The sequence below is a fragment of the Streptomyces sp. NPDC047515 genome (assembly GCF_040643055.1).
Lineage (GTDB): Bacteria > Actinomycetota > Actinomycetes > Streptomycetales > Streptomycetaceae > Streptomyces.
In genome coordinates this window covers 1-57671 of sequence record NZ_JBEYTM010000022.1, presented here as the reverse complement: position 1 = coordinate 57671, position 57671 = coordinate 1, and the positions used below count along the sequence as shown (strand labels likewise).

Here is a 57671-nt window from a genome sequence, read left to right as displayed (position 1 = left end):
TGGTCGGCGAGGGAACGCTGCGGAATCGTCGCAGCAGGATGACGGAGTCGCTGAGCCGCTGGCGCGACACCATCGGCGCACCGGTGTACTGCGCCGTCTACCGTGAGGGCGAGATCGAACTCGTCGCGGTCGCCGACGACCCCGCCACACCCGCGGTGGACGAGTGGGCATCCTTCCGGGAGACCGGCCACGCCCATGCGATCGGCCAGTGTCTGCTGAGCCGGCTCGACGAGAAGGCCCGCGAGGATCATCTGGACCGGCACCCGGTGCGTCCGCTGACCTGCTACTCGGTGCGGGACCGCGCGGCGCTTCTTGAGCGATTGCGGTCGTTGGAGCGAATGGAGCCTGTCATCGAACGACAGGAGTACGCCCTGGGGACGGTCTGCGCAGCCATCCCGATCACTGCCGGTTTCACTGCCGCGGCGATGGCGATTTCCGTACCCCTTGAGCAGGAAGAGCGGTTGCTCCCTGCAGTCGAACAACTACGTGGCGAAGTGGCCAACCTCTTGCGTTCGTTCGTGTTCTCTATCAGTATCTGAAAAATCACTCCTTGTGATCTGCTATCGCGTGCACCACGATGGCGTCAATAGGGCCACGGGGGATCATTCCTGGCCAGATTCATCTACTGCGGGGTTGGACGATGCGCGAGTCGGTTCAAGCTGAGGTCATGATGAGCTTCCTCGTCTCCGAGGAGCTCTCTTTCCGGATCCCGGTGGAGCTCCGGTACGAAGTGTGCGATCCGTATGCGATCCGGATGACCTTCCATCTCCCCGGCGACGCCCCCGTCACCTGGGCATTTGGCCGTGAGCTGCTGCTCGACGGCCTCAACAGCCCCAGTGGCGATGGCGATGTGCACATCGGGCCCACGGAGCCCGAGGGGTTGTCCGATGTACATATCCGTCTCCAGGTGGGCACGGATCGCGCCCTCTTCAGGGCCGGTACGGCGCCGCTTGTGGCCTTTCTCGACCGCACGGACAAACTCGTGCCGCTCGGGCAGGAGTGCACGCTGGGTGACTTCGAGGGCAATCTGGAAGAGGCCCTGGGCCGGATCCTCGCGGAGGAACAGAACGCCGGCTGAAGAGCGCGGCGCCGCAGGCCGGCCCGCCGGTCGAACGCGACACCCGCCGAATGGGTGAATCGCTCTCCGTGTGGGGGCGATCAAGACTTCGCCCTGCGACGGCGGCTCTTCCCGGTCCGTACGGGTGCGGGAGCTCCGGCTTCCGTGCCGAGCCCCGTGCGGTCCGCGGAGACGACCAGCGCGGCGAGCACGGTCGTCACCGGCACCGAGGCGACCAGTCCGATCGAGCCGACCAGCGTTCGTACGATCTCCTCCGCCACCAGTTCGCTGTTGGCCACCGTCCCCACGCTGCTTCGGGCGATCGAGAACAACAGCAGCAGCGGCAGCGCGGCGCCCGCGTAGGCCAGCACCAGCGTATTGACGACCGAGGCGATGTGGTCGCGCCCGATCCTGATCCCTGCCCGGTAGAGACCCCGCGCACCCATCGTCGGGTTCGCCTGGTGCAGTTCCCAGACCGCGGATGTCTGTGTGACCGTCACATCGTCGAGCACCCCGAGCGAGCCGATGATGACACCGGCCAGCAGCAGACCGCTCATGTCGATGTGCGGGTACAGGCCGTGGATGAGGCCGGTGCTGTCATCGGTGTTGCCGGTCAGGCTCGCCCAGCCGATGAAGAGCGATCCGAGCAGTCCGATCAGGAGCAGGGAGATCAGGGTGCCGATGACGGCGACCGAGGTGCGGGCGGTCAGGCCGTGGCACATGTAGAGCGCGATCAGCATGATCGCACTGGCCCCGACCACCGCGACGAGCAGTGGATTCGAGCCCTGGAGGATGGCCGGGAGGATGAACAGCGTCAGCACGGCGAACGACACGGCGAGCGCGACCAGTGCCATCACGCCGCGCATCCTGCCCACCGCGACCACCACCAGGGCGAAGATCCCGGCCAGCAGCGTCATCGGGAACTTCCGGTTCACATCCGTCACCGAGTACTGCAAATCATGGGGAGCGTCGGGGGCGTACGCCACGACCACGCCCTGTCCCCGGCGCAACTGACGCGGCGCGTCGGGCTGGACGATCTCGACGAAGGTCCGGCCCCGGTCGTGACCGGTCGTCACTTCCACGGTGGCTTTCTCGCACAGCCCCGTCTCGCTCCCCGGCGGCGTCGTGTCGCCACTGGTGGGCATCTGAGCGGCGTTCACGTCCTTGCAGTCCACCTTGTCGATCTTCACCACCTTGGCCTGCTGGGTCTGCTGGTCGAAACCGACACCGGTCCGCTCGTGCGGGGGCGCACTCCCCGGCCAGAGCACCACCAGGCCGACGACGACCGCGGCGGCGAACGGGATCAGTACGGCGGCGATGACCTTGCGCAGGTGCTTGGAGACGGGCGCGGCGGGGCCGTGGCCGTGTGAATGGCCGTGCTGATGGCCCTGCGGGGCGGGGTCGTGATGGGGGGACGTCACCGGCCGATCATCGCAAGAAGTGAAGGGCCTCTGTTCATTTCGCCGGACAGGGCGCTAGCGTGGGGGGACCTTTGCACACGCGGGAGCTCGGAGCACCGGGCTGAGAGGGCGCTGATATCCGTACATCCGTACGGGACGGGCTGCGCCGACCGCCGAACCTGTTACCGGGTAATGCCGGCGTAGGGAGTAGGTCTCATGACCACATCGGACGCACGCACGCCTGCCTCGAACCAGAGCGACGAGGCCGGGAAGTCCATCGGCTGGCACAAGGGGTACGTCCAGGGCTCACGCCCGGACCTCCGGGTGCCGGTCCGTCAGGTGCACCTCACCAACGGCAAGGACGTGACGCTGTACGACACGTCGGGGCCGTACACCGATCCCACCACCGCGACCGATGTCCGTCGCGGCCTCGCGCCCCTGCGGGAGAACTGGATCATCGCGCGCGGCGACACCGAGGAGTACCCGGGCCGCCCGGCCCGCCCCGAGGACGACGGGCTCAAGCACACCTCGCCGCGAATGGGGTCTCCCCTGCTCGAGCGAAGCCGAGAGCTTGGGGAAGGGCTGCGCAACCTCGACGCGGTCTTCCCCGGCCGGCCGCGGCTGCCCCGCCGCAGCCGGGACGGGCAGCCGGTCACCCAGCTCGCGTACGCCCGCCGGGGCGAGATCACTCCGGAGATGGAGTACGTGGCGATCCGGGAGAACGTCGGACCCGAGGTGGTGCGCGAGGAGATCGCCGCGGGCCGGGCCGTGCTGCCGGCCAACGTCAACCATCCCGAGATCGAACCGATGATCATCGGCAAGCGGTTCCTGGTGAAGGTCAATGCCAACATCGGCAACTCCGCGGTGACGTCCTCCATCGAGGAGGAGGTGGAGAAGATGACATGGGCGACGCGGTGGGGCGCCGATACGGTCATGGACCTTTCCACCGGACGCAACATTCACACCACCCGTGAGTGGGTTCTGCGCAACTCACCCGTGCCGATCGGCACCGTTCCCCTCTACCAGGCCCTCGAAAAGGTCGACGGCAAGGCCGAGGAGCTGACCTGGGAGATCTACAAGGACACCGTCATCGAGCAGGCCGAGCAGGGCGTCGACTACATGACGGTCCACGCCGGCGTGCGCCTGCCGTACGTACCGCTGACCGCCCGCCGAAAGACCGGCATCGTCTCCCGCGGCGGCTCGATCATGGCCGCGTGGTGCCTCGCGCACCACAAGGAGTCGTTCCTGTACGAGCACTTCGAGGAGCTCTGCGAGATCCTCGCCACGTACGACGTGACGTACTCGCTGGGCGACGGGTTGCGCCCCGGATCGATCGCCGATGCCAACGACGAGGCCCAGTTCGCCGAACTGCGCACGCTCGGCGAGCTGAACACGATCGCCAAGCGGTTCGGCGTACAGACCATGATCGAGGGTCCGGGGCATGTCCCGATGCACAAGATCAAGGAGAACATCGACCTTCAGCAGGAGATCTGCGAGGAGGCGCCGTTCTACACGCTCGGCCCGCTGACCACCGATGTCGCTCCGGCGTACGACCACATCACCTCGGGCATCGGCGCGGCGATGATCGCCTGGTGGGGCACGGCGATGCTCTGTTACGTCACGCCCAAGGAGCACCTGGGCCTGCCCAACCGGGACGATGTGAAAACCGGCGTCATCACGTACAAGATCGCGGCTCACGCGGCGGACCTCGCCAAGGGGCATCCGGGGGCGCAGGACTGGGACGACGCGCTCTCCGACGCCCGCTTCGAATTCCGCTGGGAGGACCAGTTCAATCTGGCCCTCGACCCCGTCACGGCACGGGAGTTCCACGACGAGACGCTGCCGGCCGAGCCTGCGAAGACGGCGCACTTCTGCTCGATGTGCGGCCCGAAGTTCTGTTCGATGAAGATCTCTCAGGACATCCGTCGTGAACACGGTGGTTCGCAGGCGGAGATCGACGCGGGCATGGCGGAGAAGTCCAAGGAGTTCGCGGCGGCAGGCAACCGCGTCTATCTGCCGATCGCGGACTGAGTCCGTCGCACGGTGCCAAGGGTGGCGAAGGCCCTTTCGCGGACTTTCGCCACCCGTCCGCTGTTCTCCGGGCGCGCAGCGGGACCGGGGGCGCGGTGGCGTCGGAGAGCCGGCTTACGGGGCTCGTGCGGAAGCCGACGGAATTCTCAGGAGCACGCGCGGGTAGGGGCGTTACTGGAAGCCCTGGGTGTCGATGCGACCGGATCTGGTCAGTCCGGTTCGTGCTCGGGCCCGCCGAAGTCGGGGCTGGCGAAGTCCGGGCTGGTGAACGTCGGGCGTGGCCCTGCCGCCGGGCCCTCGTCCGGGCTCGTGAAGTCCGGCCGGCTGTAGCCGACCTTCGGGATGCGGTTTGCCGAGCGGTGCGGTGTGCGCGACGCGCGGCCGGCGTCGGGGTCGGCGAGCGCGTCCCTGAGGAACGGCAGGATGCCGCGCTCCAGCAGCGCGTGGCGCCATGCCTCCCGGGCGCGCGCCACATCCTCCGGCAGCTCGTCCTCGGCCTCCTCGGAGGGCTGCGACGTCGACCCGTTGCGCAGCGCGGTGATGAGCAGTCCGACGGCGGCGGCGAGGATCGCGGCGGCCATCACCGCTGCGAAGAACCAGCCCGCGGTGACCATGGTCGAGGCGAAGGACAGCGGCGGGCTGAGCAGTTTCAGCAGATAGCCGGCCAGCAGGAATATGAAAGCGGCGGTGCCGGCGAGCACGGGCGCCAGGACCGTGACGACAGCTCCTACGCCGGCGCCCGACTGATTCTGACGGCCCGTGCCGGGGCCGGCGCCCGAGTCCTCGCCCGCCCCTTCAACCGGCCCACGCAGCTCTTGACGGGCCTTCACATAGTGCTCGTACTCGGTGGCGGCCGTGGCGGTGATCAGCGCCGTGGCGTCCAGCGCCATGGTGCGCAACTGGACGGCATTGAGCCGCTCGCCGACGGCGGCCAGATCCGGTCGTTCATGTGCGTGGCGCAGTGCGTCGTCGAGGATCCGCTCGTACTCGGGGCGGTCCTCGGTCAGCAGGTGCGGAGCGCTGTTCATGTGCATCCCCCGATGCTCCGTTGGGCCTGAGTACCCGCTCGGACCGGGCAGTTGGGCGGAAACGGAGGAGAGCCTGCTACTGATACGCCGATGGTAGAGCGCCCACGGCACGGGGTGACAGGGGGTTTCCGGAAATAGGCCCAGTGATCGGCGTGGTCAGGTCGTGGAAGCGTCTCCCCGGAAGAACGTCAGTCATGCAGGGGCAGTTGGACGACCAGTAGCTTTCCGGCCATGGTCACTCCGCCGTCCATGGCGATGGCGAGGCCGTCCGCGTAGACGTGCGCCCCTTCGACCACGGGGCCGGAACTATTCTCTCCGTCCTCTGAGCCGACCTCGCCGAGAAGGTACGGAATGGGGCTGTGACCATGGACGATGCGCTGTCCGCCGTAGGCCGACATCAGCTCCCGGACGGCCTGCGGCCCCCCCTCGTCGCGGAAGGCGAACCGCTTGGTGAGCTTCCGGAAGAGCTCCCAGCACTCGTCGGCGTCGTTACGCGTGAGAATGGCGTGCACGGTGTCGTTGACGTCCTCGATGGTGGTGCCGTAGTCGAGGTACGCCGTCGTGTCGGAGTGCATCAGCAGATGCCCGTCCTCCTCGACGATCGCGTCGAGCCGGGACATCCACTGGAGGTGCACGTCCTGAAGCCGCTCCATGTCGTTCTTCTGGCCGCCGTTGAGCAGCCAGGCGGCCTGGAAGGTGGCGGTGCCCGCGCCCGAGTTCACCGGGGTGTCGCCGAACCGCTTGGCGCCGATGAGCAGCAGTTCGTGATTTCCCATCAGGGCCTTGCAGTAGCCCCCGGCGGCCGCGGCCTCGGCGGAGAGACGCATCACCAGGTCGATGACGCCGATGCCGTCGGGCCCGCGGTCGGTGAAGTCACCGAGGAACCACAGCCGGGCATTGCCCGCGGACCAGTTGCCCTCGGTGTCGATGAGGCCCTGTTCGGCGAGGGCGGCGTGGAGTTCGTCCAGATAGCCGTGGACATCGCCGACGACGTACAGCGGTCCGAGCCCCAGCTCCGGGACGGGCCGGGGGTCGGGGACGGCCCGCACCTGGACGGTGTCACCGCGGTTGATCACGGGGAGGTCGCGCTCGGTGGGGGTGTACCCCTCCGGCAGTTCGTGTTCCGGGACGGCATGGCCCGGGTGCGGCGATGCAGGCGGCACCGGGGTCTGCGCATAGGGCGGTACGCGGAAGTCGCGCAACGTCGCAGTCCGCACCACGGGTTCCTGACCGGCCCCCTGTGTCATCGACCCCTCCACCACCGTCGCACCGCCGTACACCTGACGGGCCCTGCTGGTCGGGGCGGTCCGCGGTGTCGTGCGCCCATCATAGGAATGCGGATCGTGCTCTGTGACGCACCAGGGGTGGTGAATCCGGGCGCACGTCAGGTTCACCGGCCGTTTGGTCCGAAAACGCCTGATCAGTCCCCTGCGGGAGAGCGGGGCGCGCTGACCGTGGTGCGGGGCGGACGGCGTTGCGAGGACGTCCGGACGATGAGCTCCGTCGGTATCACCTGCTCCACCGTTCCGTCGTGATCGACGCCTTCGATGGCGTCGATCAGGAGCTGGACGACCGCTGTGCCGATTCTGCGCGGCTTGAGCGAGAGCGTGGTGATGGGGGGCTCGGTCGTCGCGTACACGGTGGACTCGCTGCAGCAGACCAGCAGCAGGTCCTCGGGGACGCGCAGGCCGTATCTGCGGGCGGCCGCCAGAAGATCGGTGCCGTTGGGGTCGAAGAGCCCGTAGACGGCATCGGGCCGGTCCGGGCGGGCGAGCAGCCGGTCGGCGGCGACCGCACCCGCGCGCGGGTCGTGGGCGGGATAGGACTCGTACACCGGGTCCTGCCCCACACGCTCGCACCAGTGGAGGTAGGCGGTGGTGGAGAGTCGGGTGTATGTGTCGGTGGTGGTGCCGGTGAGCAGGCCGATGCGGCGGGCCCCGGCAGCGGCGAGATGGTCGAGGAGGTCGAGCACGGCGGCCCCGTGGTCGTTGTCGACCCATGCGGTGACCGGGAGCGTTCCGGCGGGACGGCCGTCCGAGACGACGGGCAGACCCTGGCGTACGAGCTCCGTGACGACCGGGTCCTGGTCGGAGGGATCGATCACGACGGTGCCGTCGAGAGCGACGTTCGACCAGACGTCGTGGCGTGAGGTGGCGGGCAGGATGACGAGGGCGTAGCCGCGGGCGAGCGCGGCGGAGGTGGCCGCTCTGGCCATCTCGGCGAAGTAGGCGAACTCGGTGAAGGTGAAGGGTTCGTCCCCGTATGTCGTCACGGTCAGGCCGATGAGGCCGGACTTGCCGGTACGGAGGGTTCGGGCCGCGGCGGAAGGGCGGTAGCCCAGGCGCTCAGCGACCTCACGGACATGGCGGCGGGTGGCGTCCGGGAGCCTGCCCTTGCCGTTGAGTGCGTCGGAGACGGTCGTGATGGAGACGCCGGCGGCGGCGGCCACATCCCGGATTCCCGCTCGTCCCTGCCGACCGCCGCGCCGGGGTGTCTCCGTCCGGCTCACCTGGTGCTTCCCTGCTGCTGTCATGGCGAGCCGATAGTAGGGCTCGGACGGGTGGTTGGCCCGGCCGCATATTCACTCACTTACAGGCACGTTTTTGCATGATCATCGAACGTCAAATGCCTTGCAAAGCAGGAGTATTGGCAGGATTCGCCGTCATGTGTCATGCGTTGAACCCGTCAGGCCTGCTAAACGACCGCTGTCTCGAAGAGCTCTCATCTCACCTCTTCGAGGGACGCGCGCCACGGCGTGAGCCACCGGCGCACGTCAAGGAGAGAAGCGCTCCCCCCTGATTTCCGGTCGTACCGGACGATGGGACGCTCCGACCATTCGCAGCAGCGCCCAATCCTCATAAGGTGAGCAGTATTGATGTGTACAGACGGTCGAGGAGGACCTGCGGTGAGCGAGACGAGCCCCAAGCTGCGCGCCGAGCTGGACGGCGTCCCCGCCTATGTGCCGGGCAAGCCGGCTGCTGCCGACGGACCGGTTGCGTTCAAGCTGTCCTCCAATGAGAACCCGTATCCGCCGCTGCCCGGTGTGATGGAGTCCGCCCTCGCCGCGGCTGCGAACTTCAATCGCTACCCGGACATGGCCTGCACCGGTCTGATGAACGAGCTGGCCGACCGTTTCGGTGTGCCCGTCTCCCATCTCGCCACCGGAACCGGCTCGGTCGGTGTGGCGCAGCAACTGCTCCAGGCCACCTCGGGTCCGGGCGACGAGGTCATCTATGCCTGGCGCTCCTTCGAGGCGTACCCGATCATCACGCAGGTCAGTGGTGCGACCTCGGTGAAGGTTCCGCTGACCGACGGTGAGGTGCACGACCTCGACGCGATGGCGGACGCGATCACCGACCGCACCCGGATGATCTTCGTCTGCAATCCGAACAACCCGACCGGCACGGTGGTGCGCCGGGCCGACCTGGAGCGGTTCCTGGACCGGGTGCCGGGCGATGTCCTGGTGGTGCTCGACGAGGCGTACAAGGAGTTCATCCGCGACGTCGAGGTGCCGGACGGCATCGAGATCTACCGGGACCGGCCCAATGTGGCGGTGCTGCGGACGTTCTCCAAGGCCTACGGCCTGGCAGGTCTGCGGGTCGGCTTCGCCGTGGCCCACGAGCCGGTGGCGGCGGCACTGCGCAAGACGGCGGTGCCCTTCGGGGTCAGCCAGCTCGCGCAGGACGCGGCGGTCGCCTCGCTGCGTGCCGAGGATGAACTGCTGGGACGGGTCGGCTCCCTGGTGTGCGAGCGCGACCGGGTGCAGAGGACGCTTGCGGAGCAGGGCTGGACGGTGCCGGAGTCCCAGGCGAACTTCGTCTGGCTGCGGCTCGGGGACCGTACCGCCGACTTCGCCGCGGTGTGTGAGCGCGCCGGCGTGGTGGTCAGGCCGTTCGCGGGCGAGGGGGTGCGGGTCTCGATCGGGGAGGACGAGGCGAACGACCTGTTCCTGAAGGTGACGGAGTCGTACCGCAAGGATCTGTAGAGCGGCGCGCGGCCACCCGCGCAATGTGAGACCCCGGCCCCGCACCTCGTTCGTACGAGGTGCGGGGCCTTCGCGTTCAAGGCCCCGGGCGCGGTCCGGACCGCGGCGCTCCGGGGTGTCTGCTTCAGGCGGATTGATCGGAACATCCCATGAGGGGTACCCCGCCCGAACGTCCCGAAAGTCTGTGCGCCATAATTGCTTGTGAATGTGAACGCGTTCACAAGCGTGTCCCATTTCACCCCATGATTAGTCGGATTTAAAGGGCAAACTGCCGGTGCGACTACGGTGACGTAAGGAGAAGACGACGTGGAGCTAGCTCTGGCGCCGGAAACCCTGGCGCGATGGCAGTTCGGTATCACCACCGTCTACCACTTCCTGTTCGTCCCCCTGACGATCTCTCTCGCCGCGCTCACCGCCGGCCTGCAGACCGCCTGGGTGCGTACGAACAAGGAGAAGTACCTCAGGGCCACGAAGTTCTGGGGCAAGCTTTTCCTGATCAACATCGCCATGGGCGTCGTCACCGGCATCGTCCAGGAGTTCCAGTTCGGCATGAACTGGTCCGACTACTCGCGGTTCGTCGGTGACATCTTCGGTGCCCCGCTCGCGTTCGAGGCACTGATCGCCTTCTTCTTCGAGTCCACCTTCATCGGGCTGTGGATCTTCGGCTGGGACAAGCTGCCGAAGAAGATCCATCTCGCCTGCATCTGGATGGTCTCCATCGGGACCATCCTGTCCGCGTACTTCATCCTGGCGGCCAACTCCTGGATGCAGCACCCGGTGGGCTACCGGATCAACAAGGAGCGCGGCCGGGCCGAGCTGACCGACTTCTGGCACGTGCTCACCCAGAACACCGCGCTCGCCCAGTTCTTCCACACCATCACCGCCGCCTTCCTGGTCGGAGGCGCGTTCATGGTCGGTATCGCCGCCTTCCACCTGGCGCGCAAGAAGCACATCCCGGTGATGCGGACCTCGCTGCGGCTCGGCCTGGTCACCGTGGTGATCGCCGGGCTCCTCACCGCCATCAGTGGTGACCAGCTGGGCAAGGTCATGTTCAAGCAGCAGCCGATGAAGATGGCCGCCGCCGAGGCGCTCTGGGAGGGGCAGGACGCGGCCCCCTTCTCGATCTTCGCGGTCGGCGATGTGGCCAAGGGCCACAACACCGTGGAGATATCCATCCCGGGGATACTGTCCTTCCTCGCGGACGACAACTTCACCGCGCACGTCCCCGGCATCAACGACGTCAACAAGGCCCAGCAGGAGAAGTTCGGTCCCGGCGACTACCGGCCCAACATCCCGGTCGCGTTCTGGAGCTTCCGCTGGATGATCGGCTTCGGCATGGCGTCCTTCGCCCTCGGCCTCCTCGGACTGTGGCTGACGCGGAAGAAGTTCATGCTGCCGCCGGGGATGCGGACCGGCGAGGACGAGGTGCCCCATCTGGTCCTCTTCAAGAACAAGGCACTCAGCCCCAAGCTCACCAAGTGCTACTGGATCGTCGCGCTCTGGACGCTGCTCTTCCCGCTGATCGCCAACTCCTGGGGTTGGATCTTCACCGAGACGGGCCGTCAGCCCTGGGTCGTCTACGGCGTGTTCCAGACCCGTGACGCGGTCTCCCCCGGCGTCTCGCAGGGCGAGGTGCTCACCTCGCTGATCGGCTTCACCCTGCTCTACGCCGTGCTCGCGGTGATCGAGGTCAAGCTGCTCGTGAAGTACATCAAGGCCGGACCGCCGGAACTCACGGAGGCCGACCTCAACCCGCCCACCAAGATCGGCGGCGACGACCATGACGACGCCGACCGGCCGATGGCCTTCTCCTACTGAGAGCAGAGGAGCTGAGAGATGGAACTCCACGATGTCTGGTTCGTACTCATCGCCGTCCTCTGGACCGGCTACTTCTTCCTGGAGGGATTCGACTTCGGAATCGGTGTCCTCACCAAGCTGCTGGCCCGCGACCGCAAGGAGCGGCGGGTTCTGATCAATACGATCGGCCCCGTCTGGGACGGCAACGAGGTGTGGCTGCTCAGCGCGGGCGGCGCGACCTTCGCCGCCTTCCCCGACTGGTACGCCACCCTGTTCTCCGGTTTCTACCTGCCGCTGCTGATCATCCTGATCTGCCTTATCGTGCGGGGCGTCGCCTTCGAGTACCGGTCGAAGCGGCCCGAGGACAAGTGGCAGACCAACTGGGAACACGCGATCTTCTGGACCTCGCTGATCCCCGCGCTGCTCTGGGGCGTGGCCTTCGGGAACATCGTGCGCGGCGTGAAGATCAACGCCGACATGGAGTACGTGGGCAACTTCTGGGACCTGCTCAACCCGTACGCCATCCTCGGCGGACTGGTCACGCTGACCCTCTTCACCTTCCACGGCGCCGTGTTCGCGGGACTCAAGACCGTCGGGGACATCCGGGAGCGCTCGCGCAAGCTGGCGCTGAAGCTGGGACCCGTCACCGCGGTGCTCGCCCTCGGCTTCATGGTCTGGACCCAGCGCGACAACGGCGACGGCTGGAGCCTGCTGGCGATGGTCATCGCCGTGGTGGCGCTGGTCGCCGCGATCGGTGCGATCGCGGCGGGGCGCGAGGGCTGGGCGTTCGCGTTCTCCGGCGTGACCGTCGCGGCCGCGGTGGCCATGCTCTTCCTGACGCTCTTCCCGAACGTCATGCCGTCCTCGCTGAACGATGCCTGGAACCTCACGGTCACCAACGCCTCGTCCACCCCGTACACGCTGAAGATCATGACCTGGTGTGCGGGGATCGCCACCCCGGTCGTCCTGCTCTACCAGGGCTGGACGTACTGGGTGTTCCGCAAGCGCATCGGTACGCAGCACATCGCCGAAGCGCACTGAGCACACCTGGTCCGCCGACCGAGCCCACTGGGAGCTGTTTCACGTGAAACCGATCGACCCGCGCCTGCTCCATCACGCCCGAGCCACCCGCCTCTTTCTGGCAGCCCTGGTGGCACTCGGAGTTGTCGGGGCGGCGCTGGTCATCGCCCAGGCCATGCTCATCGCCGAAGTGGTGGTGGGCGGGTTCGAGCATGGACTGACCGTATCGGGGCTGCGGACCCCGCTGATCCTGCTCGCCGCGGTGGCGCTCGGCCGGGGACTGGTCTCCTGGCTGACCGAACTGGCCGCGTACCGGGCCGGCGCGGCGGTCAAGTCCGAACTCCGCGGCCGGCTGCTGGAGCGGGCGGCCGCGCTCGGTCCCGGCTGGCTGAGCGGGCAGCGCACGGGCTCCCTGGTGGCGCTCGCCACCAGGGGGGTCGACGCGCTCGACGACTACTTCGCGCGCTATCTGCCCCAGCTCGGTCTCGCGGTGGTCGTGCCGGTGGCGGTCCTGGCCAGGATCGTCACCGAGGACTGGGTCTCGGCGGCGATCATCGTGGTCACGCTGCCACTCATCCCGCTCTTCATGATCCTGATCGGCTGGGCCACCCAGTCGCGGATGGACCGCCAGTGGCGGCTGCTGTCCCGGCTCTCCGGACACTTCCTCGACGTGGTCGCAGGACTGCCCACGCTGAAGGTCTTCGGCCGTGCCAAGGCACAGGCCGAGTCCATCCGCACCATCACCTCGCAGTACCGTCGGGCCACCCTGCGGACCCTGCGGATCGCGTTCCTGTCGTCCTTCGCCCTGGAGCTGCTGGCGACCCTGTCGGTGGCCCTCGTCGCCGTCACCATCGGCATGCGGCTCGTGCACGGTGGACTCGACCTCTACACCGGCCTGGTGGTGCTGATCCTGGCGCCCGAGGCCTATCTGCCGATCCGCCAGGTCGGAGCGCAGTACCACGCGGCCGCCGAGGGGCTCTCGGCCGCGGAGGAGATCTTCTCGGTCCTGGAGACCGAACCCCGGCCCGGCGGTACCGCGGGCGTCCCGAAGTCGCTGCGGCTGGAGCTGGAGGGGGTGACCGTACGGCACGAGGGCCGTACCGAACCTTCGCTGGACGGAGCCTCATTGGTGGTGGACGAGGGGGAGACCGTCGCTCTGGTCGGCCCGAGCGGCGTCGGCAAGTCCACCCTGCTCGACGTCGTCCTGGGATTCACGGCGCCCGACGAGGGGCGGGTGCGGGTCGGTGGCGTCGATCTGGCGACGCTGGCCCCCGAGCGCTGGCGGGAGCGGATCGCCTGGGTGCCGCAGCGTCCCTATCTCTTCGCGGGCACGATCGCGGAGAACGTACGGCTGGCGCGGCCGGACGCGGACGACGACTCGGTGACCGCGGCGCTGCGGGACGCGGGGGCGTACGACTTCGTCGCGGAACTGCCGGACGGTGCCCGGACACTCCTTGGTGAGGACGGTGCGGGTCTCTCCGCCGGTCAGCGCCAGCGGCTCGCGCTCGCGCGGGCCTTCCTCGCCGACCGGCCGCTCCTGCTGCTCGACGAGCCGACCGCGAGCCTGGACGGCGAGACGGAAGCGGGAATCGTCGAGGCGGTAGGCAGACTGGCGGCGGGGCGGACCGTGCTGCTGGTCGTGCACCGCCCGGCGCTGCTCTCGGTGGCCGATCGGGTGGTGACACTGGAACCGGGCGTGACACTTCGCCAGGAGAAGCCCGAGCCATCCACCGTGATGCCACGGCCGACGGGCGCGGCCGCCGACGGAAGCGACGCGGCTTCGGGCCCGGAGGCGCTGCGGGACACCGCGGCCCGCTCCGGGCGGGTCCTCGCCCGGGTCAGGGAGGCCGCCGGGGCGCAGCGCGGACGGCTGGCACTCGCGCTGCTGCTGGGAAGCCTCGCCCTGGGTTCGGCCGTCGGTCTCATGGCCGTCTCCGGCTGGCTGATCTCCCGGGCTTCGGAACAGCCCCCGGTGCTCTATCTGATGGTCGCCGTGACCGCGACTCGGGCCTTCGGCCTCGGACGGGCGGTCTTCCGCTACGCCGAGCGTCTGGTGTCGCATGACGCGGTGCTCACGATGCTCGCCGAGCTGCGCGTCGCGGTCTACCGGGGCCTGGAGCGCGTCGCTCCGGCCGGTCTGCGCCGGACCCGGCGCGGTGACCTGCTCTCCCGGCTCGTCGCCGATGTCGACGCCCTCCAGGACTACTGGCTGCGCTGGCTGCTGCCCGCCGGGACCGCCGTCGTGGTGGGAGCGGCGACCGCCGGATTCATCGGCTGGCTGCTGCCCGCGGCAGGCGTGGTGCTGGCCGCCGGACTGCTGCTGGCCGGAGTGGGAGTGCCGTTGGTCAGCGGGGCCTGCTCCCGCCGGGCGGAACGCCGACTGGCCCCCGCACGCGCCGACCTGGCCGTCCGGATCACCGATCTGCTCGGCGGGACCGCCGAACTGACCGTTGCGGGGACTCTGTCCGACCGTGAGGCGCGGACCCGGGAGGCCGACGGGGTCCTGACCCGCATCGCCGGGCGCGCGGCGACCTCCACCGCGCTCGGTGGTGGGCTCATCGCCCTGATCGGCGGCCTCACCGTCGTCGTCACCGCGCTCGTCGCCGTCCCGGCCGTGCACGACGGGCGGCTCGCCGGCGTGGAGCTCGCGGTGGTGGTGCTCACGCCGCTGGCCGCCTTCGAGGCCGTGACCGGTCTGCCCCTCGCCGTCCAGTACCGGCAGCGGGTCAAGCGCAGTGCGGAGCGGGTGTACGAGGTGCTGGACACCCCGCTGCCGGTGAACGAACCCGACAGCCCGGCAGCAGCACCCGGATCGCCGTTCCCGCTGGAGGTGCGGGGGCTGTCGGCTCGGTACGCGGGCGCGGAGCGGGACGCCCTGGACTCCGTCGACCTGAGGCTGACCGCCGGCCGACGGATCGCTGTCGTCGGGCCGTCCGGCTCCGGGAAGACGACCCTCGCGCAGGTCCTTCTCCGATTCCTGGACGCGCGGGCGGGCACGTATCGGATCGGTGGGGTCGAGGCCGCCGCGCTGGAGGGGGACACGGTCCGGCGGTTCGTCGGGCTGTGCGCCCAGGACGCGCATATCTTCGACAGTTCCATCCGGGAGAACCTGCGGCTGGCCCGTACCGATGCGACGGACGAGGAACTGCGGGCCGCTCTCGACCGGGCGCGGCTGCTCGACTGGGCCGAGGCGCTGCCGGATGGGCTTGACACCCTCGTCGGTGAACATGGGGCACGCCTCTCCGGCGGCCAGCGACAGCGCCTCGCACTGGCACGGGCGATCCTCGCCGACTTCCCCGTGCTGGTTCTGGACGAGCCCGCGGAGCATCTCGACCTGGCGACGGCGGACGCCCTGACGGCGGACCTGCTGGCCGCCACCCAGGGGCGTACGACGGTGCTGATCACCCACCGCCTGCAAGGACTCGAAGCCGTCGACGAGGTGGTGGTGCTGGATGCCGGCCGGATCGTGCAGCGGGGCCCGTACGCCGACCTCGCAGCCGGGGAAGGGCCGTTGCGCCGGATGCTGGAGCGTGAGCGGGAGACCGGACGAGGGGCCGAAGCAGCTGTGGGCGTATCGGCGTGAGCCGGACGGCACAATAGCCAACTTTCCTCACCAATAGGGACTAACTAGTCTCGGGGTATGCCAGAGCAGGACCCGAAGGACTCACTCGAAGCCGCGACGCGGGCGACCCGCAGCCTGCAGGGCCTGTCCACCGAACTCACCGCTCGGGTACCGCAGCTGTTGGAGGCCATGCGCTCCGTCGGCACGGGCCTCGAACTGCACTCCACCCTCGACCGGATCTGCGAGACGGCCGCCGAACTCGCCCATTGCCGCTACGCCGCCATCGGCGTCGTCGACGAGGAGGGTGCGGGGCTCTCCGATTTCGTCACCTACGGAGTGCCGGCCGAGGTGGCGCACGAGATCGGGCGTCGGCCCGACGGGCACCGGGGGCTGCTCGGAGCGCTGATCCACGATCCGGTTCCGGTGAGGCTCGCCGATCTCACGGCCGATCCGAGGTTCGCCGGATTCCCGCCCGGCCACCCCCCGATGCGGACCTTTCTCGGCGTCCCGATCCGTGTACAGGGAGAGATCTTCGGAAATCTCTATCTGGCCGAGAAAGACGACGGGGACGAGTTCAACGACTACGACCTGCACATGGTGCGGGTGCTCGCCACGGAGGCCGGGATCGCCATCGGCAACGCCCGGCTGTACGAGGCGGCGCGCCAGCGCGAGCGCTGGATCGACGGTTCGGTGGCCGTGACCACCGCCCTGCTCTCCGGCGGTGACGCCGATGACGCGCTCTCCGTCGTCGCCGAACAGGCCCGTCATCTCGCCGCGTCCGCCGCCGGGATCGTGTTGCTGCCGGCGGAGGGAGGCGGGCTGGAGATCGTTGCGGTCTCCGCGGACAACAACGCATCCGCCCCGCTGGGGGTGATCATCGGGCCGGAGAGCCCGGTGGTGGCGAAGCTGCTGGGCGGTGAGGCGGTCTTTGTGGACGACTCGGCCACCGACTCCCGCATGGTCACCGAGCTGGCCCACCACTTCGGCCCCAGCATGCTGCTGCCGCTGCACAGCGGCGGACGGGTGCTGGGCGCGCTGGCCACCCCTCGTGCCCGGGGCGAGAGGCCGTTCACGGAGACGGAACGGACCCTCGCCACCCAGTTCGCCTCGCAGGCCGCACTCGCGCTGATGATGGCCGACGCCCAGCGGGACCGGGAACGGCTCGCGGTCTACGAGGACCGTGACCGGATCGCCCGCGACCTGCACGACCTGGTCATCCAGCGGCTGTTCGCCACCGGAATGATGTTGGAGAGCGCCCAGCGCAGGTCGGACGTGCCCGAGGTGCAGACCGGCGTCGGCCGGGCGGTCGACGAACTGGACGTGACCATCCAGGAGATCCGTACCGCGATCTTCGCGCTGCAGCAGGAACCCGCGGAGGCACCCTCCGGGCTGCGCACCCGTGTGCTGCGCGAGATCAACATGGCGGCGGTCCCGCTGGGTTTCAAGCCCTCGCACCGCTTCCTCGGCCCGGTCGACTCGCTGGTGGGCGAACTGACCGGGAAGAACCTGATCGCCGCGCTGCGGGAGGCACTGTCCAATGCCTTCCGGCACGCCGAGGCCTCGTCGATCGACGTGGTCGTCGACGCGACCGCCACGCTGCCCGACGGGAGGGACGCGGTGCGGCTGTCGGTCGCCGACGACGGGGTGGGCATCCCGGAGAGCGGCCGGCGCAGTGGGCTGCGGAACCTGGCACGGCGGGCGGAGTCGTTGGGTGGTGCGAGCTGGTTCGGGCCCGGCATCGGGGAGGACGGGGGCGGCACGACGGTGGTGTGGGAGGCGCCGATCTGAGCCGGCGCCGGGGAGCTCGGAGGTCCGGCTTCACCGGGTCGGCTGCCGCACGGCATCACCCGGCCGAGGCGGCCGAGGACGTGGTGCGGGGTGAAGGGGGTGGGCAGTGCCGGGCGCGGGCCGGCCTGCCGTGCCGGGGTCAGGCACAGGACTCAAGCCTGCCGTGTCGGGCATCAGGCGTCGGCAGGCCTCTCAGCCTGCCGCGTCAGGCATCAGGCATCCGGGGTCCGGTTCCGGTGTTCGGCGAGGATCCGTTCGATGACGACCGCGACGCCGTCGTCGCCGTTGGTGGCGGTCCGACCCGAGGCGGCGGCGAGTGCGGCCGGGTGGGCGTTGCCCATCGCGTACGAGGTGCCCGCCCAGCTGAGCATCTCCACGTCGTTGGGCATGTCGCCGAAGGCGACGACCTCGGCGGGCGAGATGCCGCGCTCGGCGCAGCAGAGCGCCAGGGTGCTGGCCTTGGAGACTCCCGGGCCGCTGACTTCCAGCAGGGCCGTGGGACTGGACCGGGTGAAGGAGGCCCGGTCGCCGGCCGCCGCACGGGCCAGGGAGAGAAAGTCGTCCGGGGACAGCTCGGCGTGGTGGGCGAGGAGCTTCAGCACGGGGGCGCCGCTGCCGGGCGTCTCCTCGTGAAGCAGCTTCTCGGCGACCGCGACGGTGGCGCCCGGGTCCAGGTGGAAGGGCGGATAGCCCGGTTCGTAGTGGATGCCCGTGGTCAGTTCGACGGCAAAGGAGGTGCCGGGGGCGGCGGCGCGCAGGGTGTGCACGACGTCCAGGGCGATGTCGCGCCGCAGCGGTCGGACCTTGACCAGCTTGCCATCCGCGTGCAGATCGGCGACCGCGGCGCCGTTCGCGCAGATCGCCAGGCCGTGGCCGTGGACGTGGTCGCTGACGACGTCCATCCAGCGGGCCGGGCGTCCGGTGACGAAGAAGACCTCGATACCGGCCTCCTCGGCGGCGGCGAGCGCGGCGACCGTACGGGCCGAGACGGTCTTGTCGTCACGCAGAAGGGTGCCGTCCAGGTCGGTGGCGATCAGCCGGGGGGCGGCAGGCGAAGGCGAGTCGGTAGCTGAGATCACGCGCCCATTCTCGCGTACGAAGGCGCACGGGCGTGCGGAGGGGCGCACATATGAGGATGCACACCCCTGACCGGCGGGCATGCCACATGCATATGCCGATGGTTTTGGATCGGTCGTGCCGGGCCGATCGGCTGTTGTGGTCCGATCGGCCGCGGCGACGGGCCGGTGGGCGGTCGTGCCGGGTCCGTCAGGAGGAGGTCCGGGCCGGACAGGCCGGCGGACGCCTCGGGTCCGTCAGGGGGCGAGCTGGGCCAGGCCCTCGGTGGCGATGCGCTCGAAGACCTTCTCGTCCGCCGCGAAGTCGGAGTCCTGGATCGGCCAGTGAACGACGATCTCCGTGAAGCCGAGAGCGAAGTGGGTGCCCGCGAAATCCACGAAGGCGTCGACGGACCGCAGCGGTCGGTCCGGGGTGAAACCGGTGAGCAGGATCTTGTCCATCCCGTCGGCGTCCCGGCCGATGGACTCGCAGGCCGCGCCCAACTTGGTGATCTGCCCGCGGATGGCCTCCACGGACTGTTCCGGGGTCCCCGTCTCGTACAGCTTGGGGTCGCCCGTGGTGACCCAGGCCTGGCCGTACCGCGCGGCCAGCTTCATCCCGCGCGGCCCGGTGGCGGCCACCGCGAACGGCAGCCGGGGCCGCTGCACACAGCCGGGGATGTTCCGGGCCTCGTTCGCCGCGTAGAACCGGCCCTCGTACGTCACCGAGGGCTCGCACAGCAGCTGGTCGAGCAGCGGTACGAACTCATCGAAGTGGTCGGCCCGTTCGCGCGGCGTCCACGGCTCCTCGTCGCTCCGGCGCAGCGTCGTGGCGTCGAAGCCGTTGCCGCCTGCGCCGATGCCGAGGGTGATCCGTCCGCCGGAGACGTCGTCCAGCGTGATGAGGTCCTTGGCCAGCGTGACGGGGTGCCGGAAGTTGGGGGAGGTGACGAGGGTGCCCAGGCGCATCCGCTGGGTCGCGGCGGCCGCGGCGGTGAGGGTCGGCACCGCGCCGAACCAGGGTCCGTCGCGGAACGTCCGCCAGGACAGGTGGTCGTAGGTGTAGGCGGCGTGGAACCCCATGTCCTCGGCGCGCTGCCAGATCTTCTGGCCCTCGTTCCAGCGGTGGATCGGAAGAATCACAGTGCTCAGACGCATGCCTACGACCATACGGCTCCCGAAGCGGGCACCGATTTCGTGGCGGCGCCGGGTCCTCGGCGGGAAGGCCGTGGGGTCAGTCGCGCAGACGCAGGAATGCGGGCGGCACGGCGGCGGTGAGCCAGACCCCGTTGGCGCTGACGTAGAAGGTGTGGCCCGCGCGGTGCATCGCGGTCGCATCCACGGACAGGACGACGGGACGGCCGCGCCGGGCGCCGACCCTGGTCGCCGTCTCGCGGTCGGGCGAGAGATGGACATGCGTACGGTTCATGGGACGCAGGCCCTCCTTACGGATCGCGTCCAGTGCGTGACCCACTGTGCCGTGGTAGAGATGCGCGGGCGGCTCGGCCGGCGGGAGGCCGAGGTCCACCGGGACGGTGTGTCCCTGACTGGCACGGATACGGCCGTCTTCGACGGCGAAGCGCCGCTTGTCGTTGACGGCGACCACGTGGTCGAGTTCGGTCCGGGTGATGGGGAAGTTGTTGCGGGCCATGGCACGCAACAGTTCGTCGATCGCCACCCAGCCGTTGGCGTCGAGGGTGACCCCGATCCGCTCCGGCTGGTGCCGCAGATGTTTCGAGAGGTACTTGGACACCTTGACGGTGCGTCTTTCGTCCATCCCGCCAGGGTGCCCGCAGCGGTCTTTCATGTGCATCCGGATTTCACCTACCGATTCACTTCAGCAATTTTATTCGCTGAAGCAATTTTCGTCCATAGGTTTGATCCACAGCCAACTTGACTTATCCACAGGGTAATTGGCGATTCTGTGGACAAGTCAGTTCAATATCGGCGAGTTTGACCAATACGCCCTGCTTTAGCGGAGAATGGGGCGAGTGCGTCCAATGTCCTGGCCTGCACCTCGCGTTCGGTAGCGGCGGAGACGAAGGCGGGTACGTTGTCCGGACCAACCAGCTCCTGGACGGCGCGAATTGTCTGCGCAGGCAGAGCGACCTGTCGGGTAGTCGGTGCCGAGGGATGCGCGGTGAACGGGGCGTCCGCGTCGAGGTGGTGTCGCAGATGGCGGGTGGCGAACATGCGCATCGCGAGGGCCAGTTCGGCGTCCACCGTCTGCTGGGCGAGCGGCCGCAGCCTGCGCACCATGGCGGCCGCTTCCGCAGCGTCCGTGTCGGTGGGCGGGCGATGGCCGAGATAGCGCGCGAAAACATGCTCGGTGGTGAACTCCAGGAAACGCGAGGCTATCTGCTCGACCTGACCGCGAAGTTCCCTCAGGTGCCCTGAGATTGCGCTGAGCGGGACCCCGGACGCGTACAACTCGACTGCCACGGCCAACTCTTGCGGGCTGGGAACCAGGAACTCGTCGTCCTTCCCCGGGACGGGTTCGAGTACGCCGAGGTCCACCGCCTCGGCGACCGCGTCGTCGTCAGGGCTTCCGCCGAACCTGGCGTTCAGCTCGGCCCGGGTGATCCGGTCGGCCTGCTCGTCCGTCCAGGGGCCGTGCACCTCGGCGACGAGCCCCAGCACGCCGCCCAGACCGCGGCCCGCGTCCCAGGCGTCCAGGAGTTCCTTGATGCTGGCCAGGGTGTAGCCGCGATCCAGCAGATCGGCGATCTGCCGGAGCCGGGCAAGGTGGGTGTCCCGGTACACATTGGCCCGGCCGCGCCGTTCCGGCGTCGGCAGCAGGCCGCGGTCCTGGTAGGCGCGGATCGTGCGGACCGTGGTGCCGCTCGCATGCGCCAGGTCCTCGATCCGGTACTCGGCGGGGGCCCGGCGCTCCCCCGCCGTCGACTGCCCGGGGTCGCTCACAGCGGCGGCTTCAGCCGGGCGATCGCGCGCAGTGCGCCGGGGCTGAACCGGGACAGGAACCGGGCCCCGCGCGCCTCCGCAGTCACCGGTACGACGGCCTGGTCGCGCACCACCGCCTTGAGGATCGCGTCGGCGACCCTCTCCGGCGGATAGTTGCGGAGCCCGTACAAGCGGCTGGTCCGCTTCCGCAGGCGCTTCTCCTCCGCCGGGTCGGCACCGGCGAAGTGCGCCGTCGCGGTGATGTTCGTGTTGACGATGCCGGGGCAGATGGCGCTGACCCCGATCGACCGGTCGGCGAGCTCGGCCCGCAGGCACTCGCTGAGCATCAGCACGGCCGCCTTGGAGGTGCTGTACGCGGGCAGCGCCCGGGACGGCTGGTAGGCGGCGGCGGAAGCCGTGTTGACGATGTGGCCGCCCTGGCCTCGGTCCGCCATCTGCCGGCCGAAGAACCGACAGCCGTGGATGACACCCCACAGATTGACGTCGAGGACGTTCCTCCAGTCCTCGCTGGTGGTCTCCAGGAAGGAGCCGGACAGTCCGATCCCGGCGTTGTTGACCAGGACGTCGACGATGCCGTACTCGGCGGCGACCTTCTCGGCGAGCTTCTCCATCGCCTGTTCGTCGCTGACGTCGACCGCTTCGCCCCAGGCGGCCGGGGAGCCGATCAGCCGGGCCATCTCCGCCGTCCTGGCCGCCCCCTCCGCGTCCCGGTCCACGGCCACCACCCGGGCACCCGCCTCGGCGAAGGCGAAGGCCGTGGCACGGCCGATGCCGCCGGCCGCGCCCGTCACCAGGACCAGCTGTCCGCCGAACCGGTCCGCGTACGCCCCGGTCGGCGCGGTGTCCTGTACCGGTCGGCCATCCGCCCGCGCCGCCTCGTTGGCCGCGGCGAACTCGCTGATCCAGGCGGCGAGCCGGTCCGGCCTGGTGCGGGGCACCCAGTGCTTGCCCGGCAGAGAGCGGCGCACCAACTGCGGCGCCCACAGCTCCAGTTGGTCGTAAAGCTTCTCCGAAAGGAAGATGTCGTCGGTGGGCGTGATGAGCTGGACCGGGACATGCGCGTAGGCATCGGTGCGTGGCCGGCGCAGCCGGGCCCGGACGTTGTCCCGGTAGAGCCAGGCGCCGTGAGCCGCATCGCTGGGCAGCGAGGACGTCGGATAGTCGCCCGCGGGCACCTTCTCCATCCGTTCGAGAATCCGCGGCCACCGCCTGCCGAGCGGGCCGCGCCAGGCGAGCTCGGGCAGGACCGGCGTATGCAGCATGTAGACGTACCAGGACTTGGCACCCTGGCCGAGCAACTGGCCGACCCGGCGAGGGGTGGGCCGGGTCATCCGCTGCTTGATCCAGTGCCCGAAGTGATCCAGGGAGGGTCCGGACATCGAGGTGAACGAGGCGATGCGGCCCTCGGTCCGCTTGACCGTCACGAACTCCCAGGACTGGACCGACCCCCAGTCGTGCCCGACCAGATGCACCGGACGGTCCGGGCTCACCGCGTCGGCGACGGCCAGGAAGTCATCGGTGAGCTTCTCCAGGGTGAAGCCGCCGCGCAGTGGTTTCGGAGCCGTGGACCGGCCGTGGCCGCGTACGTCGTACAGCACGACGTGCCACTGATCGGCGAGCTGCCTCGCCACGTCCGTCCAGACCTCCTTGCTGTCCGGGTAGCCGTGCACGAGGACGACCGTGGGCCGTGACTCGTCCCCCAACTCGACGACGCACAGCTCGATTCCGCCTGTACGCACCCGGCGCTCGCGCGCCCCCGGCAGATTCTGCGAACTCATGCCGCCACTCTCTCCTCGGCCCAGCGCCGCACATGCGGCAGATCGTCGTCCAGCCAGAAGGCGCTCTGTTCGGGGTCCTTGGAGTCCGTGACCACCAGGATCTCCTCGAACTTGGCGCCCGTGCCCCGGAATCCGAGGTGCGGTTCGACCGCCCACAGTCCGGGCTGTGGGGGATGGTCGGAGAAGCGGTACGGACTCCACAGCGGCGACCAGCCGTCCCGGTGCCCGTGCAGCGCGTCGCTCAGCAGCCCCTTGAGCGACTGGGTGCCGAAGCCGAACACCTGCGGGGACCACCGACGCTCGGTGACGCGGTCGATCTTGTGGGCGATCACGCCGAAGGGATAGGCGCGATGTCTGTTGGCGTACCCCTGCTTGATCATCAGGCGTTCGACGTCCTCGTAGATCTCGCGCAGTGAATGCCGCTCCCGCACCTCGCGCAGAATGAGCTCGCGGTGGACCTCCAGGTCGGCCAGGAGCTTGTCGTGCAGGGGATTGAGCCCGAGGCAGCCGGAGTAGCCGATGTCCGCCGTGAAGCCCTTGTGCACCGGGGCCATGTCGAGGATGAACGGCATCCCCGGCTCCAGCTTCCGATTGGTCGGGAAGAACTGCAGGGGCACCTTGAACCCGGCGAAGGCGGTGCGGTCACCGAACCAGGCGAAGGGGAGGTGGAACCAGTCGCGCACGCCGCGCTCGCGCAGCCAGTCGCGCTGCATCCGGGCCGCCTCGCGCTCGGTCACCCCCGGAGCGAGCCGACCGGCGACCGCCTCGGCGCAGTCGTACGCGAGACGCTGCACTTCCCTGAACCCCCGCAGCTGCGGGGCCCGTTCGTCCTTCACTGCCGAGGTCATGCCACCGTCCGTTCCCTGCCGTGTGCGGTACGTGCCCGTAACGTGACACTGATGAATGTGACAATGTCCGGCGGTCACGTCAAGAGGGACGGGGAGACCCTGTGGACAACTCGGTGATGCCCTCCTCCGACGGGGCAGCTCCTCCCTTGTGGTGGTCCCCCTACGGGTCCGTACATCTGGAGTCTGATGCGCATCCAGCCGCCAGGGCTGACGTCTGCTGTGGCGCGCGCCACTATCTTCGAAGACGTGACTGTGATCGCGACCGAAAGCCTGAGCAAGCGGTTCCCCCGGGTGACCGCGCTTGACCGGCTCTCTTTGGACATCGGGCCCGGTGTGACCGGCCTGGTGGGTTCCAACGGAGCCGGCAAGTCCACATTGATCAAGATCCTGCTGGGTCTGTCCCCCGCCACCGAAGGCCGGGCCGCGGTACTCGGGCTCGATGTCGCCACCAGTGGCGCCGCGATCCGGGAGCGGGTCGGCTACATGCCCGAGCACGACTGTCTGCCGCCGGACGTCTCGGCCACCGAGTTCGTCGTTCACATGGCGCGGATGTCCGGACTCCCGCCGACGGCAGCGCGCGAGCGCACCGCCGACACGCTGCGCCACGTCGGTCTGTACGAGGAGCGCTACCGCCCCATCGGCGGCTACTCGACCGGCATGAAGCAGCGCGTGAAGCTGGCCCAGGCCCTTGTCCACGACCCGCAGCTGGTCCTGCTCGACGAGCCGACCAACGGTCTGGACCCGGTCGGCCGTGACGAGATGCTCGGGCTGATCCGCCGCGTGCACACGGACTTCGGCATCTCGGTCCTGGTCACCTCGCATCTCCTGGGCGAGCTGGAACGCACCTGCGACCACGTCGTCGTCATCGACGGCGGCACGCTCCTGCGCTCCAGTTCCACCAGCGACTTCACCCAGACCACCACGACCCTGGCGGTCGAGGTCACCGACAGCGACACCCATCCGGACGGCACCGACGCGCTGCGTCAGGTCCTCACCCGGGCCGGCGTCAAGCTCGTGGGCCACGACGGTCTCGACGGGCAGGGGCTGCCCGGTGCGGGTCACATCCTGCTGGTCGAGGCCACCGGCGAGGAGACGTACGACATCGTGCGCGACGGCGTCGCCGGACTCGGACTCGGTCTCGTACGGATGGAGCAGCGGCGCCACCACATCGCTGAGGTCTTCCGCACCGAAGGGGAACCGCAGGCAGCGGCCGCCGCGCAGAACGTGCCCGCGGCCGTCGGGGCCGTACAGCAGAAGGGCCTTACAGCAGAAGGGGAGCGGTCGTGACGAGCACCGAGACCGGGACCGTGGGCGCAAGCGACACCTCCCGGATCCACAACATCGGGTACCGCTCCTACGACGGCAAGCGGCTGGGTCGCGGATACGCCCGCCGTTCGCTCTACTCGCAGTCGCTGCGGGGATCCTTCGGACTGGGGCGTTCCGCCAAGTCCAAGGTGCTGCCGATGCTGCTCTTCGGCGTGATGTGCATGATCTCGGCGATCATCGTCGCCGTCGCCATCGCCACCCCGGGGACCACGGCTCTCCCGATCAAGTACACGGCGTTCGCGATCTATCTGCAGGCCGTCATCGGTCTCTTCCTCGCCGCGCAGGCACCGCAGTCGGCCTCCCGGGACCTGCGATTCAAGAGTGTGCCGCTGTATTTCTCGCGGCCGATCGAACGGGTCGACTACGTCGTCGCGAAGCTGGCGGCCATGGCGTCCGCGCTCTTCATCCTCACCGGGGCGCCGCTCGTCATCCTGTATGTGGGCGCGCTGCTCGGGAAGTTCGACTTCGTCGAGCAGACCAAGGGGTTCGGACAGGGGCTGGTGTCGGTGGCGCTGCTTTCCGTGCTCTTCGCCGGACTCGGGCTGGTGATGGCCGCACTGACACCGCGCCGCGGTTTCGGCGTCGCCGCGGTGATCGCCGTACTGACCATCTCCTACGGCGCGGTCTCCACGGTCCAGGTCATCGCCTGGCAGACGGGGTCCGAGGGGGCCATCGAGTGGCTGGGGCTCTTCTCCCCCATCACGCTGATCGGCGGTGTGCAGACCGCCTTCCTCGGAGCCAACTCGGCCTTCCCCGGAGGGGAAGGCCCGGGGGCGGGAGCCGGTGTGGTCTATCTGATCGTTGTTCTCGCGCTCGTCGCCGGCTCGTACGCCGTACTGATGCGCCGCTACCGGAAGGTCGGGCTGTGACCACCATCGAGATCGACCACACCTCGCGCTGGTTCGGCAATGTCGTCGCCGTCAACGACGTGAGCATGACGGTGGGACCGGGCGTCACCGGTCTGCTCGGCCCCAACGGCGCGGGAAAGTCCACGCTGATCAACATGATGGCCGGCTTCCTGGCCCCGTCGACGGGCACGGTCATGCTCGACGGTCAGCCGATCTGGCGCAATGAAGCGGTCTACAAGGAGATCGGGATCGTGCCGGAACGGGAAGGGATGTACGACTTCCTGACCGGCCGCGAATTCGTCGTCGCCAATGCGGAGCTGCAGGGACTCGATGACGCGGCGGCGCGGAAGGCGCTGGCGACGGTCGAGATGGAGTACGCGCAGGATCGCAAGATCTCGACGTACAGCAAGGGCATGCGCCAGCGCGTGAAGATGGCGTCCGCGCTGGTCCACGAACCGTCCGTGCTGCTGCTCGACGAGCCGTTCAACGGTATGGACCCGCGTCAGCGGATGCAGCTGATGGGGCTGCTGCGACAGATGGGGGCGGAGGGCCGCACGGTGCTCTTCTCCTCCCACATCCTCGAAGAGGTCGAGCAACTCGCCTCGCACATCGAGGTGATCGTGGCGGGACGGCACGCGGCGTCCGGTGACTTCCGGAAGATCCGCCGACTGATGACGGACCGCCCGCACCGCTATCTCGTGCGCTCCAGCGACGACCGCGCCCTCGCCGCCGCGCTCATCGCCGACCCGTCGACGGCCGGTATCGAGGTGGACCTGGGTGAACAGGCCCTGCGTATCCAGGCGGTCGACTTCGGACGCTTCACCGAACTGCTGCCGAAGGTCGCACGTGACCACGGAATTCGTCTTCTGACCGTTTCGCCGTCCGACGAGTCCCTCGAATCGGTCTTTTCCTATCTCGTAGCGGCCTGAGTAGTGGCCTGAAAGGAGCTGTGAAGCGTCATGTACGACCCCACAGTCGCCCGGCTCACCTACCGGGCCCTGCTCGGCCGGCGCCGGGCCGCCATCCTCTTCGTCCTGCCGGCACTGCTGGTGGTCATCGCCGTGGCGGTACGGATGTTCGCCGGAGCCGATGACCAGGTCGCCTCCGACGTGCTGGGCGGCTTCGCCATCGCCACGATGGTGCCGCTGATCGGCGTGATCGCCGGAACCGGAGCCATCGGCCCCGAGATCGACGACGGTTCGATCGTCTATCTGCTGGCCAAGCCGGTGAAGCGGCCGACGATCATCTTCACCAAGCTGATCGTGGCCATCGCCGTCACGATGGTCTTCTCGGCGCTGCCCACACTGATCGCGGGGCTGATCCTCAACGGCAACGGCCAGCAGATCGCGGTGGCCTACACCGTCGCGGCGCTGGTCGCCTCGATCGCGTACAGCTCGCTGTTCCTGCTGCTGGGTACCGTCAGCCGGCACGCGGTCGTCTTCGGGCTCGTCTACGCGCTGGTGTGGGAGGCCCTGTTCGGCACCCTTGTGCCGGGGGCGCGCACGCTCAGCATTCAGCAGTGGTCCCTCGCGGTCGCCGAGAAGGTCGGCGGGTCCGGAGCGATCACCTCCGATGTCGGGCTGCCGGTCGCGACGGTCCTGCTGGCGGCGGTCACGGTGGTGGCGACCTGGTACGCGGGGCAGAAGCTGCGCACGCTGAAGCTGGCCGGGGAGGAGTGACCGGGAGGTTCCCGCCGGACACCTCTGCCGCGCTCCGTCCGTGACCGCGCCGAAACGCCGCAACCCTCGTCCGAAGGACGAGGGTTGCGGCGTTTCGGACAGTAGTACGCGTAACTGTACGGTTATCGGTTCGTTGGGCAGGGTGCGTGGAGGCAACTGGGATCTGTGACGTCGTAGCTTTCGTGAAACAGGATTGCCGTTGCCTGCGAGGCAGTGCCCGCCGGGTCGGTCATTGAGTGAGTGGCAACCGTGAGCGTCCTCCGCCCCTCAAGCCCGGGACAGGGCTGTCCATCGTCGGTTTCACGATCGGAAGGCATGCCCATGCCCACGGAAGTCGCCCTGCTCGAATCGCGTGCTCTGCGCATCGAGCAGATGGGGCGCGTCGATGTCCTCGACAAGGTCAAGAGCCTTGTCATGCTCCCGGGTGGAATTCACCTTCGCACAGAGAATGTGGCTCGGTACTTCGAAGTATCCACAACCACGGTCAGGAGGCTCACGGACCGTCATCAGAATGAGCTCGCGGAGAACGGAATGCGAGTGCTGCGCGGCGCTGAGCTGCGCACTTTCCATAGCGACATGCTGTCGCTTTGGGCAGGCGAGGTGCCGGAAAGTTATCCACAGGCGGCGACCCGACTCAGGGTCTACACCCGCAGAACTCTCCTCGACGTTGCGATGCTTCTTCGCGACAGCGACATCGCGCGATGCGTCCGTACGTATCTGCTCGACGCCGAGCAGGACCTGCGCGCGGGCGATGCCTCGCTCGAACACCGCGTGACCCGGGTCGAGAGCTGCCTCGCCGGTGGGCAGTGCCCTTCAGGAGCTCGGGCCCGTGCTCAACCGGATGGCGCACCGGCTCGACAGTCTCGACCGGAGGCTGGATGTCACCCATCAGGTCGTCGGCGCCATGAGCGTGCGGCTGGGCCATCTGTCCGAGGACATCGTCCGAATCGACGGCAGGATGGATGATCTCGCCCGGCACCTGAAGGACCTCAACCGCCGCAACAAGCAGCGCTGATCCGAGGGCTGATCGCGACCTTTCGGTGCTGCCCGGAAAATGGGTGGCACCGAAAGGCCGTCCCGGGCACAGTGGTTGGCGCAGCACGCACCGACGACAACAACCGCACGCCGCAAACCGGGAGAGGAGCGCGACGATGGCCGAGAGTCCGAGTCCGTCGAGTTCCCGGCAAGGCGGGCCCGAGCCGGCACCGGAGTAGTCACCGACGACTCCGCCGTGCCGATCGGCGCAGGACGCCCGGGGCGGCTGTCTCGCGCATCGCGCGGCCGCCCTCCCGGAGGATTGGCCGAGTGGTAAGGCAGCGGCTTGCTGAGCCGTCGTCGGGGTCGTAGATCCCGCGCGCGTTCGATCCGCGCATCCTCCGCAGCGACAGTGCCGGGTACGGGTACGGGCCGGCCGCTCGTCCGGCGGCCGACCCGTACCCGTACCCGCAAAGACGTATGCGTGGAGACGTCCCTGCAAGGACGTACCTGCAAAGGAGCCCCGTAGAGCCGTATCCGTCAAGCCGTAGGGGTACGGCTGAGCAGCCGCTCCAGCACCACGGCGATTCCGTCGTCCTCGTTGGACGCGGTGATCTCCTGGGCCACGGCCTTCAGATCCGCGTGCGCATTGGCCATCGCCACACCCCGCCGCGCCCAGGCGAACATCGGGATGTCATTCGGCATGTCACCGAAGGCCAGGGTGTCCGCGGCCTTCACACCCAGCCGGCGCGCGGCCAGCGAGAGCCCGGTCGCCTTGCTCAGCCCCAGCGGAAGGATCTCCACCACCCCCGGACCGGCCATGACCACATCCACCAGATTGCCGACCGCCGCTCGCGCGGCCTGGGCCAGTGCGTCGTCGTCGAGCTCGGGGTGCTGGATGTAGACCTTGTTCAGCGGGGCCGACCACAATTCGGCCGGGTCCTTGACGAAGAGGGCCGGAAGCGGCCCTTCCTGCACGCGGTAGCCGGGGCCGACCAGCACTTCGCCGTCGAGCCCGTCGCGGCTCGCCGCCAGCGCCAGCGGGCCGACCTCGGCCTCGATCTTGGACAGCGCGAGAGCGGCGAGCTGCCGGTCCAGCGTCAGCGAGGTGAGCAGTTTGCGCTCGCCCGCGTGGTAGACCTGTGCGCCCTGGCCGCAGACCGCGAGGCCTTCGTAGCCCAGGTCGTCCAGGATGTGCCGGGTCCACGGGACCGCGCGGCCGGTGACGATGATGTGTGCGGCGCCGGTCTCGGTGACCGCGGCCAGCGCCGCACGGGTGCGCTCGGAGACCGTGTCGTCGTTACGCAGCAGCGTGCCGTCGAGATCGGTCGCGACGAGCTTGTACGGAAAGGTCACTTGGCGACCGGTTCCAGCACCTCGCGCCCGCCCAGGTACGGACGGAGCACCTCGGGCACCCGTACCGAACCGTCGGCCAGCTGGTGGTTCTCCAGGATCGCCACGATCGTGCGCGGTACGGCGCAGAGCGTGCCGTTCAGCGTGGCCAGCGGCTGGACCTTCTTACCGTCACGCATCCGGACGGACAGGCGGCGCGCCTGGAAGCCGTCGCAGTTCGACGCGGACGTCAGCTCGCGGTACTTGCCCTGTGTCGGGATCCATGCCTCGCAGTCGAACTTCCGGGAGGCCGAGGCTCCCAGGTCGCCGGTGGCGACATCGATCACCTGGAACGGCAGCTCAAGCGCGGTGAGCCACTGCTTCTCCCAGTCCAGCAGTCTGCGGTGCTCCGCCTCGGCGTCCGCCGGGTCGACGTACGAGAACATCTCGACCTTGTCGAACTGGTGGACGCGGAAGATGCCCCGGGTGTCCTTGCCGTACGTACCGGCCTCGCGGCGGAAGCACGGCGAGAAGCCCGCGTACCGCAGCGGCAGCTTGTCGGCCTCGATGATCTCGTCCATGTGGTACGCGGCGAGCGGGACCTCGGAGGTGCCGACCAGGTAGTAGTCGTCCTTCTCCAGGTGGTACACGTTCTCCGCGGCCTGGCCGAGGAAGCCGGTGCCCTCCATGGCGCGCGGGCGGACCAGCGCCGGCGTCAGCATCGGGACGAAGCCCGCCTCGGTGGCCTGCGCGATCGCCGCGTTGACGAGGGCGAGCTCCAGCAGCGCACCGACACCCGTCAGGTAGTAGAAGCGCGAACCGGAAACCTTGGCGCCGCGCTCCATGTCGATGGCGCCGAGCTTCTCGCCGAGCTCCAGGTGGTCCCTGGGCTCGAAGCCCTCCGCGCCGAAGTCACGGATCGTGCCGTGGGTCTCAAGGACGACGAAGTCCTCCTCGCCGCCGACCGGCACGTCCTCATGGACGATGTTGCCGAGCTGGAGCATCAGGCTCTTGGCCTCGGCGTCGGCCTCGTCCTGCGCCGTGTCGGCGGCCTTGACGTCGGCCTTCAGCTGCTCGGCCTTCTTGAGGAGCTCGGCACGCTCCTCGGGCGAAGCCTTGGGGATGAGTTTGCCGAGCGATTTCTGCTCGGAGCGGAGTTCGTCGAAGCGGACGCCGGACGTCCTGCGCCGCTCGTCGGCGGTGAGAAGGGCGTCGACGAGCGCGACGTCCTCTCCACGGGCGCGCTGGGAGGCGCGAACACGGTCGGGGTCCTCACGGAGCAGGCGAAGGTCAATCACCTCTCCAGGCTACCGGTGAGCGCTTCTTCAGCTCGAACCGATATCGCCAAGCGTGTCACTTTGCCTGAATTGTCGGAATTGATAACACTGAGGGGTATTCCGGCCCTGAGTCGATCTCGACCGTCAATAAAAAGAGTTTACTCCCCTAAATGGGGCAGAAGGTGCCGACTGTCTTGACGTATCGGCCTTGCCTGGAAGGGGAGTTGGTGGTCACTTGTCCACAGGTGTTGACGCTTCGCAAAGTTATCCACAGGCTGTGAAGAAGATCTGTGGATGCCGGAGGTGATCATTCCGAAAGGCGCGTGAGGGCTCCTGGATTACCGGCTCAAACCCACTTCAGACGCTCGTTCGGGCGGGAATTCGCCCTACTGAAGAGTCGATCAATGGAATTGAGGTGACGCAGAGTGGATCCAGTGACCCGCCGCCCTGTGGATGCATTTGGGTCGCCTGGGGGGATATGTCGACGATGTCCAGTCGGGGTGTCGACTTGTCCCCAGGTCGAGAACCGCGCCTGTGGATAACTTTGTGGATGACGAAAATCGGCCGATAGCACCAGCGGTGCGGGTACGACGGGACCCGATCGGCCCGGTCGCAAGCCTGGGAGGGCCCGGGGCTCCGTACCGCAGTCAGCCCCGGCCGTCCAGGTTGCGTGCCAGCCAGTCGGAGGCCTCCGTGAACTCCGCGTCCGACGTCCCCGCCCGCAGCGGTCGTACGTCCTGCAGCGCCACTCCGGCCCGGGGATACGAACCGAGGAAGCGCACCTTCGGGCAGATCCGCTTCAGCCCCATCAACGCCTCGCCGACCCGGCGGTCCGAGATGTGCCCCTCGGCGTCCACCGCGAAGCAGTAGTTCCCGATGCCCGCCCCCGTCGGCCGCGACTGGATCAGCATCAGGTTCACCCCGCGCACCGCGAACTCCTGGAGCAGTTCGAGCAGCGCACCGGGGTGGTCCTCGCCCAGCCAGATGACCACCGAGGTCTTGTCCGCACCCGTCGGCGCGGCCGGCCGGGCCGGGCGGCCGACCAGGACGAAGCGGGTCTGTGCGTTCACCGCGTCATGGATCTCGGTCACCAGCGGTTCGAGACCGTAGGTCGCCGCCGCGAACTCACCCGCGAAGGCGGCGTCGTACCGCCCCTCCTGCACCAGCCGGGCACCGTCGGCGTTGGAGGCCGCGGACTCCCATACGACGTCCGGGAGGTGGGCGGCCATCCAGTTGCGCACCTGCGGCTGCGCGGCCGGATGCGCGGTGACCGACTTGATGTCGGACAGCTTGGTGCCCGGCCGCACCAGCAGCGCGAAGGTGATGGAGAGCAGCACCTCGCGATAGATCATCAGCGGTTCGCCGGTGGTCAGCTGGTCGAGCGTCGCGGTGATGCCGCCCTCGACGGAGTTCTCGATCGGTACGAGCGCCGCCGCGGCGGTCCCGTTGCGCACCGCGTCCAGAGCCAGCGGCACGGAGACCATCGGCACGAGTTCGCGGGTGGCGGCTTCCGGGAGCGTACGGAGGGCGACCTCGGTGAAGGTGCCTTCGGGGCCGAGATATGCGTAGCGCGTGGCGGACATACCGTCACCCTAATCTGCCCCGGACGCTCAGGACTCCAGTAGCCGCTGACCCACGTATTCGCCGTCCGCCGCACCGCCCGGCACCGCGAACAGGCCACTGGCCTCGTGCCGGATGAACGAGGACAGGGCATCTCCCCGGTCCAGTTTCCGCTGCACGGGTACGAATCCACGCAGCGGATCCGCCTGCCAGCAGATGAACAGCAGCCCGGCGTCCGGAGCCCCGTCCGCCGCGATGCCGTCGTGGTACGAGAAGGGGCGCCGCAGCATGGCCGCACCGCTGTTCTTCTCCGGCGAGGAGATCCGGGCGTGGGCATTGTCAGGGATCAGGAGCTTGCCGTCGGAGCCCGCCCGGTCGAGGTCCATCGCGGTGGTCTCGGTGCCACCGCTCAGCGGAGCGCCGTCCTTCTTGCGGCGCCCTATGACCTGCTCCTGTCGCTCCACCGGGAGCTTCTCCCAGTCGTCGAGCAACATCCTGATCCGGCGGACGACCGCATACGAGCCGCCGGTCAGCCAGTCGTACTCCGTGTCCGTCCCTGCCGGGACGAAGACGCGCCGGTCGAAATCGCTGTCGGCGGGCTTCGGGTTGTTCGTGCCGTCCACCTGTCCCATCAGATTGCGGGCGGTCATCGGCTGCGCGGTGGCGCCGGGGGACCGGTTGAAGCCGTTCATCTGCCAGCGGACCCGTGCGGCCGGGGCCGCCTCCTTCTGTACGGCACGCAGTGCGTGGAAGGCGACGAGTGCGTCGTCGGCGCCGATCTGTACCCAGAGATCGCCGTTGGAGCGCTTGGCGTCGATGTGGTCGGCGGAGAACGGCGGCAGCGGGTCGAGCCCCGGCGGCCGGTGGTCGACCAGGCCGGTGCGTTCGAAGAAGGTGCGGCCGAAGCCGAAGGTGATGGTCAGCGAGGACGGTCCGGCATCCAGGGCGATCCCGGTGTCATGGGCCGCGCCGTCCGCCGAACCGCTGTCGGCCGGTTCGCCGGCCATCAAGCGTCGGGCCGCGTCCGACCACCGGCGCATCAGGGCGGCCGCTTCCTTCCGTCCCGCGCCGGGCGCCAGGTCGAAGGCGACGAGATGACCGCATGCCTGAAGCGGAGTGGTGATCCCCGGTTGATGTTTCCCGTGAAACATCACCTGGGTGGCGCCGACCGTGGCCAGAGCGGCGCGTTCATCGGGCCGGGTCGCGGCATAGCCGGTCGCACCACCCGCCGCCCCCAGCATGAGCCCGGCCGCACCGGCCACGCCCGCGCTGCCGAGCAACCGCCGCCGGGAGATCGAACCGTTGCCAGGAGTCCCGTCGCCCTTGCGAGGCCCGGCGTCCATGCGAGGCCCGTCGCTCTTGCGGGGCCCGGCGTCCATGCGAGGCCCGTCGCTCTTGCGGGGCCCGGCGTCCATGCGAGGCCCGTCGCTCTTGCGAGGCTTGGCACCGTTGCTGCGACCGGCTCCGCCCTTTCCGTTCCCGTCTCCGACGGAGGCGCTGCCGTTCCCCGCAGTGGTCTTTCCGCTGCGGGGGGAGCTCTTCTTGCTGCTGTTTCCGCTCACGACCCTGCTCAGCCGATCTTCACGTTCTTGTCGATGGTCGTCTGGTCGATGTCCGACGTACGTACGGTCACGGCGACCTTCCACTTGCCCGCCATCGGGATCTGGACGCCGCTCGCGGTCCAATGACCCTCGGTGAGCCGGACGGGGAGTACGGGCAGCGGGCCGATGTCCTTGGACTCCAGGGTGAAGGCGAGCTTCAGCTCGGGGACGTCCATGGCCTTGCCGTCGGGACTGTCGATCCAGATGTGGAGCTCGTTGGCGCCGGTACGAGCGGGATCGATGTCCATCCGCACCGTTCCCTTGCCGTTCTCGCCGCCCGTGTCGAAGGGCAGCACCAGGTTGACCGGGCCTTCGGCCACGGGGGCGGTCGCCGTCGCGGAGCCACGGGCCGCCTCTTCCTCGGTACGTCCGGGCTCGGTCGAGGTCAGCACGGTCGTCACGGCCAACAGCGCCACGGCGACCGCGACTTCCGCCAGCACCGAGCGGCGCAGGCCGGACCGCTCGGGGTCGGCATCGCGGATCCGCTTCTTCTCGGCGGTGGCCACGGCGGCCCGCTGCCGCGCGAGCTGCGCCGCCCGCGCGGGCTCCTCGGCCGAGGGCGCCGGTGCGCCTTCGGCCTGAGACTTCCCGGCACCGGTCCCGGGCCCGCCTTCCGTCCCGGCCCCGGTCCTCTCGATCGCGGCTCCGACCTCGGCCTCGGCCTCGGTCCCGGCCGCGGTCTCATCCGTCTCCGCCCCGGCCCCTTGCACGCTCTTCTCCGCGGCGGCTCCGTTCGAGACCAGTCGTTCGGCTCCGCTCACGACCAGCCGTGCGGTCCAGCGGCGCGAGATCCAGGCGATCCCGACCAGGACGGCGACGAGTCCCACCTTCATGAGCAGGAGTCGCCCGTACCCGGTGCCGGTGAGCGCGGACCAGGTGCCGACCTGGCGCCAGGACTGGTAGATCCCGGTGGCGGTGAGCACGAGCACGCTGCCGAAGGCGATACGGGAGAAGCGCCGTACGGCCGTGGCTCCGATGTCCGGCGTCCGGTAGAGCGCGACCAGCAGGGCCACCAGCCCGCCCAGCCAGGCCGCGACGGCCAGCAGATGGAGTATGTCGACCGGCATGGCGATGCCCGGCTGGATTCCCGTCGAAGCATGTTCGGCGAGTGCCCAGGTCCCGGCGATCCCGGCGGCGATCACCGTGCCGCTGGTGGCCAGCCCGAAGGTGAGGTCTTTCTTCTCGCGCTCGTCCTCGCGCTTCGCGTACGTCCCGAACAGAACGGCGATGAAGAGCGCGGAGGCGCCGAGCAGCAGCAGTCGGGATACGAGCGCCGCCCCGGGCTTGGTGTCGAGGACGGCCTTCAGACCGTCCAGGTCGAAAGCGTCCGCGAGCTTCCCGGATCCGGTGTACGGATTGCGCAGGAGCAGCATGGCCAGGGTGGCCACGGTGAGGGTCATCCAGCCGCGTACGACCAGGCGTTGCAAGGGGCGTGCGCCGGCCCCGCGCTGCCAGCAGGTCAGCACGAAGGCGGCGCCGCCGGCCAGCAGGATGAAACCGGCGTAGGCGGCGTAGCGCGCGATGCCGTAGAGGGCTCCGACGAGTCCGCCTCCGGCCTGTTCCGTCGGAAGGACGACCGTGGTCTTCGAGGGGGCTCCGACGGAGAAGGTGAAGGCGCCCGAGACGGGGTGGCTGTCCGCGGAGACGGCCTGCCAGGCGACGGTGTACGTACCGTCGGGCAGCCCTGAGTGCAGCGAGACGCCGTACTTCACGGTGGAGCCACTGTGCAGATCACGGGGGGCGACGGCGGTGTCGGCGCGTTTGCCGTCGGGGTCGAGGACCCTGACGGAGTCGCTGCCCATGGCGACCTGTTCGGAGAAGGTGAGCGTGACCTCCTTGGGGGCGGTGTCGACCACCGCCCCGTCCTGCGGATCGCTCCCGGTGAGCGCGGCATGTGCGGACGCGGGGCCCGCACCGCCCAGCAGCAGGCCGAACACCATGCCGACGAGGGCGGCGAGGAGTGCGGCCGCGGCGAGCGGTCGTCGTGGCGCGGCGGTGGACGGGGACGGTCCGAAGTGCGGGGCGGTGGCTGTCATGGCGAGTCAGTCCCTCACTGCTTCTTCGGGTTGTAGGTGGTCTCCTTCACGGGGAGGTCGACCTTTATCGGGTCGGCCTTCTCGAAGTGCAGCTCCACGGGCACCTTCTCGCCCTGCTTGGGCTGCTGCTTGAGCTTCATGAACATGATGTGGTTCCCGCCGCGTTCCAGATCCAGTTCGCCGTCCGCGGGGACCTCGAAGGACGACACCATGCGCATCGTCTGGTTCTTCGACTCGTGGATCGTGACGTTGTCGGAGAGGGGGCTGGTGACCGAGGTGAGCCGGTCGGACGTGCCGCCGCTGTTCCGTACGACGAGGAAGCCGGCCGCCATGTCACTGACGGGCTGCGGCATGAACGCACCTGTCACCTTCAGTACGGGCTCGCTGCCCGAGGAGGAGCAACCCGCCAGCGTCAGCCCGGTGGTGAGGGCGACGACGCCGGCGAGCGCGGTGCGGCGGTTCACGGAGTCTCCCCCTTGATGATCTTGGGGAGGTCCTTGGTGTAGTCGTCCGGCGAGGTGTCCTCGCTGTACACGAGGTACCCCTTGTCGGTCTTCGGGGAGAACGCGATGACCTGGGATCCGTGCATCGAGACGACCGTGCCGTCCTTCTCCTTCTTCGGTGCGTCGATGCCGATGCCGATCTGGCGTGCGCCCGCCTGGATGGTGGGGAAGTCGCCTGTGAGGCCGATGAAGGAGGGGTCCTGGGACTTGAGCCAGGTGCCCAGCGAGGACGGGGTGTCCCGCTCGGGGTCGGTGGTCACGAAGACGACCCGGAGCTTGTCCTGGTCGGCCTTGGGCAGGGACTTCTTGGCGATGGCGATGTTGCTCATGATGAGCGGGCAGACGTCGGGGCAGTTGGTGTAGCCGAAGTAGATCAGCGTCGGCTTGCCCTTGGTCTGCTCGCGGAGGTCGTACTTCTTGCCGTGGGTGTCGGTGAGGACGAGATCGGGCTTGGTGAACGGCTGGTCGAGTACCGTCGCGGCCTTGGTCTTGGCCTCGACGGACACATCGGCGATCGGCTTCTTCGCGCTGTCGTCGCTGCTGCCGCAGGCGGACAGCGAGAGCGAGGCCGCGGCGACGAGCGCCGCGGCCAGCACAGTCTTCTTACGCATGGAGCACTGGTTCCTGGTGGGTCGGTGGGACGGGTGGGGCTGTGGTTCAGGCAGTGCGACGGCGGCCGGCGAGGATGCCGAAGGCCACTCCGGCGATGCCGACGACGATGCCGACGATGCCGAGAACGCGGGCCGTGGTGTCACTGTCGGACGTGTCCGACGCGGCCGTCGTCTGCTTGTCCGCTGCCTGTGCGGTGGCGTCGGCACCGGACTTGTCGGTGCTGCCCGCGCCGTGCTCGCCGTCGGCCGCCGCGGTCAGCTTGAGGACCGGTGCCGGGTTCTCGGGCTCGGCAGCACCGTCCTTCGGCTCCTCGATCCAGCGGACGACCTCCTTGTTGTCGTACGTCTGGATGGCCTTGAAGACCAGCTGGTCGGCGTTCTCGGGGAGCTGCCCGATGGAGAGCGGGAACTGCTGGAAGTTGCCCGGACGGATGCCGAGGTCGTTCTTGTCGCCCTTGGCGGTCCAGGTGACCTTGGAGACGGCCTCGTTGATCTTCTCGCCGTGCATTTCGAGCGGCTTGGCCAGCTTGCTCTTGGTGACCTCGATGTCCCAGCCGGGCACGGCCTGCGGCATGACGGAGGCCAGCGGGTGGTCGGTCGGGAAGTTGACCTCGACCTTGGTCGTCGAGGCGTTGGCGCGCTCGTTGGGGACCTTGAAGTTGACGGTGGCGTAACCGCCCTTGGCGGCCTCGCCCTGGGGCTGCACGCTGACATGCGCGGAGGCGGTGCCGGCGAGGATCAGCACGGTGGACGCGGCGATGCCGCCGGCGAGGGCGATGCGGGAAACGTTCATGACAGGGATCACTCCACGGAAGCACGAAGGAAAGGTGGTCCGGCGCGCGGGTGCGCGGCGGCATCGCGACACCTCTGCCTCACTGTGGCGTGCGTACGCCGACTCGGACGGCACCGGTCGGTTCCGGGCGTCGAGTCGGGCATGCATCGAGTGGCGGGTGTCGCGTCAGGCTGCGAGCGCGTACGCCGGGGGCGGCCCGCGCCTGATCACCATGTGCTGCAACGGGTCCCCGTCGGCGGGGACCGGGGCGTCGGCCCCGGTGCGCGGGATGCGCGGCCCGGTCGTCGGACCCCCGGGCAGGCCGGCGCGCAAGGCGTTCACCAGTGAGAGTGCGGCGCGCAGCGCGCGCAGCCGGGCTCCGGCCGCGAGCTGCTGGACGCCGTGCGCGGACAGCCGTGCGAGCCGGAACAGCGCGATCTCGCCGCGCCGCAGCAGCCAGCCGGTGGCCGCGGCGGCCAGCAGATGGCCGAGCAGCATGGGCAGACCGGGCAGCAGACCGGCGAGGCCGACGGGATCCGCGCCGGCCGCGGACGCCATGTGCTGGTGGCCACCGGCCGTCACCGACGTCGGGTCGATGCCCGCGGTGGTGACGATGCGGCGGGCCTCGGCGGCGTTCAACTGCGCGGGTCCCATGCCGCACACAAGGCTCGCCGCGAACCGGATCAGCGGGTCGTCGCCCGTCGTCGTGCCGGTCGGCGTGGCATGCGCACCCACGCCGAAGAGGGTGTGCAGGGCGATCTGTCCGCCGGCCAGCGCGGCCGCGATGGACGGCAGTGAGCGCTCGCGTCCGGCGAGCGGTGCCGCCACCGCGAAGACCCCGAGGAATCCGGCGAGCAGGGTCCACCAGGGGACGGCCGCGCAGGAAGCCAGGGAGTGACCTGCCGCGGACAGCGCGACACAGACCGCGGTGAACACCGCGGCCCTCAGGAGCCGTAGACCGGCTCCGGCGCGTGCGACAGGCATAGACATGGCGGGGCCATCATCGCACCGCACCCCCGGCTTGGGTACGGCAGGTCCGGAAGGTCGGCTTCCGTCCGATTGGACGCGGTCCGCCTCTGCGCGGCCGGGTCCGGGCGACCCGTGGGGAGACCGGCGGAGAGATCGCCGGGCCACGGCCGGGTCCGGCATACACGGGAAGTACGGCGTGCGGGTATCCGCCGAATGAGCGGTCTCACATCCGGTCCGTGCTTACGAAGGGGCCCGCGCGGCAATACGTATCGGTATGTCGAGCCGCAGCCAGGAGGCTGGAGCATGAGCATCTGGTGGTCCCTCCATTTGCGGCGCGAGGCTGCGAGCGTTCCGCTCGCCCGTCGTTTCCTGCTGGGAGCCATGGAGACCGCGGGCGTGGACCCGGACATCTCCTTCGACCTGTCGGTCGCGCTCGGCGAGGCCTGTGCGAACGCCGTTGAACACGGTGGCGACCACAGGGGCCAGGGCGAACAGCGCGTCGGCCGCGATCCGTGGGACGTATGGGACGAGTTGCCCGGGACGGCCTCCGGTGAGTACCGGGTCACCGCCTATCTGGACGGCGAGAAGTGCCGTATCGAAGTCACCGACTCGGGGCCCGGTTTCCCCGCCCGGCGCACGTTGCGCACGTCGACGCCGCAGCACGAGCCCCAGCAGTACCCGCCGCTCGGTGCGGAGAACGGCCGGGGGCTCTGCCTCATCGAACAGCTCGCCGATCACGTCCACTTCGGCAACCGCCCCGGCCGCGGCGCCGTGGTGAGCTTCGACAAGATCCTGAAATGGCGGAAGGGCGCCCTGCTCATGGCGTCGTGAGCGGGGCGCCCTTCGGCGTGCCGGAGGCCCGTCGCCGGACCTTCCGGATCAGCCCTTGAGCCGAGCCATCCACGCCTCGACCTCGTCGGCCCGGCGCGGCAGCTTGTCGGAGAGGTTCCGGTTGCCGTCCTCGGTGACCAGGATGTCGTCCTCGATCCGGACGCCGATGCCCCGGTACTCCTCGGGGACGGTCAGGTCGTCGGTCTGGAAGTACAGACCCGGCTCGACCGTGAGGCAGACGCCGGGCTCCAGCGTTCCGTTGACGTACGTCTCGGTGCGAGCGGCGGCGCAGTCGTGGACGTCCATGCCGAGCATGTGGCCGGTGCCGTGCAGCGTCCAGCGGCGCTGGAGGCCGAGCTCCAGGACCTTGTCCACGGACAGGTCGCCGAGCAGGCCCCACTCGACGAGCTTCTCCGTGAGCACGCGCTGCGCCGCGTCGTGGAAGTCGCGGTAGTCGGCGCCGGGCTTGACGGCCGCGATGCCCGCTTCCTGGGCCTCGTACACCGCGTCGTAGATCTTCCGCTGCAGCGGCGTGAACGTGCCGTTGATCGGAAGGGTGCGTGTCACGTCGGCGGTGTAGAGGTCATTGGTCTCCACACCGGCGTCGAGGAGCAGCAGCTCACCGGAGCGCACCGCCCCGTCGTTGCGCACCCAGTGCAGGGTGGTGGCGTGCGGACCGGCCGCGCAGATCGAGCCGTAGCCGATGTCGTTGCCCTCGATGCGGGCACGGAGGAAGAAGGTGCCCTCGATGTAGCGCTCGCTGGTCGCCTCGGCCTTGTCGAGGACCTTCACGACGTCCTCGAAGCCGCGTGCGGTGGCATCGCAGGCCTTCTCCAGCTCGGCGATCTCGAAGGCGTCCTTGACCAGCCGGGCCTCGGAGAGGTGGACGCGCAGCTCCTCGTCGCGCTCCGCGGTGACCTTGTCGGTCAGCGCGGCGTCGATGCCGGCGTCGTGGCCGCGGACGTTGCGCACCGGGCCGGTGGCCTCGGCCAGCGCGGCCGGGAGCTCGCGCACGTCCTTCGCCGGGATGCCCAGCAGCTGCTCGGCCTCGGCGAGGGAGTGGCGGCGGCCGACCCACAGCTCGCCCTGGCCGTCGAGCCAGAACTCGCCGTTCTCGCGGTTGGAGCGCGGCAGCAGGTGGATGGTCGCCTGGTGCCCGTCCCGCGTCGGCTCCAGGACGAGGACACCGTCCTGGGTCTGGTCGCCGGTGAGGTACGCGTACTCGGTGGAGGCGCGGAAGGCGTACTCGGTGTCATTGGAGCGGGTCTTCAGGTTGCCCGCGGGGATGACCAGACGCTCACCGGGGAAGCGCGCGGAGAGCACGGCGCGGCGGGCGGCGGTGTGTGCGGCCTGGGCGATCGGTTCGAGGCCGTGCAGCTCGGTATCGGCCCAACCGGACTTCATGTTCGCGGCGAGTTCATCGGAGACGCCCGGGTACAGGCCGTTCTTCCGCTGCTTGACCGTTTCTTCTGCCTCGGTCTCCGGGTTCTCCGGGGTGAGCTCCTCAGCCACGACTTGTCTCTCCTTGATACGACACTGGACCTCGTCCATCGTACGGGCGTACGGAAGGGGGCACAGGGCCGGAAGACCTGTTACATGACCGGGCCGGGGCGATCCGCACGACCAGGCCGGGGCAGGTGGCGCGACGCGGCCGGTGCGGGCGGCGCGGCTCAGAGGCCGCCCGACAGGCTCTCAGTCGAAGCGCGCGGCCAGAACGACGACGTCCTCCGTGTCGCCGCCCTGGTCGAGTCCGTCAGGCAGCACGGTCCGCAGCACGTGGTCGGCGACGGCCCCGGCGTCGTCGCGCAGCGCCTTCGGTACGCACGCGGCCGCCGAGTGGAGCCGTGCGAAAGCCCGGTCCGTCGAGTCGCCGGTGCGGCGCAGCAGCCCGTCGGTGTAGAGGAGCACGGTCTCGCCGGGCGCCGGGGTGATCTCCACGCTGGGCGCCTCCCAGCAGGCGAGCATGCCCAGCGGCGCGGAGACCGAGGTCTCGACGAACTGGGTGCGCCGGTCGCCGATCACGAGCGGCGGGGTGTGACCGGCGCCGGCCAGCAGGATCTTGTGGCGGGCGGGTTCGCAGTAGGCGAACAGGGCGGTCGCGGAACGGGCGGGTTCGGTCAGCCGCAGCAGCAGTTCCAGATCCGAGAGCACGGCGACCGGATCCTCGCCCTCCATCACCGCGTACGCCCGCAGACCGGCACGCAGCCGGCCCATGGCGGCCAGTGCGCTTGGTCCGGAGCCGTTCACCGAGCCTACGGCGAGACCGAGCGTGCCTTCCGGCAGGGCCAGCGCGTCGTACCAGTCGCCACCGCCCTGGGGCGCCGCGCGGTGGCGTGCGGCCAACTGGACGCCGGCGACCCGGGGAAGCCGGCTGGGCAGCAGTTCCTCGGTGACGGTGGCGACATCCGCCCTGGCCCGCTCCAGTTCCAGCAGTCTGGCCAGGTGCTCGCCGGCGAATCCGGCGTAGAGGCCGACGAGATGGCGCCGGCGTTCCAGCGGCTCGGCCGGCTCGTCGTACAGCCAGACGGCGGCGCCGAGCCTGCCGGTCGCCTCGGCGCTGATCGGCAGGGTGTAGCTGGCGGCGTATCCGAGCCGGGCGGCGACCTCGCGGCGACGGGGGTCCAGGCTGGTGTCGCCGAGCAGATCGGGGGTGGTCTGCGCTCCTTCGGCGTCCGGGAGGCCTTCCAGGATCCGGCCGTAGGAGGTGGCCCGGCGCGGGATCGTTTCGATGTGCCCGAGCTCGGCGTGGGCGAGTCCGAGACCGACGGTGCTGACGGGGCCGCGACGGTCGGACGGTTCGAAGATGACCAGACCGCGGCGGGCACCGACCAGGGCCGCTCCGGCGCTCAGCAGTTCGTGCAGCGCGTCGTCGAGCACGCTGGTTCTGGCGAGCCGCTCGGTGAGTTCGTGCAGGGTGGTGAGGTCGGAGACCCAGCCGGCCAGCCGGTCCTGGATGAACGCTCCGGGGGCGGCCGGTACTTCGGACAGAGTTCCGGCAGTGTGAGCTGAAACAGGAACCATGGGATCGATTCCGGCCACTTTCGGCAGGTGCGGGGCGCTCATGACAGTCGGCTTTCCCACCGGTGCGATTCGTCGAACAGCATCGCAAACCCCCATGTCATTCTGCGCCGCTATCAGTGCATCCACGTGTACACGTAGCATCCACATGTACACGCACAAGTAAGGCGATGTCCAGCATTGTCCCTGCGGGAATTGTGGTGTCCAAGGAACTGCAAAGTTGGCCAAAAAACGCCCCCAGTGGCGGTTATTTGCGGTCGACTGGGTGTGCTCGACAGGGGGTGTTCTCCGGGTGAAGTCCCGGAGGGAGCGTCATTTCGGGCATGCTGGGTACGTAATCGATGATGACCAGGGGCAGTTCTGATCGCCCCGGAACCTGGCAGTGGGCCCAGGCGTCCTCTCCTGTGACGGCTACGCCCCCACCCCCGAGTGGCGGGGCTTGCACCTTGAGACGGTCGGCGCGATACGTGCGCTGCTCCTCGCCATGCTTGTGTCCGGACCCGCCTCGCCCCTGCTCGACCCGGCTCAGCTCATGCTCGGTACCGACGACCCACCCGTACCGCGACCCTGAAGAGCATGTACGCACAGTGAAGATGTATACACATGGCGTGACACGCACGTGGTGTGATGTGGACCCTCGGCGTTCAACGGAAAGGAACGAGCGCTCATGCGCGAGATCCTCGGAAGGCGACGCAGGCTCCGGCTCCGGCGCAGGACAAGGCCCGCTCAGCTCGACGCGGTCCTGACCTGTGCCACCGCATGGCAGTGGCCCGTGCTCCCCGGAGTGGGACTTGAGGCGGCCGGTGGTCGCGGTGACCGTGGCCGTGGCTGTGCCTGCCCCGATCCCGAGTGCGTCGTTCCCGGCGCACACCCCTTCGATCCCGGTCTCCTCGCGGCGACCACCGACGAGCGCATGGTGCGCTGGTGGTGGACCAATCGGCCGACCGCTCCGATCGTGCTGGCCACCGGCGGGCGCGCCCCGTGCGCGCTGAGTCTGCCGGCCATGGCGGGCGCCCGGGCGCTGGTCGAGCTGGACCGGATGGCAACGCGGCTCGGCCCCGTGGTGGCGACGCCGACCCGGTGGTCGCTGCTGGTGGCCCCCTACACCCTCGAACGGCTCGGTGAGCTGCTGCACGCCCAGGACCGGGTGCCCAGTTCGCTGCGTTTCCACGGTGAGGGCGGCTATCTCGTCCTTCCGCCGTCCGAGGTGGGGGCGGGGCAGGTGCGCTGGGAACGGGCTCCCGCACCGGACCCCGGTCGGGGCCCGAACAGGGGAGGCCCCGTCCCCGGACCGGCCGCGCCGTGGCTGCCGGATGTGGGAGCGGTGCTCGACGCACTGGTCGAGGCGAGCAACAGCGCGCCGGGCGGCGGCAGTCGGCTCGCCTACTGACAGGTGGTCGGTTCACGCGTCCGGGCGTGAGTCGGCCCGGGTTCCCGGAGCGGGGACGCACGGCAGCGGGACGTTCGTATTCCGTCGAGATCTCCGTCGAGATCTCCGGCGGGGCATCCAGCCGGCATTCGGCGGAGCATCAGGGATTCGGGCGAGGTCGTCAGGTCCCGAAGGCGCCGACGGGTATTGCCGCGCGATTCTCCGCATGATCGACGTCGCGGGCGGTCACGGCGTGACGGTGTGCCGGCGTGCGCCGGATCCGGTTTCGTTCCCGCTCCTCTCCCGCCCGCTCTCGCGGTACTTCTTCCGGTCCCGGCTTCGGCCGTTCGATGCAAAGTCTGCCGCTGCAAAGTCCGCCGGCGAAGGCCTTTCTGATGGACCTTCCGAAAGTCTCTCGTAGAGTTTTTCGAAGGTCTATTCGAATTACTTCGCCCAGTGATATTCGTGCGGGAGACCCGGCGGTCGGGAGCTGCCCGGAGTCTGTCCGAGGTCTGTCCGAGACGGGTCGTTCCGGTGGAGGTCACGGCGCGTCGGGTGGAAGGGACGCCGCCGCCGAGGAGGACGCTTCGCCAACCCAGGCCCTGTCGTGCCGTGTTGGCGATGGTGTGCGGGTCCGAGGAGGCGGGAGCGGCTGGAGCGGGAGGGGACCGGCGGCGGGGAATGTGTGCCGAAGAGGGGTCCGTGCGCCGGCTCGTGCGCTGCGTCGCGCGCTGTGCGCCGTACCCGGAAATGAGGATGCCCGATCGCTGGCGACGGGGGATGCACCAGCGACCGGGCTTCTAGAACGGTAACAAGAGATCTGCCGTTCGCAAATTCGATCTCGCATATTCGGACAGCGATTTACCCGTCAGTACGGCGAGTTGTGACGCGAGTCACGGAATGGCTCCGGGAATCGTCACTGTCAGCTGAGCGTCACTTGGCGGTTGGTGAGCCCGCCGCGGCCCCGCCGCTCCTCCGCGGTGAGCGGCGTGTCCGAGGCGAGCGCCGCGGCCAGCCGCTCCGCGAGCTCGGCCGCGGGCTTCTCGCACTCCGCCGCCCCCATCGCACTCGGCAGGTCCCAGACCGGGACCATGAGCCCGTGCGCCCGGAAGGAGCCGACCAGCCGTGTTCCCTCGCCCAGCGAGGAGGTGCCGGCGGCGTGCAGCCGGGCGAGCGCGTCCAGGAGCTGCTCCTCGGGGTGCGGCATGACCCACCGCAGGTGGTTCTTCTCCGGGGTCTCGCACCAGTACGCGGCGTCCACACCGGACAGCCGCGTCGTCGGGAGCGCCGCCTCGTTCGCGCGCTCCAGGGAGGCGGACACCTCGGGCGTGGCGTTCTCCGCGTCCGGAACCCAGAACTCGAACCCGGAGTGGACAACGGGCTCGAACGCGGCGTCGGGATCGAGCACGTCCTGCAGCCGCGGACCGTCGGCCGGTACGCGCCGGGCGGCCACGGGTGAGCCGGGCTCGGCGGCCAGCGCCCGCTGGAGGATGTCCGCGAGGTCACGGCTGAGGTCGCCGGAAGGGGTGTCGTTCTGCAGGGCGAGGAGCACCGAGCCGTCGTCCCGACGGAGAGCCGGCCAGGCCATCGGCAGGACGGTCGCGAGGGTCACGGAGGGGACGCCCTCGGGCAGCCCGCCCTTCAGCGCCAGCTCCACTGTGGCGGCGGGCACCAGTTCGCGCAGGGCGACCCAGTCGCACTCCCCGGCCAGCCCCTCGAAGGGGCGGTGGACGAGCTCGGTCACCGCCTGGGCGGCGGCGCGGCCGTGGCACGCCTTGTAGCGGCGGCCCGAACCGCACGGGCAGGGCTCACGAGCCCCGACCACCGGGATCTCGCCATCCTTGAGCTGCTGCTTCCCGGCCTTGGTCTGAGGGCGCTTCTTGGCCATGGTGGGCTTTCTCCCGATTGCGACAGTGCGGTCTGGCCCGCGAGCCTAGCGGCCCGTGTCGCGTCCGGGACACACGCGCCCGCGCGCCTGGCGGTACGGGGATGCGGAACTTCGGCGCTCACGTCCCGTCCACGGTGCGTACGTCCGGTCCGTGGCGCGTACGTCCCGTCCACCGGCACATGTCGTCCGTCCGCCGGCGCGTATCCGCGCGTCGGTACGGGAGCCGGCACGGGTGCGCGTACCGCCCGGGTGTTCGTACCTGCCGTGGTGGCGGAGATCCGCTCCCGCGCGGGAACGTCAGCCCACGTCTTCGAAGGTGTCCGCGAAGCCCAGACCGTCGCGCCCCGAGGTCCTCGGCACACCCGGCGCACTCGGTCCACCTGACACGCCCGGCCCACCGGACGCGCCTGACACGCTCGGTATCCCGGAGATCCGGCCGTGTCCCTCGCTGACGAGGACCCAGACGGTGACCTCGCCGGACGAGCTGTCGCGCACGCCCCATTCCTCGGCGAGCGCGCTGATGATGTTGAGTCCGCGGCCGCCGCGCGCCGTCACCGAGGGGGTGGCCGGAATGGGGCGGGTCGGACCGCCACCGTCCGTCACTTCGACGGTCAGCCCACCGGTTCTGTCCACGCGCCACGCGGCGCGGATGTCGCCGTCACCCACATTCGTGTGTCTTCCCAGCGGCCTGCCGTGCCGGCAGGCGTTGCTGAGCAGTTCGGAAAGGATCAATACAGCATCGTCGACGACCGAATCCGGCACCCCGTGGCTGCGCAAGTGCTCGCGCATCCGGTGCCGCGCCTGACCCACGCCCGCAGGGCCATGGGGTACGGCCATGCTCGACGACGTGGGCACTTCCTGTGCCACCACCAACGCCACCCCCGAGACCTCCTTTGCCCCACGCCACGGAGTGGATGCCCTCCCGGACTGGACCGGAAACCGGCCAAACGCCCGCCAGTGACGCACTCGTAACGATCGAATACGGTTCGAATGCGCCGGTGTACTCCGTGTAACTGATGTTAAGAGCGTCCCAGTTGTGACAGAACCTGTTTCGGGCGGTTCGTAATGATTGCCTCGACGCCGAGGTCGATGCAGAGCTCGACGTCCTCCGGTTCGTCGACCGTCCAGACGTGCGCGCGGTGTCCCGCACGGTGCAGGCGTTCGATGTAGCCGGGGTGACTGCGTACGATCCGCATCCCCGGCCCGGCGATGCGCGCCCCGGCCGGCAGTCGCCCGTCACGCAGGCGCGGCGAGACGAACTGCATCAGGTACACGGTGGGCAGGGTGGGGGACGCGGTCTGGACGCGGTGCAGGGACCGCGCCGAGAAGCTCATGATCCGTACCGGTGACGGGCCGTCGGCCGGCGGGGCGTCGAGCTCGAAACGCTTCAGCAGATGCAGCAGCCGTTCCTCGACCTGGCCCGCCCAGCGGGTGGGGTGCTTGGTCTCGATCGCCAGCTGGAGCGGGCGCCCGGCGGCCCGCGTCTCGGTGACCAGTTCGAGCAACCGTTCGAGGGTGAGTACGGAGGTGAGCTCTCCCGGCACCGGATCCCAGTCCGGGGACTCCGACTCCTCGCGGTCCTTCCAGGAGCCGAAGTCGAGGGCGGCGAGCTCGGAGAGCTCCAGCGCGGAGACGGCGCCACGCCCGTTGGAGGTGCGATTCACCCGGCGATCGTGCACGCAGACGAGGTGGCCGTCGGCGGTGAGCCGTACATCGCACTCCAGGGCGTCGGCGCCGTCCTCGATCGCCTTCCGGTATGCGGCCAGGGTGTGCTCGGGGGCGTCGTCGGAGGCGCCTCGGTGGGCAACGACCTGGATGGGATGGTGCATGGATTGCTGCCGTGCATGGGTCACTGCGTCATGGTGACACCGAGAGGCGACAGCTGTGTACAGCATGGGCAGCGGGCGACCGCGCCCTGCTCCGTACAGTACGGCGAGGCCGTGCGCGCCTCGCACCACGGCTTGCACCACGGCTTGCACCACGGCTCGCACCACGGCTCGCACCACGGCTCGCACTACGCCTTGTGCCGCCGCCGTGCGCGCCTCGCGCCACGCCATGTGCCGGGAGACCGTTTTGCCGGATGTAAAGATTGGTGTGCGGATGCACAGGTCCTGCTTACAGTGGCCTGACGTGCCTTGGGAAAAGCTGTCCCATGACACGTACACAGCGGATCTCTTGCCGAAGATGATGTGGAACCGAGGAGTAAAGAGCTGTGAGCACAGAGAACGAGGGCAACGAGGGCACTTCGGCCGAGGCCGTTCCGCCCGTTCCGTCCGCACCTCCAGTGCCGGCCGATGCTCCTCAAGGGCCGTCCGGGAGCACACCCGCGCCCCCGCCCGCCCCGGCGCACTCGCAGGGGCCGGACACGGAAGCCGCGCAGCAGCCGTTCCCTCCGACGGGGGAACCGGCCGCGACCTCTCCCATGCCTTCCGTTCCGGGCACTCCTCCCCCCGGGGTCCCGTCGGCCGCCGAGGCCAACTGGCCCCCGCCCCCTCCCACCGTCCCCGCGTACGCGCACCACGGCGCGGGCGGCGGCGGCCCGGTCTGGGGTGCCCCGGACCAGCTCCACTCGCCCGAAGGCGCGCGCAAGCGCGGCATGGGCGGCGGCCTGGTGGCCGCGGTGGCGGTGGCGGCGCTGATCGCGGGCAGTATCGGCGGCGCCCTCGGGTACTGGGCGGCCGACCGGAACGGCACCTCCGGCGGCTCGACCACGGTCGCGGCGTCGGCCAACCCGCATGACCTCAAGCGCGACCCCAGCACGGTCGCGGGCGTGGCGGCCAAGGCGCTGCCCAGCGTGGTGACCATCGACGCGCAGGCCGGTGACGGCGAGGGCGGTACGGGCACCGGCTTCGTGTACGACAAGGAAGGCCACATCCTCACCAACAACCACGTGGTGGCTTCCGCAGCGGACAACGGCCAGCTCACGGCGACGTTCTCCGACGGCAAGAAGTACGACGCCGAGGTGGTCGGCCGGGCGCAGGGCTACGACGTCGCCGTCCTGAAGCTGAAGAACCCGCCGTCGGGGCTCGCCCCGCTGGCCCTCGGCAACTCGGAACAGGTCGCGGTCGGCGATTCGACGATCGCGATCGGCGCCCCGTTCGGTCTTTCCAACACGGTGACCACGGGCATCATCAGCGCCAAGAACCGACCGGTCGCCTCCGGCGACGGTTCCGGCGGCAGCAACTCGTACATGAGCGCCCTGCAGACCGACGCCTCGATCAACCCGGGCAACTCCGGTGGACCGCTGCTCGATTCGCGTGGCGCGGTCATCGGGATCAACTCGGCCATCCAGTCGACCGGCAGCGGGATGGGCCAGACCCAGGCGGGCTCCATCGGCCTCGGCTTCGCCATCCCGATCAACCAGGCGACGAACGTCGCCCAGCAGCTGATCAAAACTGGTCAGCCGGTCTACCCGGTGATCGGCGCGACGGTCACGATGGACGAGAAGACCGGCGGCGCGGTCATCTCCGACCAGGGCACGGGAGGCACGGCGGCCGTGGCGAAGGACGGCCCCGCGGCCAGGGCGGGCCTCAGGGCGGGCGACGTCATCACGAAGTTCAACGACACCGTGATCGACAGTGGCCCGACCCTGATCGGCGAGATCTGGACCCACCAGCCCGGCGATCAGGTGACGCTGACGTACAAGCGCAACGGTCGGACGGCGACCGCCGAAGTCACCCTGGGGGAGCGCAAGGGCGACAGCTGACCGGCTAGGCTGTCCTCTCGTCAACCTCGGTCCGTGGGCCGAGGGAGCGGGGTGGGTTGCCCGAGCGGCCTAAGGGAACGGTCTTGAAAACCGTCGTGGCAGCGATGTCACCGTGGGTTCAAATCCCACACCCACCGCCAGGTCAGAGAATGTGCTGATCACAAGGGGTGTCCTGTATCAGGGACACCCCTTCGTCATGCGGCCTGCCTCGCTCTGAGCCGCCCATGTGCCGCCATGGATCAACGGGTGTGGACCAGGTGCGGGCCACGGTCCGTGAGCGCAGCCTCCGCCGAGCCGGAGGTTCGCGTGCGTTCGACTTCGAGGCGGCCCGCTCACTCGCGCCGCGGCCGGTGACCGCCGAGGCTCCATGTCTCGGTCACCGCTCCGGCAGCCGGTCCAGTCAGCACGCGGTCCCGTCGTTCGTCCGGCCGGTCGTGAGGCGGGCCGCCGAGGCGATGGTGGCTCGGGCTTCGCGTTCGGTGAGCCCGGTGCGGACGGCGGCGCGGGCGAGGGCGTCCGCGAGGGCTTCGCCGAAGCCGTGTTCGTAGGCGCGGCAGGCTGCCCAGAAGAGCCGTGTGTTGCGCTGGCCCTCGCGTGCCGCGAGGACGAACTGGACCAGCCCCCGGCCCCGGTCGGGGGGAGCTGTGGGGCGGCGAGGGCGTGCGGGGGGCCTGAGCAGGAGCAGGAGTGCGCGGGGGCAGGGAGCCGGCGGGAGGCCGGCGGTGCCGGGGGCGAGCCGGTACGTGCCGCGGGCGGTGACCGAGCCGGGGCCCACCAGGTAGCCCCCGGCGCCGCGGACGTCGATGCCGGGGGCGAGGCGGCTCGCGGAGTTCGGTACCGGGACGCCTGGCGGGCCGGTCAGCCAGATGTGGCGGCCGCCGCTGGGGGTGAGGACCGTGACGGTCGGCGGAATGGTGAATAGGTGGTGCAGGGCAATCTGCTGGAGGGAGGCGGCGGAGTCGTGGCGACCGGTGGTGTCGATGTCCAGGTCGATGCCGATGAGGTGGTGCGGGGGCCGGCCGCAGGCGATCCCGTAGCCGGTGGCCCACGGGGCGGCGGCGAAGAGGGCGCGTACGGCGGCGGGGTCGGTGGTGGCGTCGTGGACCCCGTGGCCGGGCCGGCCACAGGCGCCGCGGCAGGCGACCGGCCGGGCCTCGTTCCGGTGCGGGGAGGGCAGGGCGGGGAGCTTGCCGCCGGTGAGCGGGATGACGGGGAGACCGCGCTCTGCGGCGGAGAGCGCGTGGGCGAGGGCCAGGGCGGCGGTCTGCCGGTCGGTGATGGCCATGACTTCATTTTCGTACGAATGTTCGAAGATGGGAAGGGGTGCGGCCGGGGGTGGGCCGGGTGTCGGAACGTTCCTCCTCCCGGGTGGTGCGGATCGGGTGGGCCGGAGGGCGTGGAGTGGGGCAGGAGGGGGTGCGGGAGGGGGCGGGCTGGGGCTTTGGGGGGCGTGAAGGGGTTTATCAGGTGATCCTCATGCTTGCGGGGGAATCGGATCGCCTGGGTGGTTCGCCGGGGATTCGGTGGGCAACTCTGGTGTCGCGACGTCGTGACCAACCGGGGCGGTCGGCCAACTGGCCCGGAACAAGCCGTACTTTCGGTTCCTGGAGGAATTGACATGGCAAGCATCCGTACCGCTCGTGCCCTCGCCGCTGTTGCAGCCCTGCCTCTCGCCGCCGCGCTCTTCGGCGGCGTGGCCCAGGCCGACAACGGCTCGTTCGCGAACGACGGATCGAACGCGGCCGTCGCGACGGTCGCCGGCAGCGGCGTCGGTGGCAACAACTCCGGCATTTCGTCAACGCAGCAGCAGCAAGCCGTCGGTTCCGGGGCGTCGAACCGGAGCACCTCCGCGCAGGTGAACGGATCGGCGTTCACCGTGATCGATCAGCACAGCGAGACCGTCGTGGTGAACTTCACCAAGCTCTGGTGAGCCGGGCCGGTCATGGGCCGGTCGGGGGGTCGGACCACGGCTGACTGAGTAACAGCGGCCTGCGCGAGGGTACTTCGGTGCCTTCACGCAGGCCGCTTCGTGTTGCCCCGGCGGTCGCGGTCGGAAGCCTGGCGGAAGCCGCACCTGGGGCCGCACCGGGGACCGTGCCGGAAGCCGGGTGGGACCGTGCCGGAAGTCGTACCGGGGATCGTGCCGGAAGCCGCGTCCCGGGTGTCATCGACCTTGACAGCGCACACGTATCTGACGGACAGTCAGAAATCCTGATCCGTACGCCCGTGTCCGGGAGGCAGCCGCCGTGCACCTCGCCCAGACGGAACGTCAGCGACAGCTGCGCGCCGAACTCCGCACGTACTTCGGCAAGGTGATGCCCAGGAGGGACACGGGGCCGGGGCCCGGATCCGAAGGCCTATCCGAGGACCTGGCCGAGCAGCGCCGGCTGTTGCGCCGGATAGGCGCCGACGGGATGCTCGGACTCGGCTGGCCCGTGGAGTACGGCGGTCAGGGCCGCGGACCCGACGAGCAGTTCGTCTTCTTCGACGAGGCCTACCGGGCGGGGGCGCCCGTCTCGATGGTCACCCTCAACACCGTTGGGCCGACCCTGATGAAGTACGGGACCGATGAGCAGAAGGCGTACTTCCTGCCCCGGATCCTCAGCGGCGACCTCGTCTTCGCCATCGGCTACAGCGAGCCGGAGGCCGGCACCGACCTCGCGGCGCTGCGTACCCGGGCGGTTCGGGACGGCGACTCCTGGCTGATCGACGGGCAGAAGATCTTCACCAGCAACGCGCAGAACGCGGACTGGATCTGGCTCGCCTGCCGCACGGACCCGGACGCGCCGAAGCACCGGGGCATCTCGATCATTCTGGTCCCGACGGATGCCCCGGGGTTCGCCTGGACGCCGATCGAGACCGTGGGCGGGCTGACCACGACGTCCACCTACTACGACGGAATCCGAGTGCCCCTCACCCATCTGGTCGGTGCGGAGAACGGCGGTTGGGGGCTGATCACCAACCAGCTGAACCATGAACGGGTGGCTCTCGCCGCGATCGGTATGCAGGCGGAGGATTTCTACGAGGCGGCACTCGACTTCGCCCGCACCCCCGATCCGATAACGGGCCGGCGTCCCGCCGACGAGCCGTGGGTGCGGGCCCGGCTGGCCGAGGCGTACGCCCGGCTGGCGGCGACGCGCCTGCTCAACTGGCGCCTGGTGGGGGAGGTCGGCGCGGGTTCGCTGGCCCCCGGCGAGGCGAGCGGCGTGAAGTTCGCGGGGACCGAGAGCGCCGTCGAGGTCTACCGGATCTGCCAGGAAATCGTGGGGGAGGCCGGCACGGTCCGGGGCGGTTCGCCCGGTTGCTTCGGGGACGGGGAACTGGAACGGATGAACAGGGCGGCGCAGATCAACACCTTTGGGGGCGGAGTGAGCGAGGTGCAGCGGGAGATCGTCGCGACGATGCGGCTCGGCATGAAGAGGGGCGCGCGGTGACGGGCACGCGGGACGGGCAGGAGGAACCGGGCGAGCGGGACCGGTTGTACGAGCGGCTCAAGGAGTTCGAGGGGCGGGCCGCCGCGACCGCCGGCGTCGGCAAGGACCCGGTCAACGAGCCGATGATCAGACACTGGTGCGAGGCGATGGGGGACACCGACCCCGCCTACACGGGGCCGGAGGCGATTGCTCCGCCGACGATGCTGCAGGCGTGGACGATGGGCGGACTGTCGGGCCACACCGACCGCTCCCAGGCGTACGAGGAACTGTTCGGTCTGCTCGACGGCGCCGGATACACCTCGGTGGTGGCGACCGACTGCGAGCAGGAGTATCTGCGGCCGTTGCGGCCCGGCGACCGGATCACGTTCGACGCGGTGATCGAGTCGGTCTCGGAGCGCAAGACGACCAAGCTGGGGACGGGCTACTTCGTGACGACGCGCATGGACGTCCGCGCGGCGGAGGAGCTCGCCGGGACACACCGCTTCCGGATCCTCAAGTACGCCCCCGCCGGGGCGAAGCGCGCGGCGCGCCGCGACGGCCGGAGCCTGCGCCCGAGGCCGGTGATCAACCGGGACAACGCCGGGTTCTGGCAGGGCGTCGCCGAGCACAGGCTGCTGATCCAGCGGTGCGGCGCGTGCGCGACGCTGCGCTTCCCCTGGCTGCCCGGCTGCAATGCGTGCGGCTGCCGGGAATGGGACACGGTCGAGGCGAGCGGCGAGGGAACCGTCTTCAGCCATGTCGTGATGCATCACCCGCCCTTCCCCGCCTTCGGCGCCCATGAGGAGGGCGGGCCGTACGCGGTGGCGCTGATAGAGCTGGCCGAGGGCGTGCGGATGGTCAGCAATGTGATCGGTGTGCCGTACGACAAGGTACGGACGGGGATGCCGGTGCGGCTGGAATTCCTCCGCACGGACCCGGAGTTGGAACTTCCGGTCTTCCGGGGAGACGAGGGCTGACATGGACTTCGCACCCACCGAGGAGCAGGCGGCGGCACAGGGGCTGGCGGCACGGATCTTCGGGGATCTGTCGACGCACGAGCGCCTGGCCGCGGCGGGCACGGGCACGGACGCCGAGCTGTGGAAGGAGCTCTGTGCGACCGGACTGACCGCCGCCGTCGAGGAGATCGGGCTCCTGGGCCTGGTACTTCTGCTGGAGGAGCAGGGTCGGACGACGGCGCAGGTGCCGTTCGCGACGAGCTGTGTCCACGGTCTGCTCGCCGTCGCCGGGCACGGTACGGACGAGCAGCGGGAGCGGCTGTTGCCCCCGCTGCGGGACGGCACGGCCGTCGCCACCGGGGCGTTCCCGGCGCGTGGCGGGCTGTGGAGGGACGATGAGGAGCGGCTCAGCGGCAGCGTGCCGTACGTGCCGTGGCTGCGGGACGCGGACCTCGTCCTCGTCGCGGACGGGGACCGGACGCTGTGGATCGTACGGACCGACGGCCCGGGGGTGGCGACCGAACCGGTGGAGACCACGGCTCCGTGGTCGGCGGCGCGGCTCGTGCTGGACCGGGCACCCGGGGAGCGGCTCGGCGGCGCCGGGGTGTACGAGGCGGTGCTGGCGGCGGGCCGGACCGCGTTCGCCGGCCTGCAGGCCGGGGTGTGCGCCGGATCGCTGGCCCGCGCCGTCGTCCATACGAACACCCGCGAGCAGTTCGGGCGCCCGCTCTCCACCAAACAGGCGGTGCTGTTGCGTGCCGCCGACGCCCATATGGACACGGAGGCGATCCGGGTCACCGCGTACGAGGCCGCCTGGCGCCATGACGCGGGACTGCCGTACGGGCCGCAGGCGCTGACCGCCGCCTGGTGGGCGTCGGAGGCGGGCAAGCGAGTGGTGCACGCGGGACAGCATCTGCACGGCGGAACGGGCGCGGACCTCGACCACCCCGTACACCGCCACTTCCTCTGGGGCCGTCAGCTCGACGCCCATCTGGGCTGCGGCAGCGAAGTGCTTCAGGAACTCGGCCAGTCGCTGGTGAAGGAGGGATCGGAGTGAAGGTCGGTGAGGAGCTGGCGCCGCTGGAGATCGCGGTGACCCGCACCCTGATCGTGGCGGGTGCCCTCGCCTCCCGCGACTACCAGGACGTGCACCATGACGCGGAGCTCGCCCGGGAGAAGGGGTCCCCGGACATCTTCATGAACATCCTGACGACCAACGGCCTGGTCGGCAGGTACGTGACCGACCGGCTCGGCCCGTCGGCCGTGCTCCGCAGGGTCGCCATCAGGCTGGGCGCGCCCAATTACCCCGGGGACACCATGGTCCTGAGCGGCACGGTCACCGCCCTCGGGGACGATGGGACGGCCGAGGTGGAGGTCGTCGGGACCAACGCTCTCGGCAGGCATGTCACCGGCACCGTGACCGTCGGCGTTCCTCGGGGGGCGGTATGAGCCTGCGCAGGGCCGACTCGCTCGGCGGCAGGGCGGCGGTCGTGGGGATCGGGGCGACCGAGTTCTCCAAGGACTCGGGGCGCAGCGAACTCGAACTGGCCGTCGAGGCGGTACGGGCCGCCCTGGACGACGCGGGGCTGACCCCGTCCGATGTCGACGGCCTGGTCACGTTCACCATGGACACCAGCCCCGAGATCACCGTCGCCCAGGCGGCCGGCATCGGTGAGCTGACGTTCTTCTCCCGCGTCCACTACGGAGGCGGCGCGGCCTGCGCCACCGTCCAGCAGGCGGCGCTGGCCGTGGCGAGCGGGGTGGCCGACGTCGTGGTCTGCTACCGGGCGTTCAACGAGCGCTCCGGGCGCAGGTTCGGCTCCGGGGTGCAGCAGCGGGAGCCCACGGCCGAGGGCACGGCGCTCGGCTGGAACCTCCCCTTCGGGCTGCTCACGCCGGCCTCCTGGGTCGCCATGGCCGCCCAGCGCTATCTGCACACCCACGGGCTGACGCCGGACGTCTTCGGCCATGTCGCGGTCACCGGCCGGCGCCATGCCGCCCGTAACCCGGCGGCGTACTTCTACGGGAAGCCGATCACCCTGGCCGACCACGGCGCCTCGCGGTGGATCGTCGAACCCCTGCGGCTGCTCGACTGCTGTCAGGAGACCGACGGCGGGCAGGCGATCGTCGTCACCAGCACGGAGCGGGCCCGGGATCTGCCGCAGCCGCCCGCCGTGATCGTGGCCGCCGCTCAGGGGGCCGGACGGGCACAGGAGCAGATGACCAGCTTCTACCGGGACGATCTGACCGGCCTGCCGGAGATGGGGGTGGTCGCCCGGCAGCTGTGGCGGAACTCCGGCCTCTCCCCCGCCGACGTCGATGTGGCCATCCTCTACGACCACTTCACGCCGTTCGTCCTGATGCAGCTGGAGGAGTTCGGCTTCTGTGCGCCGGGGGAGGCCGCCGACTTCGTCGCGTCCGGCGCGCTGCCCCTGAACACGCACGGTGGCCAGCTGGGGGAGGCGTATCTGCACGGGATGAACGGCATCGCGGAGGCGGTCCGGCAGATCCGGGGCACGTCGGTGAACCAGCTGTCCGGGGCGGCCAGAACGCTGGTCACGGCAGGTACCGGCGTACCCACCTCGGGTCTGATACTGGGCGTGGCCGACTGAGAGCCTGTCGGGCGGCCTTCGATCGGACAGCGGACGCGGTCTGGTGCGTGCGATTCCAAGGCGCCGGGATGTCCTCGGATGGGGTCTCCCTTGCTCGAACGAAGCTGAGAGCTCGGGG

General features: G+C 69.6%; 46 protein-coding genes, 2 tRNA genes, 1 pseudogene and 1 riboswitch (1 of these 50 running past the window's edge). Of the genes and pseudogenes, 24 read left to right on the top strand and 25 right to left on the bottom strand.

Features of this window, described 5'->3' with window-relative positions; genetic code table 11:
• Together ABZ826_RS19755 and ABZ826_RS19750 are read left to right on the top strand one after the other, a co-directional pair.
• A protein-coding gene (locus tag ABZ826_RS19755) for a helix-turn-helix domain-containing protein (protein ID WP_361449510.1) crosses the window boundary here: on the top strand, positions 1-539 show its 3' portion. The gene continues 232 nt to the left of window position 1, outside the view; the window shows 539 of its 771 coding nt (coding positions 233-771); its start codon lies off the left edge, out of view; the stop codon is at positions 537-539.
• Positions 540-640: 101 nt separating this feature from the next.
• Positions 641-1078, top strand: a complete 438-nt coding sequence (locus ABZ826_RS19750; protein WP_093895105.1) for an SsgA family sporulation/cell division regulator — start codon at positions 641-643, stop codon at positions 1076-1078.
• A gap of 80 nt (positions 1079-1158) precedes the next feature.
• On the opposite strand, the gene ABZ826_RS19745 is transcribed toward ABZ826_RS19750, so the two are convergent.
• Positions 1159-2478 (bottom strand): YibE/F family protein, encoded by a 1320-nt coding sequence (locus tag ABZ826_RS19745; RefSeq protein ID WP_361449507.1) that lies wholly within the window; start codon positions 2476-2478, stop codon positions 1159-1161.
• A 69-nt stretch (positions 2479-2547) separates the two neighbouring features.
• A riboswitch (TPP riboswitch) is annotated at positions 2548-2681 on the top strand.
• On the opposite strand from ABZ826_RS19745, the gene thiC reads away from it, so the two are divergent.
• Complete coding sequence (gene thiC, locus ABZ826_RS19740) at positions 2674-4488, top strand: phosphomethylpyrimidine synthase ThiC (RefSeq protein ID WP_361449504.1); 1815 nt, start codon at positions 2674-2676, stop codon at positions 4486-4488. (Overlaps the previous riboswitch by 8 nt.)
• A gap of 209 nt (positions 4489-4697) precedes the next feature.
• On the opposite strand, the gene ABZ826_RS19735 is transcribed toward thiC, so the two are convergent.
• The 3 genes from ABZ826_RS19735 to ABZ826_RS19725 form a co-directional block, all read right to left on the bottom strand.
• Positions 4698-5522 carry a hypothetical protein gene (locus ABZ826_RS19735; RefSeq protein WP_361449501.1) on the bottom strand — a complete coding sequence of 275 codons (825 nt, stop codon included), beginning with the start codon at positions 5520-5522 and terminating at the stop codon, positions 4698-4700.
• Positions 5523-5704: 182 nt separating this feature from the next.
• The gene (locus ABZ826_RS19730) at positions 5705-6763 is read right to left on the bottom strand and encodes a metallophosphoesterase (RefSeq protein WP_361449498.1); all 1059 of its coding nucleotides are present in this window, start codon (positions 6761-6763) and stop codon (positions 5705-5707) included.
• Between the two features lie 173 nt (positions 6764-6936).
• Positions 6937-8049, bottom strand: coding sequence for a LacI family DNA-binding transcriptional regulator (locus tag ABZ826_RS19725; protein ID WP_361449495.1), 1113 nt, complete (start codon positions 8047-8049; stop codon positions 6937-6939).
• Between the two features lie 372 nt (positions 8050-8421).
• Here ABZ826_RS19725 and hisC point away from each other — a divergent pair, with 372 nt between their 5' ends.
• The 5 genes from hisC (at position 8422) to ABZ826_RS19700 (ending at position 17668) form a co-directional block, all read left to right on the top strand.
• Complete coding sequence (gene hisC / locus ABZ826_RS19720) at positions 8422-9501, top strand: histidinol-phosphate transaminase (RefSeq protein WP_361449492.1); 1080 nt, start codon at positions 8422-8424, stop codon at positions 9499-9501.
• A 306-nt stretch (positions 9502-9807) separates the two neighbouring features.
• Positions 9808-11319, top strand: a complete 1512-nt coding sequence (locus ABZ826_RS19715) for a cytochrome ubiquinol oxidase subunit I (protein WP_361449489.1) — start codon at positions 9808-9810, stop codon at positions 11317-11319.
• Between the two features lie 18 nt (positions 11320-11337).
• The gene (gene cydB / locus ABZ826_RS19710; RefSeq protein ID WP_361449486.1) at positions 11338-12339 is read left to right on the top strand and encodes a cytochrome d ubiquinol oxidase subunit II; all 1002 of its coding nucleotides are present in this window, start codon (positions 11338-11340) and stop codon (positions 12337-12339) included.
• Between the two features lie 43 nt (positions 12340-12382).
• Positions 12383-15901, top strand: a complete 3519-nt coding sequence (gene cydD, locus ABZ826_RS19705; protein ID WP_361449483.1) for a thiol reductant ABC exporter subunit CydD — start codon at positions 12383-12385, stop codon at positions 15899-15901.
• 57 nt (positions 15902-15958) lie between these two features.
• A complete protein-coding gene (locus ABZ826_RS19700; RefSeq protein ID WP_361449480.1) occupies positions 15959-17668 on the top strand; it encodes a GAF domain-containing protein in 1710 nt (569 codons plus the stop codon).
• A gap of 212 nt (positions 17669-17880) precedes the next feature.
• On the opposite strand, the gene ABZ826_RS19695 is transcribed toward ABZ826_RS19700, so the two are convergent.
• The 6 genes from ABZ826_RS19695 to ABZ826_RS19670 all read right to left on the bottom strand — a co-directional run bounded on the left by ABZ826_RS19695 (position 17881) and on the right by ABZ826_RS19670 (position 24271).
• Positions 17881-18747 (bottom strand): Cof-type HAD-IIB family hydrolase, encoded by an 867-nt coding sequence (locus ABZ826_RS19695; protein ID WP_361449477.1) that lies wholly within the window; start codon positions 18745-18747, stop codon positions 17881-17883.
• A gap of 234 nt (positions 18748-18981) precedes the next feature.
• The gene (locus ABZ826_RS19690) at positions 18982-19881 is read right to left on the bottom strand and encodes an LLM class flavin-dependent oxidoreductase (protein WP_361449474.1); all 900 of its coding nucleotides are present in this window, start codon (positions 19879-19881) and stop codon (positions 18982-18984) included.
• A 76-nt stretch (positions 19882-19957) separates the two neighbouring features.
• A complete protein-coding gene (locus tag ABZ826_RS19685; RefSeq protein WP_361449471.1) occupies positions 19958-20500 on the bottom strand; it encodes an RNA 2'-phosphotransferase in 543 nt (180 codons plus the stop codon).
• Between the two features lie 161 nt (positions 20501-20661).
• The gene (locus tag ABZ826_RS19680) at positions 20662-21645 is read right to left on the bottom strand and encodes a MerR family transcriptional regulator (RefSeq protein WP_361449468.1); all 984 of its coding nucleotides are present in this window, start codon (positions 21643-21645) and stop codon (positions 20662-20664) included.
• A complete protein-coding gene (locus ABZ826_RS19675; protein ID WP_361449465.1) occupies positions 21642-23423 on the bottom strand; it encodes an SDR family oxidoreductase in 1782 nt (593 codons plus the stop codon). The genes ABZ826_RS19680 and ABZ826_RS19675 overlap by 4 nt, the downstream gene beginning before the upstream one ends.
• Complete coding sequence (locus ABZ826_RS19670) at positions 23420-24271, bottom strand: M24 family metallopeptidase (RefSeq protein WP_361449462.1); 852 nt, start codon at positions 24269-24271, stop codon at positions 23420-23422. Before ABZ826_RS19670 ends, ABZ826_RS19675 begins: the two co-directional genes overlap by 4 nt.
• A 186-nt stretch (positions 24272-24457) precedes the next feature.
• On the opposite strand from ABZ826_RS19670, the gene ABZ826_RS19665 reads away from it, so the two are divergent.
• The 6 genes and pseudogenes from ABZ826_RS19665 to ABZ826_RS19640 all read left to right on the top strand — a co-directional run bounded on the left by ABZ826_RS19665 (position 24458) and on the right by ABZ826_RS19640 (position 29503).
• On the top strand, positions 24458-25558 hold the full coding sequence (locus ABZ826_RS19665) for an ABC transporter ATP-binding protein (RefSeq protein WP_361449459.1): 1101 nt from the start codon (positions 24458-24460) through the stop codon (positions 25556-25558).
• Positions 25555-26466: an ABC transporter permease gene (locus ABZ826_RS19660; RefSeq protein WP_361449456.1), complete on the top strand. Its 912-nt coding sequence runs from the start codon at positions 25555-25557 to the stop codon at positions 26464-26466. The genes ABZ826_RS19665 and ABZ826_RS19660 overlap by 4 nt, the downstream gene beginning before the upstream one ends.
• The gene (locus ABZ826_RS19655) at positions 26463-27374 is read left to right on the top strand and encodes an ABC transporter ATP-binding protein (protein WP_361449453.1); all 912 of its coding nucleotides are present in this window, start codon (positions 26463-26465) and stop codon (positions 27372-27374) included. Before ABZ826_RS19660 ends, ABZ826_RS19655 begins: the two co-directional genes overlap by 4 nt.
• A 30-nt stretch (positions 27375-27404) precedes the next feature.
• The gene (locus tag ABZ826_RS19650; RefSeq protein WP_361449450.1) at positions 27405-28124 is read left to right on the top strand and encodes an ABC transporter permease subunit; all 720 of its coding nucleotides are present in this window, start codon (positions 27405-27407) and stop codon (positions 28122-28124) included.
• A 321-nt stretch (positions 28125-28445) separates the two neighbouring features.
• Positions 28446-29139, top strand: a pseudogene (locus tag ABZ826_RS19645) (hypothetical protein).
• A gap of 276 nt (positions 29140-29415) precedes the next feature.
• Positions 29416-29503, top strand: a tRNA-Ser gene (locus ABZ826_RS19640).
• Between the two features lie 136 nt (positions 29504-29639).
• Here the strand turns inward: ABZ826_RS19640 and ABZ826_RS19635 are convergent.
• From ABZ826_RS19635 to ABZ826_RS19595, 9 genes are all read right to left on the bottom strand, one after another.
• Positions 29640-30455 (bottom strand): HAD family hydrolase, encoded by an 816-nt coding sequence (locus tag ABZ826_RS19635; RefSeq protein ID WP_361449447.1) that lies wholly within the window; start codon positions 30453-30455, stop codon positions 29640-29642.
• Positions 30452-31729: a serine--tRNA ligase gene (gene serS / locus ABZ826_RS19630; protein ID WP_361449444.1), complete on the bottom strand. Its 1278-nt coding sequence runs from the start codon at positions 31727-31729 to the stop codon at positions 30452-30454. Before serS ends, ABZ826_RS19635 begins: the two co-directional genes overlap by 4 nt.
• 626 nt (positions 31730-32355) lie before the next feature.
• Positions 32356-33291, bottom strand: coding sequence for a prephenate dehydratase (gene pheA / locus ABZ826_RS19625; protein ID WP_361449441.1), 936 nt, complete (start codon positions 33289-33291; stop codon positions 32356-32358).
• Between the two features lie 27 nt (positions 33292-33318).
• Complete coding sequence (gene efeB, locus ABZ826_RS19620; RefSeq protein ID WP_361449438.1) at positions 33319-34611, bottom strand: iron uptake transporter deferrochelatase/peroxidase subunit; 1293 nt, start codon at positions 34609-34611, stop codon at positions 33319-33321.
• A gap of 227 nt (positions 34612-34838) precedes the next feature.
• On the bottom strand, positions 34839-36905 hold the full coding sequence (locus ABZ826_RS19615; RefSeq protein ID WP_361449435.1) for a copper resistance protein CopC: 2067 nt from the start codon (positions 36903-36905) through the stop codon (positions 34839-34841).
• A 14-nt stretch (positions 36906-36919) separates the two neighbouring features.
• Positions 36920-37369, bottom strand: a complete 450-nt coding sequence (locus ABZ826_RS19610; protein WP_361449432.1) for a copper chaperone PCu(A)C — start codon at positions 37367-37369, stop codon at positions 36920-36922.
• The gene (locus ABZ826_RS19605; RefSeq protein ID WP_361449429.1) at positions 37366-38019 is read right to left on the bottom strand and encodes an SCO family protein; all 654 of its coding nucleotides are present in this window, start codon (positions 38017-38019) and stop codon (positions 37366-37368) included. Before ABZ826_RS19605 ends, ABZ826_RS19610 begins: the two co-directional genes overlap by 4 nt.
• Positions 38020-38065: 46 nt before the next feature.
• Complete coding sequence (locus ABZ826_RS19600; RefSeq protein WP_361449427.1) at positions 38066-38812, bottom strand: YcnI family protein; 747 nt, start codon at positions 38810-38812, stop codon at positions 38066-38068.
• A gap of 165 nt (positions 38813-38977) precedes the next feature.
• Positions 38978-39781, bottom strand: a complete 804-nt coding sequence (locus tag ABZ826_RS19595; RefSeq protein WP_361449424.1) for a hypothetical protein — start codon at positions 39779-39781, stop codon at positions 38978-38980.
• Between the two features lie 282 nt (positions 39782-40063).
• Here ABZ826_RS19595 and ABZ826_RS19590 point away from each other — a divergent pair, with 282 nt between their 5' ends.
• On the top strand, positions 40064-40591 hold the full coding sequence (locus ABZ826_RS19590) for an ATP-binding protein (RefSeq protein ID WP_361449421.1): 528 nt from the start codon (positions 40064-40066) through the stop codon (positions 40589-40591).
• Positions 40592-40639: 48 nt separating this feature from the next.
• Here ABZ826_RS19590 and ABZ826_RS19585 read toward each other — a convergent pair whose 3' ends face one another.
• Both ABZ826_RS19585 and ABZ826_RS19580 read right to left on the bottom strand, forming a co-directional pair.
• The gene (locus ABZ826_RS19585) at positions 40640-42103 is read right to left on the bottom strand and encodes an aminopeptidase P family protein (protein WP_361449418.1); all 1464 of its coding nucleotides are present in this window, start codon (positions 42101-42103) and stop codon (positions 40640-40642) included.
• A 180-nt stretch (positions 42104-42283) separates the two neighbouring features.
• Positions 42284-43654 carry a PP2C family protein-serine/threonine phosphatase gene (locus ABZ826_RS19580; protein ID WP_361449415.1) on the bottom strand — a complete coding sequence of 457 codons (1371 nt, stop codon included), beginning with the start codon at positions 43652-43654 and terminating at the stop codon, positions 42284-42286.
• A gap of 622 nt (positions 43655-44276) precedes the next feature.
• On the opposite strand from ABZ826_RS19580, the gene ABZ826_RS19575 reads away from it, so the two are divergent.
• Positions 44277-44999 carry a bifunctional DNA primase/polymerase gene (locus tag ABZ826_RS19575; RefSeq protein WP_361449412.1) on the top strand — a complete coding sequence of 241 codons (723 nt, stop codon included), beginning with the start codon at positions 44277-44279 and terminating at the stop codon, positions 44997-44999.
• 901 nt (positions 45000-45900) lie between these two features.
• On the opposite strand, the gene ABZ826_RS19570 is transcribed toward ABZ826_RS19575, so the two are convergent.
• From ABZ826_RS19570 to ABZ826_RS19560, 3 genes are all read right to left on the bottom strand, one after another.
• Entirely contained in the window at positions 45901-46866 is a 966-nt protein-coding gene (locus ABZ826_RS19570) for a DUF5926 family protein (protein ID WP_361449409.1), read from the bottom strand.
• A 297-nt stretch (positions 46867-47163) separates the two neighbouring features.
• The gene (locus ABZ826_RS19565) at positions 47164-47745 is read right to left on the bottom strand and encodes an ATP-binding protein (protein ID WP_361449406.1); all 582 of its coding nucleotides are present in this window, start codon (positions 47743-47745) and stop codon (positions 47164-47166) included.
• Between the two features lie 140 nt (positions 47746-47885).
• Complete coding sequence (locus tag ABZ826_RS19560) at positions 47886-48695, bottom strand: glycerophosphodiester phosphodiesterase (protein WP_361449661.1); 810 nt, start codon at positions 48693-48695, stop codon at positions 47886-47888.
• 383 nt (positions 48696-49078) lie between these two features.
• On the opposite strand from ABZ826_RS19560, the gene ABZ826_RS19555 reads away from it, so the two are divergent.
• Together ABZ826_RS19555 and ABZ826_RS19550 are read left to right on the top strand one after the other, a co-directional pair.
• Entirely contained in the window at positions 49079-50572 is a 1494-nt protein-coding gene (locus tag ABZ826_RS19555) for a trypsin-like peptidase domain-containing protein (protein WP_361449403.1), read from the top strand.
• A 50-nt stretch (positions 50573-50622) separates the two neighbouring features.
• Positions 50623-50712 (top strand) — tRNA-Ser (locus ABZ826_RS19550).
• Between the two features lie 260 nt (positions 50713-50972).
• Here ABZ826_RS19550 and ABZ826_RS19545 read toward each other — a convergent pair.
• Complete coding sequence (locus ABZ826_RS19545) at positions 50973-51857, bottom strand: bifunctional DNA primase/polymerase (protein ID WP_361449400.1); 885 nt, start codon at positions 51855-51857, stop codon at positions 50973-50975.
• 333 nt (positions 51858-52190) lie between these two features.
• Between ABZ826_RS19545 and ABZ826_RS19540 the strand changes: the two genes are divergently transcribed.
• The 6 genes from ABZ826_RS19540 to ABZ826_RS19515 all read left to right on the top strand — a co-directional run bounded on the left by ABZ826_RS19540 (position 52191) and on the right by ABZ826_RS19515 (position 57553).
• Positions 52191-52502, top strand: coding sequence for a hypothetical protein (locus ABZ826_RS19540; protein ID WP_361449397.1), 312 nt, complete (start codon positions 52191-52193; stop codon positions 52500-52502).
• Between the two features lie 316 nt (positions 52503-52818).
• Entirely contained in the window at positions 52819-54006 is a 1188-nt protein-coding gene (locus ABZ826_RS19535) for an acyl-CoA dehydrogenase family protein (protein ID WP_361449394.1), read from the top strand.
• Positions 54003-54962, top strand: coding sequence for an OB-fold domain-containing protein (locus ABZ826_RS19530; RefSeq protein ID WP_361449391.1), 960 nt, complete (start codon positions 54003-54005; stop codon positions 54960-54962). The genes ABZ826_RS19535 and ABZ826_RS19530 overlap by 4 nt, the downstream gene beginning before the upstream one ends.
• Before the next feature lies 1 nt (position 54963).
• Entirely contained in the window at positions 54964-55998 is a 1035-nt protein-coding gene (locus ABZ826_RS19525; protein WP_361449388.1) for an acyl-CoA dehydrogenase family protein, read from the top strand.
• The gene (locus ABZ826_RS19520; protein ID WP_361449385.1) at positions 55995-56390 is read left to right on the top strand and encodes a MaoC family dehydratase; all 396 of its coding nucleotides are present in this window, start codon (positions 55995-55997) and stop codon (positions 56388-56390) included. The genes ABZ826_RS19525 and ABZ826_RS19520 overlap by 4 nt, the downstream gene beginning before the upstream one ends.
• Positions 56387-57553: a lipid-transfer protein gene (locus ABZ826_RS19515; RefSeq protein ID WP_361449382.1), complete on the top strand. Its 1167-nt coding sequence runs from the start codon at positions 56387-56389 to the stop codon at positions 57551-57553. Before ABZ826_RS19520 ends, ABZ826_RS19515 begins: the two co-directional genes overlap by 4 nt.
• Positions 57554-57671: the final 118 nt, after the last annotated feature.

What these genes read in the sequence shown, in the direction of transcription:
- ABZ826_RS19750 (WP_093895105.1), top strand. Translation starts at nt 641, where the DNA reads ATGCGCGAGTCGGTTCAAGCTGAGGTCATGATGAGCTTCCTCGTCTCC.
- thiC (WP_361449504.1), top strand. Translation starts at nt 2,674, where the DNA reads ATGACCACATCGGACGCACGCACGCCTGCCTCGAACCAGAGCGACGAG.
- ABZ826_RS19735 (WP_361449501.1), bottom strand. Translation starts at nt 5,522, where the DNA reads ATGCACATGAACAGCGCTCCGCACCTGCTGACCGAGGACCGCCCCGAG.
- ABZ826_RS19730 (WP_361449498.1), bottom strand. Translation starts at nt 6,763, where the DNA reads ATGACACAGGGGGCCGGTCAGGAACCCGTGGTGCGGACTGCGACGTTG.
- ABZ826_RS19725 (WP_361449495.1), bottom strand. Translation starts at nt 8,049, where the DNA reads ATGACAGCAGCAGGGAAGCACCAGGTGAGCCGGACGGAGACACCCCGG.
- cydB (WP_361449486.1), top strand. Translation starts at nt 11,338, where the DNA reads ATGGAACTCCACGATGTCTGGTTCGTACTCATCGCCGTCCTCTGGACC.
- ABZ826_RS19700 (WP_361449480.1), top strand. Translation starts at nt 15,959, where the DNA reads ATGCCAGAGCAGGACCCGAAGGACTCACTCGAAGCCGCGACGCGGGCG.
- ABZ826_RS19690 (WP_361449474.1), bottom strand. Translation starts at nt 19,881, where the DNA reads ATGCGTCTGAGCACTGTGATTCTTCCGATCCACCGCTGGAACGAGGGC.
- ABZ826_RS19685 (WP_361449471.1), bottom strand. Translation starts at nt 20,500, where the DNA reads ATGGACGAAAGACGCACCGTCAAGGTGTCCAAGTACCTCTCGAAACAT.
- ABZ826_RS19675 (WP_361449465.1), bottom strand. Translation starts at nt 23,423, where the DNA reads ATGAGTTCGCAGAATCTGCCGGGGGCGCGCGAGCGCCGGGTGCGTACA.
- ABZ826_RS19670 (WP_361449462.1), bottom strand. Translation starts at nt 24,271, where the DNA reads ATGACCTCGGCAGTGAAGGACGAACGGGCCCCGCAGCTGCGGGGGTTC.
- ABZ826_RS19665 (WP_361449459.1), top strand. Translation starts at nt 24,458, where the DNA reads ATGCGCATCCAGCCGCCAGGGCTGACGTCTGCTGTGGCGCGCGCCACT.
- ABZ826_RS19650 (WP_361449450.1), top strand. Translation starts at nt 27,405, where the DNA reads ATGTACGACCCCACAGTCGCCCGGCTCACCTACCGGGCCCTGCTCGGC.
- pheA (WP_361449441.1), bottom strand. Translation starts at nt 33,291, where the DNA reads ATGTCCGCCACGCGCTACGCATATCTCGGCCCCGAAGGCACCTTCACC.
- efeB (WP_361449438.1), bottom strand. Translation starts at nt 34,611, where the DNA reads ATGGACGCCGGGCCTCGCAAGGGCGACGGGACTCCTGGCAACGGTTCG.
- ABZ826_RS19615 (WP_361449435.1), bottom strand. Translation starts at nt 36,905, where the DNA reads ATGACAGCCACCGCCCCGCACTTCGGACCGTCCCCGTCCACCGCCGCG.
- ABZ826_RS19605 (WP_361449429.1), bottom strand. Translation starts at nt 38,019, where the DNA reads ATGCGTAAGAAGACTGTGCTGGCCGCGGCGCTCGTCGCCGCGGCCTCG.
- ABZ826_RS19600 (WP_361449427.1), bottom strand. Translation starts at nt 38,812, where the DNA reads ATGAACGTTTCCCGCATCGCCCTCGCCGGCGGCATCGCCGCGTCCACC.
- ABZ826_RS19595 (WP_361449424.1), bottom strand. Translation starts at nt 39,781, where the DNA reads ATGTCTATGCCTGTCGCACGCGCCGGAGCCGGTCTACGGCTCCTGAGG.
- ABZ826_RS19590 (WP_361449421.1), top strand. Translation starts at nt 40,064, where the DNA reads ATGAGCATCTGGTGGTCCCTCCATTTGCGGCGCGAGGCTGCGAGCGTT.
- ABZ826_RS19580 (WP_361449415.1), bottom strand. Translation starts at nt 43,654, where the DNA reads ATGAGCGCCCCGCACCTGCCGAAAGTGGCCGGAATCGATCCCATGGTT.
- ABZ826_RS19575 (WP_361449412.1), top strand. Translation starts at nt 44,277, where the DNA reads ATGCGCGAGATCCTCGGAAGGCGACGCAGGCTCCGGCTCCGGCGCAGG.
- ABZ826_RS19570 (WP_361449409.1), bottom strand. Translation starts at nt 46,866, where the DNA reads ATGGCCAAGAAGCGCCCTCAGACCAAGGCCGGGAAGCAGCAGCTCAAG.
- ABZ826_RS19560 (WP_361449661.1), bottom strand. Translation starts at nt 48,695, where the DNA reads ATGCACCATCCCATCCAGGTCGTTGCCCACCGAGGCGCCTCCGACGAC.
- ABZ826_RS19545 (WP_361449400.1), bottom strand. Translation starts at nt 51,857, where the DNA reads ATGGCCATCACCGACCGGCAGACCGCCGCCCTGGCCCTCGCCCACGCG.
- ABZ826_RS19540 (WP_361449397.1), top strand. Translation starts at nt 52,191, where the DNA reads ATGGCAAGCATCCGTACCGCTCGTGCCCTCGCCGCTGTTGCAGCCCTG.
- ABZ826_RS19525 (WP_361449388.1), top strand. Translation starts at nt 54,964, where the DNA reads ATGGACTTCGCACCCACCGAGGAGCAGGCGGCGGCACAGGGGCTGGCG.
- ABZ826_RS19515 (WP_361449382.1), top strand. Translation starts at nt 56,387, where the DNA reads ATGAGCCTGCGCAGGGCCGACTCGCTCGGCGGCAGGGCGGCGGTCGTG.